54 protein-coding genes and 2 pseudogenes (2 of these 56 cut by a window edge) are annotated in these 57,671 nt (G+C 67.6%); 35 read left to right on the forward strand and 21 right to left on the reverse strand.

What is annotated here, in order from left to right:
• A protein-coding gene (locus LDL21_RS05940) for a sensor histidine kinase (RefSeq protein ID WP_225279249.1) crosses the window boundary here: on the forward strand, positions 1–411 show its end. 837 nt of this gene lie to the left of the window's left edge; only the last 411 of its 1,248 coding nucleotides appear in the window; the start codon falls outside the window, past its left edge; the stop codon is at positions 409–411.
• Positions 399–1,043, forward strand: coding sequence for a response regulator (locus tag LDL21_RS05945; protein ID WP_225279087.1), 645 nt, complete (start codon positions 399–401; stop codon positions 1,041–1,043). Before LDL21_RS05940 ends, LDL21_RS05945 begins: the two co-directional genes overlap by 13 nt.
• 43 nt (positions 1,044–1,086) lie before the next feature.
• On the opposite strand, the gene LDL21_RS05950 is transcribed toward LDL21_RS05945, so the two are convergent.
• The 3 genes and pseudogenes from LDL21_RS05950 to LDL21_RS05960 all read right to left on the reverse strand — a co-directional run.
• Entirely contained in the window at positions 1,087–2,592 is a 1,506-nt protein-coding gene (locus tag LDL21_RS05950) for an alpha/beta fold hydrolase (protein ID WP_225279088.1), read from the reverse strand.
• 52 nt (positions 2,593–2,644) lie between these two features.
• Positions 2,645–3,784 carry a serine hydrolase domain-containing protein gene (locus LDL21_RS05955; protein WP_225279089.1) on the reverse strand — a complete coding sequence of 380 codons (1,140 nt, stop codon included), beginning with the start codon at positions 3,782–3,784 and terminating at the stop codon, positions 2,645–2,647.
• Positions 3,785–4,035: 251 nt separating this feature from the next.
• A pseudogene (locus tag LDL21_RS05960) lies at positions 4,036–4,392 on the reverse strand (virulence activator alpha C-terminal domain-containing protein); the annotation flags it as partial.
• Between the two features lie 126 nt (positions 4,393–4,518).
• Here LDL21_RS05960 and LDL21_RS05965 point away from each other — a divergent pair.
• Both LDL21_RS05965 and LDL21_RS05970 read left to right on the forward strand, forming a co-directional pair.
• Positions 4,519–5,268: a class I SAM-dependent methyltransferase gene (locus LDL21_RS05965; protein ID WP_225279090.1), complete on the forward strand. Its 750-nt coding sequence runs from the start codon at positions 4,519–4,521 to the stop codon at positions 5,266–5,268.
• A gap of 265 nt (positions 5,269–5,533) precedes the next feature.
• Positions 5,534–5,968 (forward strand): lipid II flippase MurJ, encoded by a 435-nt coding sequence (locus tag LDL21_RS05970; protein WP_225279091.1) that lies wholly within the window; start codon positions 5,534–5,536, stop codon positions 5,966–5,968.
• Between the two features lie 72 nt (positions 5,969–6,040).
• Here the strand turns inward: LDL21_RS05970 and LDL21_RS05975 are convergent, their stop codons facing one another.
• Both LDL21_RS05975 and LDL21_RS05980 read right to left on the reverse strand, forming a co-directional pair.
• Complete coding sequence (locus tag LDL21_RS05975; RefSeq protein WP_225279092.1) at positions 6,041–7,192, reverse strand: alpha/beta hydrolase family protein; 1,152 nt, start codon at positions 7,190–7,192, stop codon at positions 6,041–6,043.
• Positions 7,193–7,459: 267 nt separating this feature from the next.
• Complete coding sequence (locus tag LDL21_RS05980) at positions 7,460–7,660, reverse strand: hypothetical protein (protein WP_225279093.1); 201 nt, start codon at positions 7,658–7,660, stop codon at positions 7,460–7,462.
• A 190-nt stretch (positions 7,661–7,850) separates the two neighbouring features.
• Here LDL21_RS05980 and LDL21_RS05985 point away from each other — a divergent pair, with 190 nt between their 5' ends.
• Entirely contained in the window at positions 7,851–8,177 is a 327-nt protein-coding gene (locus tag LDL21_RS05985) for a DUF1330 domain-containing protein (protein WP_225279094.1), read from the forward strand.
• Between the two features lie 389 nt (positions 8,178–8,566).
• On the opposite strand, the gene LDL21_RS05990 is transcribed toward LDL21_RS05985, so the two are convergent.
• The 3 genes from LDL21_RS05990 to LDL21_RS06000 form a co-directional block, all read right to left on the reverse strand.
• Positions 8,567–9,058, reverse strand: a complete 492-nt coding sequence (locus LDL21_RS05990) for a VOC family protein (protein WP_225279095.1) — start codon at positions 9,056–9,058, stop codon at positions 8,567–8,569.
• A 593-nt stretch (positions 9,059–9,651) separates the two neighbouring features.
• On the reverse strand, positions 9,652–9,918 hold the full coding sequence (locus LDL21_RS05995) for a hypothetical protein (protein ID WP_225279096.1): 267 nt from the start codon (positions 9,916–9,918) through the stop codon (positions 9,652–9,654).
• Between the two features lie 333 nt (positions 9,919–10,251).
• Positions 10,252–10,527, reverse strand: coding sequence for a hypothetical protein (locus tag LDL21_RS06000; RefSeq protein ID WP_225279097.1), 276 nt, complete (start codon positions 10,525–10,527; stop codon positions 10,252–10,254).
• Positions 10,528–10,740: 213 nt separating this feature from the next.
• Between LDL21_RS06000 and LDL21_RS06005 the strand changes: the two genes are divergently transcribed.
• Complete coding sequence (locus tag LDL21_RS06005; RefSeq protein WP_225279098.1) at positions 10,741–11,847, forward strand: SDR family NAD(P)-dependent oxidoreductase; 1,107 nt, start codon at positions 10,741–10,743, stop codon at positions 11,845–11,847.
• Positions 11,848–11,907: 60 nt separating this feature from the next.
• On the opposite strand, the gene LDL21_RS06010 is transcribed toward LDL21_RS06005, so the two are convergent.
• Genes LDL21_RS06010 through LDL21_RS06020 form a run of 3 tightly spaced genes read right to left on the reverse strand, consistent with a single transcriptional unit; the run spans position 11,908 to position 15,783 of the window.
• The gene (locus LDL21_RS06010) at positions 11,908–13,530 is read right to left on the reverse strand and encodes an acyl-CoA synthetase (RefSeq protein WP_181698509.1); all 1,623 of its coding nucleotides are present in this window, start codon (positions 13,528–13,530) and stop codon (positions 11,908–11,910) included.
• A 27-nt stretch (positions 13,531–13,557) separates the two neighbouring features.
• Entirely contained in the window at positions 13,558–15,246 is a 1,689-nt protein-coding gene (locus LDL21_RS06015; protein ID WP_225279099.1) for a carbamoyltransferase N-terminal domain-containing protein, read from the reverse strand.
• A 60-nt stretch (positions 15,247–15,306) separates the two neighbouring features.
• Positions 15,307–15,783 carry a nitroreductase family deazaflavin-dependent oxidoreductase gene (locus tag LDL21_RS06020; RefSeq protein ID WP_181698511.1) on the reverse strand — a complete coding sequence of 159 codons (477 nt, stop codon included), beginning with the start codon at positions 15,781–15,783 and terminating at the stop codon, positions 15,307–15,309.
• 136 nt (positions 15,784–15,919) lie between these two features.
• On the opposite strand from LDL21_RS06020, the gene LDL21_RS06025 reads away from it, so the two are divergent.
• The 8 genes from LDL21_RS06025 (at position 15,920) to LDL21_RS06060 (ending at position 23,935) form a co-directional block, all read left to right on the forward strand.
• Positions 15,920–16,711 (forward strand): SDR family NAD(P)-dependent oxidoreductase, encoded by a 792-nt coding sequence (locus LDL21_RS06025; RefSeq protein WP_225279250.1) that lies wholly within the window; start codon positions 15,920–15,922, stop codon positions 16,709–16,711.
• 133 nt (positions 16,712–16,844) lie between these two features.
• A complete protein-coding gene (locus tag LDL21_RS06030; protein ID WP_225279100.1) occupies positions 16,845–17,687 on the forward strand; it encodes an acyl-CoA thioesterase domain-containing protein in 843 nt (280 codons plus the stop codon).
• An 8-nt stretch (positions 17,688–17,695) separates the two neighbouring features.
• Complete coding sequence (locus LDL21_RS06035; protein ID WP_225279101.1) at positions 17,696–18,388, forward strand: maleylpyruvate isomerase family mycothiol-dependent enzyme; 693 nt, start codon at positions 17,696–17,698, stop codon at positions 18,386–18,388.
• An 18-nt stretch (positions 18,389–18,406) separates the two neighbouring features.
• Positions 18,407–19,558, forward strand: coding sequence for a cytochrome P450 (locus LDL21_RS06040; protein WP_225279102.1), 1,152 nt, complete (start codon positions 18,407–18,409; stop codon positions 19,556–19,558).
• Positions 19,552–20,751 (forward strand): cytochrome P450, encoded by a 1,200-nt coding sequence (locus LDL21_RS06045; RefSeq protein ID WP_225279103.1) that lies wholly within the window; start codon positions 19,552–19,554, stop codon positions 20,749–20,751. The genes LDL21_RS06040 and LDL21_RS06045 overlap by 7 nt, the downstream gene beginning before the upstream one ends.
• A 115-nt stretch (positions 20,752–20,866) precedes the next feature.
• Positions 20,867–21,982, forward strand: coding sequence for a cytochrome P450 (locus LDL21_RS29990; RefSeq protein ID WP_181698517.1), 1,116 nt, complete (start codon positions 20,867–20,869; stop codon positions 21,980–21,982).
• Positions 21,983–22,010: 28 nt separating this feature from the next.
• Complete coding sequence (locus tag LDL21_RS06055; protein WP_225279104.1) at positions 22,011–23,648, forward strand: acyl-CoA synthetase; 1,638 nt, start codon at positions 22,011–22,013, stop codon at positions 23,646–23,648.
• 53 nt (positions 23,649–23,701) lie between these two features.
• Positions 23,702–23,935: a dihydrofolate reductase family protein gene (locus LDL21_RS06060; RefSeq protein ID WP_225279105.1), complete on the forward strand. Its 234-nt coding sequence runs from the start codon at positions 23,702–23,704 to the stop codon at positions 23,933–23,935.
• A 303-nt stretch (positions 23,936–24,238) separates the two neighbouring features.
• Here LDL21_RS06060 and LDL21_RS29725 read toward each other — a convergent pair whose 3' ends face one another.
• Entirely contained in the window at positions 24,239–24,364 is a 126-nt protein-coding gene (locus LDL21_RS29725) for a hypothetical protein (protein ID WP_255674287.1), read from the reverse strand.
• Between LDL21_RS29725 and LDL21_RS30140 the strand changes: the two genes are divergently transcribed.
• The 5 genes from LDL21_RS30140 to ligA all read left to right on the forward strand — a co-directional run bounded on the left by LDL21_RS30140 (position 24,359) and on the right by ligA (position 30,778).
• Positions 24,359–24,805: an ATP dependent DNA ligase gene (locus LDL21_RS30140; RefSeq protein WP_225279106.1), complete on the forward strand. Its 447-nt coding sequence runs from the start codon at positions 24,359–24,361 to the stop codon at positions 24,803–24,805. The two genes, LDL21_RS29725 and LDL21_RS30140, sit on opposite strands and share 6 nt — an antisense overlap.
• 299 nt (positions 24,806–25,104) lie before the next feature.
• Positions 25,105–26,310, forward strand: coding sequence for a cysteine desulfurase family protein (locus tag LDL21_RS06070; RefSeq protein ID WP_225279107.1), 1,206 nt, complete (start codon positions 25,105–25,107; stop codon positions 26,308–26,310).
• Positions 26,310–27,425, forward strand: coding sequence for a tRNA 2-thiouridine(34) synthase MnmA (gene mnmA / locus LDL21_RS06075; RefSeq protein WP_225279108.1), 1,116 nt, complete (start codon positions 26,310–26,312; stop codon positions 27,423–27,425). The genes LDL21_RS06070 and mnmA overlap by 1 nt, the downstream gene beginning before the upstream one ends.
• A 38-nt stretch (positions 27,426–27,463) precedes the next feature.
• On the forward strand, positions 27,464–28,531 hold the full coding sequence (locus LDL21_RS06080) for a methionine synthase (protein ID WP_225279109.1): 1,068 nt from the start codon (positions 27,464–27,466) through the stop codon (positions 28,529–28,531).
• A gap of 132 nt (positions 28,532–28,663) precedes the next feature.
• Entirely contained in the window at positions 28,664–30,778 is a 2,115-nt protein-coding gene (ligA, locus tag LDL21_RS06085) for an NAD-dependent DNA ligase LigA (protein ID WP_372462141.1), read from the forward strand.
• Positions 30,779–30,794: 16 nt separating this feature from the next.
• Here the strand turns inward: ligA and LDL21_RS06090 are convergent, their stop codons facing one another.
• The gene (locus LDL21_RS06090) at positions 30,795–31,133 is read right to left on the reverse strand and encodes a hypothetical protein (protein WP_181698522.1); all 339 of its coding nucleotides are present in this window, start codon (positions 31,131–31,133) and stop codon (positions 30,795–30,797) included.
• Between the two features lie 318 nt (positions 31,134–31,451).
• Between LDL21_RS06090 and LDL21_RS06095 the strand changes: the two genes are divergently transcribed.
• The 4 genes from LDL21_RS06095 to LDL21_RS06110 all read left to right on the forward strand — a co-directional run bounded on the left by LDL21_RS06095 (position 31,452) and on the right by LDL21_RS06110 (position 36,431).
• Positions 31,452–34,064, forward strand: coding sequence for an excinuclease ABC subunit UvrA (locus LDL21_RS06095; RefSeq protein ID WP_225279110.1), 2,613 nt, complete (start codon positions 31,452–31,454; stop codon positions 34,062–34,064).
• A 235-nt stretch (positions 34,065–34,299) separates the two neighbouring features.
• Positions 34,300–35,484, forward strand: a complete 1,185-nt coding sequence (locus LDL21_RS06100; protein ID WP_225279111.1) for an AAA family ATPase — start codon at positions 34,300–34,302, stop codon at positions 35,482–35,484.
• 18 nt (positions 35,485–35,502) lie between these two features.
• Positions 35,503–35,847, forward strand: a complete 345-nt coding sequence (locus LDL21_RS06105; protein ID WP_181698525.1) for a hypothetical protein — start codon at positions 35,503–35,505, stop codon at positions 35,845–35,847.
• A 65-nt stretch (positions 35,848–35,912) separates the two neighbouring features.
• Positions 35,913–36,431, forward strand: a complete 519-nt coding sequence (locus LDL21_RS06110; protein WP_067636926.1) for a GNAT family N-acetyltransferase — start codon at positions 35,913–35,915, stop codon at positions 36,429–36,431.
• Here LDL21_RS06110 and LDL21_RS06115 read toward each other — a convergent pair.
• Positions 36,424–37,074, reverse strand: coding sequence for an ACT domain-containing protein (locus tag LDL21_RS06115; protein ID WP_181698526.1), 651 nt, complete (start codon positions 37,072–37,074; stop codon positions 36,424–36,426). The two genes, LDL21_RS06110 and LDL21_RS06115, sit on opposite strands and share 8 nt — an antisense overlap.
• 214 nt (positions 37,075–37,288) lie before the next feature.
• Here LDL21_RS06115 and gatC point away from each other — a divergent pair, with 214 nt between their 5' ends.
• Together gatC and gatA are read left to right on the forward strand one after the other, a co-directional pair.
• On the forward strand, positions 37,289–37,585 hold the full coding sequence (gatC, locus tag LDL21_RS06120; protein WP_067493225.1) for an Asp-tRNA(Asn)/Glu-tRNA(Gln) amidotransferase subunit GatC: 297 nt from the start codon (positions 37,289–37,291) through the stop codon (positions 37,583–37,585).
• Positions 37,582–39,069: an Asp-tRNA(Asn)/Glu-tRNA(Gln) amidotransferase subunit GatA gene (gatA, locus tag LDL21_RS06125; RefSeq protein WP_067493227.1), complete on the forward strand. Its 1,488-nt coding sequence runs from the start codon at positions 37,582–37,584 to the stop codon at positions 39,067–39,069. The genes gatC and gatA overlap by 4 nt, the downstream gene beginning before the upstream one ends.
• Positions 39,070–39,196: 127 nt before the next feature.
• Here the strand turns inward: gatA and LDL21_RS06130 are convergent, their stop codons facing one another.
• Together LDL21_RS06130 and LDL21_RS06135 are read right to left on the reverse strand one after the other, a co-directional pair.
• A complete protein-coding gene (locus LDL21_RS06130) occupies positions 39,197–39,628 on the reverse strand; it encodes an SRPBCC domain-containing protein (RefSeq protein ID WP_225279112.1) in 432 nt (143 codons plus the stop codon).
• A gap of 40 nt (positions 39,629–39,668) precedes the next feature.
• Positions 39,669–40,421 (reverse strand): hypothetical protein, encoded by a 753-nt coding sequence (locus LDL21_RS06135; RefSeq protein ID WP_225279113.1) that lies wholly within the window; start codon positions 40,419–40,421, stop codon positions 39,669–39,671.
• Between the two features lie 166 nt (positions 40,422–40,587).
• On the opposite strand from LDL21_RS06135, the gene LDL21_RS06140 reads away from it, so the two are divergent.
• Positions 40,588–41,751, forward strand: a complete 1,164-nt coding sequence (locus LDL21_RS06140) for a sensor histidine kinase (RefSeq protein WP_225279114.1) — start codon at positions 40,588–40,590, stop codon at positions 41,749–41,751.
• A gap of 9 nt (positions 41,752–41,760) precedes the next feature.
• Positions 41,761–42,426: a response regulator gene (locus LDL21_RS06145; protein ID WP_067493235.1), complete on the forward strand. Its 666-nt coding sequence runs from the start codon at positions 41,761–41,763 to the stop codon at positions 42,424–42,426.
• 10 nt (positions 42,427–42,436) lie between these two features.
• Here LDL21_RS06145 and LDL21_RS06150 read toward each other — a convergent pair whose 3' ends face one another.
• Positions 42,437–43,333 carry a serine hydrolase gene (locus tag LDL21_RS06150; protein ID WP_225279115.1) on the reverse strand — a complete coding sequence of 299 codons (897 nt, stop codon included), beginning with the start codon at positions 43,331–43,333 and terminating at the stop codon, positions 42,437–42,439.
• A gap of 222 nt (positions 43,334–43,555) precedes the next feature.
• Between LDL21_RS06150 and LDL21_RS06155 the strand changes: the two are divergent.
• Positions 43,556–44,110 (forward strand): annotated as a pseudogene (locus LDL21_RS06155) (serine/threonine-protein kinase); the annotation flags it as partial.
• 1,299 nt (positions 44,111–45,409) lie between these two features.
• Here LDL21_RS06155 and LDL21_RS06160 read toward each other — a convergent pair.
• The gene (locus tag LDL21_RS06160) at positions 45,410–45,736 is read right to left on the reverse strand and encodes a hypothetical protein (protein WP_225279262.1); all 327 of its coding nucleotides are present in this window, start codon (positions 45,734–45,736) and stop codon (positions 45,410–45,412) included.
• A 168-nt stretch (positions 45,737–45,904) separates the two neighbouring features.
• On the opposite strand from LDL21_RS06160, the gene LDL21_RS06165 reads away from it, so the two are divergent.
• Positions 45,905–46,579: a hypothetical protein gene (locus LDL21_RS06165; protein WP_225279263.1), complete on the forward strand. Its 675-nt coding sequence runs from the start codon at positions 45,905–45,907 to the stop codon at positions 46,577–46,579.
• 2 nt (positions 46,580–46,581) lie between these two features.
• On the opposite strand, the gene LDL21_RS06170 is transcribed toward LDL21_RS06165, so the two are convergent.
• From LDL21_RS06170 to LDL21_RS06180, 3 genes are read right to left on the reverse strand one after another with little or no spacing between them, the layout of a single operon-like run.
• Positions 46,582–49,071, reverse strand: coding sequence for an FtsX-like permease family protein (locus LDL21_RS06170; protein ID WP_225279116.1), 2,490 nt, complete (start codon positions 49,069–49,071; stop codon positions 46,582–46,584).
• Complete coding sequence (locus LDL21_RS06175; RefSeq protein ID WP_225279117.1) at positions 49,068–49,790, reverse strand: ABC transporter ATP-binding protein; 723 nt, start codon at positions 49,788–49,790, stop codon at positions 49,068–49,070. The genes LDL21_RS06170 and LDL21_RS06175 overlap by 4 nt, the downstream gene beginning before the upstream one ends.
• Before the next feature lie 33 nt (positions 49,791–49,823).
• Positions 49,824–50,147 (reverse strand): hypothetical protein, encoded by a 324-nt coding sequence (locus LDL21_RS06180; RefSeq protein ID WP_225279118.1) that lies wholly within the window; start codon positions 50,145–50,147, stop codon positions 49,824–49,826.
• Positions 50,148–50,303: 156 nt separating this feature from the next.
• On the opposite strand from LDL21_RS06180, the gene LDL21_RS06185 reads away from it, so the two are divergent.
• The 6 genes from LDL21_RS06185 to LDL21_RS06210 form a co-directional block, all read left to right on the forward strand.
• A complete protein-coding gene (locus LDL21_RS06185; protein ID WP_225279119.1) occupies positions 50,304–51,602 on the forward strand; it encodes a sensor histidine kinase in 1,299 nt (432 codons plus the stop codon).
• On the forward strand, positions 51,599–52,288 hold the full coding sequence (locus tag LDL21_RS06190; RefSeq protein ID WP_174550293.1) for a response regulator: 690 nt from the start codon (positions 51,599–51,601) through the stop codon (positions 52,286–52,288). The genes LDL21_RS06185 and LDL21_RS06190 overlap by 4 nt, the downstream gene beginning before the upstream one ends.
• 100 nt (positions 52,289–52,388) lie before the next feature.
• Positions 52,389–55,697: a serine/threonine-protein kinase gene (locus LDL21_RS06195; RefSeq protein ID WP_225279120.1), complete on the forward strand. Its 3,309-nt coding sequence runs from the start codon at positions 52,389–52,391 to the stop codon at positions 55,695–55,697.
• A 68-nt stretch (positions 55,698–55,765) separates the two neighbouring features.
• Entirely contained in the window at positions 55,766–55,936 is a 171-nt protein-coding gene (locus LDL21_RS06200) for a hypothetical protein (RefSeq protein WP_166655716.1), read from the forward strand.
• A 72-nt stretch (positions 55,937–56,008) separates the two neighbouring features.
• Complete coding sequence (gene fdhD, locus LDL21_RS06205; protein ID WP_225279121.1) at positions 56,009–56,818, forward strand: formate dehydrogenase accessory sulfurtransferase FdhD; 810 nt, start codon at positions 56,009–56,011, stop codon at positions 56,816–56,818.
• Between the two features lie 109 nt (positions 56,819–56,927).
• Positions 56,928–57,671, forward strand: partial view of an LPS-assembly lipoprotein LptE gene (locus tag LDL21_RS06210; protein ID WP_225279122.1) — the 5' portion only. The gene runs 144 nt beyond the window's last position; the window shows 744 of its 888 coding nt (coding positions 1–744); its start codon is at positions 56,928–56,930; its stop codon lies off the right edge, out of view.

Below are 57,671 nucleotides of genomic sequence, written 5' to 3' on the forward strand. Positions count from 1 at the left end.
CTGCGCGATGTGGTGCGCAACGTATACCCGCCGGTGCTCACCGATCGTGGCCTGGCCAGTGCGGTCGCAGCCGTGGCCGCCCGCAACCCGATCCCCTGTGCGCTCGAGCTCCACGAGGTGGGCAGGCGACCCGCCGCGGTGGAGGCGGCGGCGTACTTCGTCATCACCGAGGCACTCACCAACGCCACCAAGCATTCCGGCGCCTCGGGCATCTCGCTGGTGCTGGGCGGTGCTCCCGAGCTGTTGACGATCGAGATCCGCGACGACGGCGTGGGCGGCGCCGTAGAGACCTACGACGGCGGGCTGGCCGGAATCCGGCGCAGGGCCGAGGCACTCGACGGCCGGATGGCGCTGACCAGTCCACCAGGTGGCCCTACTGTAGTGCGGGTGGAGTTGCCGTGCGGGTCATGATCGCCGAGGACAATGCCCTGCTGCGCGAGGGCTTGGTGCTGCTGCTGAGCACGGCGGGTATCGAGGTGATCGCCGCCGTGGACAACGCCGACGACTTCCTCACGGCGGTGGCCGCAGATCGCCCGGACGCGGTCGTCGTCGATGTGCGCCTGCCGCCCACATTCACCGACGACGGCTTACGCGCGGCCGTCAGCGCACGCAAACTGCACCCCGGACTGCCCGTGCTGGTGCTGTCGTCCTGGGTGGAGGACAGCTACGCCGCGGAACTGCTCGGCGACGGGATGGGTGGTGTCGGCTATCTGCTCAAGGAGCGCGTCGGCAAGGTCGATCGCTTCCTCGATTCGCTGCGCCGGGTCGCGGCGGGTGGCACCGCGATGGACCCCGAGGTGATCTCGCAGCTGCTGGTGCGGCGCAAAGCCGACGACCCGATGGCCACACTGACCGCCCGCGAGCGCGAGGTGCTCGCGCTGATGGCGGAGGGCCACAACAACGCGACCATCGCCGAGCGGTTGGTGGTCAGCGAAGGCGCTGTGCATAAACACATTCGGAGCATTTTCGCGAAGCTCGGGCTGTCTGCCGAAGACGTCGGCCATCGTCGGGTACTCGCCGTGCTCGCCTACTTGAACGCGTGAAGCCCTGAACCCGTGCAGGGTTCAGGGCTTCGCCCGATTCCGGTCAGTCGGCTCGACAGGTCATGTCGTCGGCGGGCAGTGTGCCGTCGCGGAAGTAGGTGTTCACGGCCGAGTACACGCAGGAGTTCTGGTAGCGCCCGAAGATCCAGTGGATCGGCACGTCCTGGAGGGTGACCATGCGCGAAGCGCTCAGATCTTCGTGCAGGGCGACCGCTCCGTCGTAGGTGGTCCGGGTGTCACCGGTGGATTGCACGATCAGGGCAGGCACCGAGTTGCGCACCACCGTCGTCGGTTCGACCGGCGGTGCCCAGAACGCGCACGGGGTGATGTTGTTGGTGAACCCGGCGAAGAGCGGCTGGGCGGCGCGGGCGGCCTCGATATTGCGCCGGTAGAACTCGGGATCGCGCGGCGTGGCCACGTCACCGCACATGATCGCCATCTGCGACGAATTGTCTTTCGGCCGTGCCTTCAAGGCGAATCCGAGGGTGGAATCCAACGTCTCGTCGGGCTGGGCCGGTTTGCCCGCGGCGGCATCGGCGATGGTCCGGATCTGTCGGGCCACCATCTCGTACTGGTCGGGGCTGTCCAGTCCGACGAACAACACCACCGGCAGCCAGTGTTCGTCGATCTCGTACTCACCCAACCGGATCGGCGTGACGGCGGCCCGTCCGATCAACTCTTGAACGGCCTCGCGAACCTGGGCGCGGCTGGTACCGAAGTGGTATTCCGCGTCGCGTGCCGCGACCCACTCCGCCCACAGGTCGAACGCAGCCTCGTTGAGCGGACCCATGGCCTGCATCATGCCGACCGGCCCGTACTCGTCCGGGTCGGCCGCGCTGTCGAGCACCATCCGGTCGCTGCGGTCGGGGTACATCTGCATGTACACCGCACCGAGGTAGGTGCCGTACGAGGTGCCGAAGTAGCTGATCTTCTCCGCGCCGAGAAGGCCGCGGATGACGTCCATGTCCCGTGCGGTGTTGCGGGTGGTGATGTGGGGCAGCCGCGCCCCTTCGGTGGCGGCACAGCGGGCGGCCAAATCACTCTGCGTCGCAACTGATTCCGCGAAGCCGGCCGCGTCGAGGCCCGCCGAATGCAACCCGAAGCCGACCGGCCACTTGCAGTCGACGGCCGACGAGCGACCGACACCACGAGGGTCCATCCCGATGAGGTCATAGCGAGCCCGCACCTCGGGCGTCATCGCCTTGCCGACATCGACCATGAAGTCCAGACCTTCACCACCGGGACCGCCCGAATTCGACAGCATGACGCCGCGCTGCGGGTCGGTACCGGCGATCCGGGAGATCGCCACCGTCAGAGTCGGCCCCTGCGGGTCGGCGTAATCCACCGGCACGGTGACGTCGGCGCACTGTGCCCCCGCCTCGTCCAGTTTCGGAACCCCGCAGTCTTTCCACTCCAGATGCTGACCGGTGAACCGGGCAGGCACCGCGGTGTGGGACTCCGCCTCGGCATCGGGACCGGCACATCCGATCAGGGCGGCACAGGCCATCAGGCCGGTCAGGGCGAGAGGCAGCCCTTTGGCGCGTTTCACTGTTTCTCCTCGAAAGTTGTTCGGCCGCATAGGGGAGCGGTGGGGCAGGCGATCACGACGCGCACAGTGCGGCGTCCAACACGCCGTTGACCGCATCCGCCTCTTCCTCGGTAGTCGGCAACTGGTTGACCGTGACGGTCACCGCAGTGCCATCGGACGTGACGCCGTTGCGCGTCTCGAAGCCAGGAATGCTGCCGCCGTGCCCCCACACCTGCGCACCGCACGACGCAGTCCGATGGATCAGAGCGAGCCCGTAGTCCGCGCCCGGCATCCGGTCGAACGGCACGGTGCGCTGCATCTCGGCCAATTGCGCAGGCGGCAAAAGCTTTCCGGACAGCAACGCGATGAAGAAGCGGTTCAGGTCGGTCGCGGTGGCGACCATGTCACCGGCGGTGGCGGCCCAGGACGGGTCGAAGTCGGTGAAATCGACCGGCTCACCATCGACCCGGTGGTAGCCACGGGCATGCGGACCACGGATGCCGGTTTCGCGGGAAGCGGGCACATAGGTGTCGCGCAGACCGAGCGGCTCGAGGATCCGGCGCCCGATCTCGTCGGCGGCCGGATTGCCCGTCACCCGCTCGATCAGCAGACCGGCCAGCAGGTAGTTGGTGTTCGTGTACACCGATTTCGCGCCCGGTTCGAACTGTGGCGGCGTCGTCATCGCCCGCCGGACCAACTCGGTCATTTCGAAGTGCTGCCACCGCAGCGCCTCCTCGTCCGGGTCGAGCTGTTCGGAGTTCTGGGCTGTGATGCCGTCGCCGGAGCCACGACCGAGGTAGTCGGGCACCCCACTGGTGTGCTGCAACACCTGCCGCACGGTGATCCGGTTGCCGTCGTTGCCGCTGCCGCGCACCACCCCGGGCAGGTAGCGCTCGATCGACGCGTCCAGGTCGACCTTGCCCTCGGCGACCAGCTGCATGATCACCGTGGTCACGTAGGTCTTGGTGTTGCTCCCGATCCGGACACGCGCGTCCGCCGGGAACGGTGCGCCGGTACCCAGGTCACCGACGCCCGCACTGAACGACCGATGTCCGCCGGGCCCGTCGACCACCACCTGCACACCCGGGAACCCCTGGCGAACCACCGCGTCCATCGCGGCAGCCACCGCAGGTGGCGGCATCGTCACCACCTCGTCCGATGCCCCCACCGACGCCCCACCCCCGCACGCGGCCACCGCGAGCACCGCACCCACCACAACAACTGAAAGGCCCGCTTTACCGGAGTTCCGCCGAAATCGGTTCATGAGCAGTGTCTTTTCTCCTGTTCGAGCCGGAAATCATCGGTGCGTTCCCGACGATTTCGAGCCTAGGAATCGACAACCCGCGTGCCCATGCCACGCGCACCCGAATACCGGGTCCCGCCTACTGCCCCGGGGTGGTAGTGCCAGCACCACCACACCCGCTTACCGGCCGTCCATTTCCCACCTCGGGCGCGTGCGCGACGCTAGATGTTCGAGGGGATGCGTCGATCGATCGCCGCCAAGGCGAACTCCGCCCAGCGAATGTTCTCCTGTTCGAAGGAGATTCCGCGCAGCAGGGTGAGATAGGGTCCGATGCGCTCGGCCTCGGCGAGGTAGGCCTGTTCGCTGCGACCGTCGAGCAGTCTGTTCCGAAGGCGTTCGTAGCGAGCCAGTTTCGCTCTCGCCCATTCCATCCGCTCGGCGACCGCCGCCCGCGCCGACGCGGTGTCCTCGACGTCCATGCCCTGGACCTTGACCATCATCTCGTCGCGGATCGCGGTCGGCTTGGCCGCCGAGGCGATGAATTCGTGCAGTGCGGCACGCCCGGCCGGGGTGATGGAGAGTTGCAGCAAGGGTTCTTTGCTGAGCATTCGACCTCCCCTGGCGGAATCTATTGCCCGAGTGGGCGATTGGCGGTCGGGATGATCTCCTGGCGTCCTGTTTGGTTGATCGGCAGGATGGTCAACATGCCTGCCATTTCCGAGAGTTCCGCCGGGGCAGCCGATGTGGCTGTGGAAAACGACTACGACAGCTTCGCTGAGGGGTATGCGGCCGAAACCGAAACCAACCTCATCAACGGCTATTACGCGCGGCCCGCGATCGTGGACCTTGCCGGAGACGTGACCGGCAGGAAGATACTCGACGCCGGCTGCGGCTCCGGCCCCATCTTCGCGGCGCTGCGTGACCGCGGTGCCATTGTGACCGGGTTCGACGCCAGCGCCAAGATGGTGGAGCTGGCTCGTCAGCGACTCGGCGTCGAAGCGGCCCTGCAGGTCGCCGATATCGGCAGCCCATTGCCGTTTCCCGACGGTGCGTTCGACGATGTCATCGCGTCCCTGGTGCTGCACTACCTGGAGGACTGGACTGCGCCGCTGGCCGAGTTGCGGCGCGTTCTGAAGCCCGGCGGCCGGCTGATCATGTCCGTCAATCACCCACTCGTCTTCAAATTGCTCTATCGCGACGCCGACTACTTTGCGACCGTCAAGCACTCCGACGAATACACTTTCAACGGTCAGAAGGCCGTGCTCACCTACTGGCATCGGCCGCTGCATGCGATGACCGACGCTTTCGCCATGGCGGGCTTCCGCACCACTGTCATCAGCGAACCGCCTCCGGCGCCAGGTGCCCGCGAACTCTTTCCAGACGCGCTGGCGAAGTCCACCTCTGGGGCGTTCCTGAGCTTCCTGTTCTTCGTTCTGGAGGCCGTTCAGCGCTGAGACCCTGCTGCTTCCCCGAAGGTATTGCGTCCCCGGGTCATCGAATCCGAGGATGCCGAATTCGGTCGCTGCTTGGTTCGCTGGAGCGGGGCGTCGACCTGGGCGAGCTTGTCGCCGCCGCCGTTGTAGCTGACCTAGGCCCTCGACTTCGTCTAGCCAGCCTTCGCGTTTTGCCTCGATGATGCGGGCTTCGAGGTTTGTCGCGGTCTCTTCGAGCCTGGCTCGTCGGGGCGGTCCGGTCTACTCGGTCCAGGTCACGGCACTGGTGTTCACTGGCCGCGTCGACTCCGACGCTGCCGCGCTGATCGGGACCGCCGTCGCCTGCTCCGCCTCGGTCTGGCGCGTCATGCTGCCGATGCGAGTGTTCTACGCCTACAACGACACCCGCACCCCCGCCCTGCTCAACCTGATCATGGTCACCACCAAGGTCAGTATGCTCGTCGCGGTCGCCACCCTGCTGGCCGACCGCACCGTGATCGTCATGCTCAGCGTCGCGAGCTCGTTGGCCTACGTCGCCGGCGCGATCGCCGGTCACATCCTGCTACGTCGCCGCCACGGCCTGCTCGGCTTCTCCACCGCCGCCACCACGGTCACCCGCGTCGTCGGGGCCACCGCAGCGATACTCGCCTTCGCCATCGCCGCCTACGTCATCGGGATCCCTGAGCTGCGCGCAATACAGACGCTGTTGCCCCGCCGATAACAGAGGCGACTCACGAAGATCGACTGGACCATTCGAAAAGAATTCTTTCTAGAACACGGCGATCACGTCGATCTACGGGTAAGGCATGACTTCCGGCTGCGCCAGGCCGGTGACCGTTGCGGTGAGGTCGGCGCGGCCGAAGACGCTGTCGAACCAGGTGCGCAGGTAGGTGCGTTGCAGGTCGATCGAGCGGGCCGGGTCGATGACACCGACCGCCTTCTGTCGCACCTCACCGGGAAGGAGCCCGGTGTCGGCGAGACGGGCAAGGATCAGTTGCTGGTCGCAGAACGACATGTGCTGAGTTCCCCGTACCCGCAGCGGGACCTTCAGTCCGGTGTTGTTCTGCCAATACGGCTCCCAGCCCGGCTCACCGAACCACGGCGAGAACTCACCGGCCAACATCAGCAGCGGTTGGTCGAGACCGCTCTCGGCGACGGATCCGAGCACCGGACCGTCCAAGTTCACCCCCGCCCGGATCCGGGAGTCCTCGTGTAGGGCTTGCATAGTGGTCGACCCCCCGAGCGAGTGCCCGAACATCGCCACCCGGCTCGAGTCCAGGTTCTCGATGAGTCCGACCGGTAGCGCCTTCGCGCTCCGATCGTCGGTGTGGGCGGCGGTCAGTTCGTCGAGGACGAAACGGGTGTCGGCCACCCGGGTGGGCAGCAACAGGTCACGCAGAACTTCCTGAGGGGAATCCAGCGGTACCTGTGTCAGAGCGGTGCGACCGTCGGGGAACTCGACGGCGAACGATTCGTGGGTGTGATTGAGGGCGACGACCACGTAACCGTGGCTGGCGAGATCCTCGGCTTGGGCGGTGCTCCAGCCGGTGGCGTCGCCCATTCCGGGAGAGTTCAACAGGACCGGGAACCCACCATCGCGCTTGCGGACCGGTGCGTCGCGGCGGCTGTGGCTCGAGGCGAGGGTCCAGGTGCCGGCGGGAACGTCGAGCTCGCTGAGGAATTCCTCCTGCGCGGTCGAAGCACCCGGCGGCATCCACGGTGCGGCCTGGGCCGCGGTGTGCTCGGCGGGGTACCAGATCTGGGCCAGCACTTCTCGTGGCCCGCCGGTCCACGGATCGGTGCGGTTCCTGTCGATCAGATGCCATTCGGTGACCCCGACCGAGGACAGGCCGGTCGGGGCGGGCAGCTCCACGCTCACCACGGTCGGCGCCTGCGGGGCCGCAGCGCCCAGTCCCGCGCCGCTACCCGTTGCAACCAGTGCCATCGCCAGGGCTGCTGCGACGCGGCGTAATCCGTTGCCTGCCAATGTCTACCCCCCACATCGAATCGGTGATGCGTGGAGCCTACAAGCGCGGACGCCGGGCAGCTTCGTCCAACGGCCGCTTGTAACGAGTTGTCCGGTAAGCGTCTCGTTTCCGAACACCTGCATTGCCACCTCCGGCGAGACCTCGCCCATCCCATGTACCAGGTGTCAGGGTCGTGGTTGCGAGGAGATGGAAGGTGTCGTGGGGGAGTTCTCGTCGGCGTGTACTTACGCGATGTAGTCAGCGCGGATGAAGGCTGCCCCTTCGGTAGTGGCGGCCTGAGCGATGCTGGAAGCGAACTCGCTCAGGTAGCACTTGATCGCTGCCTTCCCGCGGCGGATCATCCCGGGGCCGGGTTCTTCACGAACGAGCTCGGTCATCACCGAGTCGATGGTGTCGCGGACGTCGCTCTCCTGCTCGTCGGGCAAGCTGATCGCGGAGAGGTTCGCGAGCAGATCGGAGAGGACTGTGGCTCGTAGCCCGGGGCGATCTGGCGAGTGCTGGACTGCCCCTGGTTCACGGTGCCGCTGTTGTCACAGGCCAGCTGGACCGTGTTGCCGATGCACAGGGGTCACCTGCGCGGCCGGTCTGCTCGCGTGAAGTACCTTCGGCGAGAACATGATCGATACATCGAAGCCGCTGCGCGGCGGCAGGAGTTACGGGATGGCAGCCTACGTTGTAGTCGAGGCCGAGGTTCACGACGAGCAGGTTGGTTTGGCGTACTGGAAGCTGGCTGAGCCCTCGATTCGCCAGTACGGCGGCCGATATCTCGTCGCCGCCAAGCCCGAGGTTCTGGAGGGCGACTGGCCGGGGCGTGTGGTTGTGCTCGAGTTTCCCGATCTCGATCAGGTCAGGGCCTGGTACGACTCACCGGAATACCGCGCCGCTCGTGAAATCCGGAAGTCCGGCGTCACTGTGCGGCTGGTCTTCGCCGAAGGGATGTGAGCGGCTCGGACGCGCTGCGGCAGACAACGTCCGCTTCTGCCGCTGAGCACTCGGTGGGCCGCTGAGATCCGATGCGGCTCGAGACATCCGCACATGCCGATGTCCGGCCGAACTACGGCTTGAGCCTCGCAAATTCGACATGTAGTGACACGTCGGCTTACCAGCAAACTGTGACGAGCCGTGCGAGCTGTCGGCGAGTTGCGTTGGTGCCCTGTACGTCCCGATCCTCGATCCCGACTGGGGTCTGGAGCGGATGCTGGTAGCGATGTCAGGTAGCTACGCGCTGGACGTGGGTCGGTGCTAGACGCTGTGCCCTGCGGCTTCCTGGTGTGCCCCCAACCGTTTGCAGGAGGGCGCAAACCGCTTGTGCCGCAGCTGGTCGGCCCGGTTTACGACTCACAGCCGGAATTGTTGCGCAGCACGCAGAACTCGTTGCCTTCGGGATCAGCGAGGATCACCCAGCCCGAGCCATCGGGGTTCCGGTGATCGGCGACAAAAGTGGCACCGATGCCGCGCAGCCGGTCCACCTCCTCATCGCGTGAGCTCTCGGGGCGTAGACACAGGTGGATCCGGTTCTTGATCGTCTTGGACTCGGGTACCTGGTTGAAATGGAGTACCGGGCCCTCGGCGAGCAACACTTGAGTCTCCTCGGCACCCGGTCCGTCCTCCGGATGCGTCGGGCTCCCGGTGGCAGCGCTCCAGAACAGAGACAGCGCATAGGCATCCGCACAATCGATCGCCACGTGCTGCACTCGAGAGACCATGCCGCGATCATTCCCGAACGCCATGCCGGCAACCACCGAATTGCGGCATCTGGTCGGCCGGAATCGTGCTGTGATCACCGACGTGAAGAGTTCGCGCCACGCGAATTCGATTTCCACGTCGCCCGGGTCCCCTCTGGGATGTGCCCGGGAACGCACGAACCTGTGACAACTACCCGCAAGCAGGTCAGCAGGATTTCTGGTCAGCATTCTCGCGTGCGAGGCCGCTGCCGGACGAAAGCCCCAGGTGAGGTGTCGCAGGTTCGATTCCAGCGATCAAGAACCTGCGACGTGCGCTTCGCTCAGTCGACCGAGTGATCAACAGCCCGTCTGGATGCGAGCAGCGATCTCGCCAGTTCACAGTGGCCCGCTGGAAGGTCGCAGGTTCGATTCCTCCGCAGGACACACAAAAATGGGCAACCGCCTGGTCATCGCGGATTCCTACACGATCTAGCGATCCCGATTCGCCGGTTCCGAACCTATCGCGTTGCCGTCTCCGTTGGGCCCACGGCAAGGCACGTCGACGATGGGAACGCAGGCGAGCCTGGGGTCTGCTCTTATGAACTGGTGATTGAAGCCGTTTTGCTCTGGTGATTGGAGTCGGCTCGGGTCGTGCGGCTTCGAGCGGTTAGGAATGGCTGGGCGGCGGCGCGTCGCTGTTCGGGTGGAAGCAGCGCACGCCGTCGCGTGCCGGGATGTCACCGCCGGTCGGATCACCACACGAGAGTGGGACTCTTGTAGACCTCGACTCTGCCGTCGCTCCATTCCACCGCCAGCTCGGAGTGGTACCTGCGGCCCGTGGTCGGGTCGCCCAGGTCCGGTGGGCGATACGACTGGGCCCGCTCACACGGTTCCTTAGTCGGCTCGAAGACCGGCCCGAGGTAGTCGCTGTCGTCGTCGTACAGACCAATCGTGATGGTGCAGTCCTCCGAGACGTTCGTGGTGGCCCAATAGCTGAGACTGCCGGAGTGGTCCTTCATCACGCAGATCCGCAGATTATTCGGACCGTCACACAGCTCCTGTCCAGGGGGCGTGGTCGACGAGACCGGGGGTGCGGGGTGTGAATTGGTGACCGGTGTCCCACCACTGCTGGTATCAGCAGTGGTGGGAGTCGAGTTGGTGGCGCACTGCACGACGATCGCGAGGATCGCGATCGGGATTGCGACGACCGCGGCTATCCCGCTGATCTTCGGCCAGTCGGGGCCGGTAGGCCCGCCGCCACTGCCGCTTCCGAAAGGTGTCGGGTCAGCCGTCATTGTTCTGTTCTCCCCCTGGGTATTCCGTGAAGTCGGCTCGGTGTCGGAGCCGGACTGTCACCGGTGCTCTCTGTCGATCTGGTCAAGTACCTCGCGAACCGAGGGCAGCAGGTTCACACGGATAAAGTACCGCTCGATGGTGGCCTCTTGGCGGTTGTCGAGGTGCTTCTTCTCGATCAGACATTCAGGCTGCCGCAGCCGCAGCGGCATCGACCGGAACGCATGCCGCTGTGCCGATTTCGCGCCCGAAAGGCTCTTCGCGCCGGTGAGTTCCTCGATGTGCGCGGATGTAGCGCTGCCTCCCTCAGCGACCAGGAGCCGCAGCGTCTGCATGCCAATCCCAGGTAGCGCCGCGAGGAATCTCTTGATTGTGGAACGGTTCCCGCGGCCGGATGGCGACGAACACGGACGACAGTTGCGTCAAGCGATATCGAACCCGCCCGGTGCACGCACCAGTGGCGGCCCCGGGCATGTCCTGCGGAATATGGGGGGTTGTCACGGTGGTGACGCCGCTAGCGGTCTGTCGAGTCGCCGGACCGCTGGTGTTTGCTGCGTTGTGTAACTGCCCGACCTGCCCGGCCACCGCCTAATAGTGCACAGCCCGGCCGCGGGAACAGAACAGTCCTCATCACCGGCGGCACCTCGGGCATGGGTCTGGCCACGGCCCGGCGCCTGCTCGACGAGGGCGCCTACGTTGTCATCACCGGCCGCGATGAAGACCGATTGCACTGCGCCGCAACCGAACTCGATGCCGGACCACGTGTCCTCGCCGTCCGGGCCGACGCCGCGAACCTCGACGACCTGGACGCCCTGATGCGTTCGATCAGCACCTGGCGCGGCCACCTCGACGCGATCTTCACCAACGCGGGCACCGCCATCTTCACCACGATCACCGAATTGACCGAAGCCGATGTGGACCGATCCTTCGACGTGAACTTCAAGGGCGTGTTCTTCACAGTGCAGAAGGCCCTGCCGCTATTGAAGGAGCGGCGGCCTCGTCGGTTCCTTCCCCAACCGATAGTGGCCGCATCGTCCGCCCGAGCGGGCCGCCATCTGATACAACAGGATGGCGAAGGCATTGTGCGGGAACAGGTTCGCGCGGATGGGTGGACGATGACCGGCGAACAGCGCGGTGCGCACAACGGCTTGGCGAAGCTGGTCGCGTTCATCGCGATACCGATCGGGTTGGTTCTTCTCGGCGTCGGAATCTTCGGCTACGTCAATGATCCCGACGCCGCACCGATCTGTGACGGGAAGGCCATGACGCCCGGTACGGAGTGCTGGACGTACGGGGACTCGCACGGGGTGACCAGCTACGAGGAGCTGGCCGAGAGACAACGCCAGAATCTCGAATCGGCGCGGGACATGGTGCCGATCGGGGTGGTGATCTTGTTGATCGGTATCGCCGCTTTCGCAGTGTCGCGGCAGGGCACGTCGAGCGGCGGTGCCGTGCCGCGCGCGGTGCCGGTCCCGCAGACCCCGAGCAAGCCCGCCGACGAGATGAACACCCTGCTCGGCATGGTCCTCGGCAATACGGCGGCCGCCAACCGGCTCATCGGCTTCGAACTGCGGGCGGATCCGTCGGCCGATCGTGCGACGGCGATCGATCGGGCCATCGAGCGGCTTCGGGCGGACCGAGGTCGGCACGGCTGACCCGCTTGCACGTCAAAGGGCCCCTGACCTAGTGGTCAGGGGCCCTTTGATCGCTCTTGGTCAGCGCGGCGACGCGGCCTCGTCGGCATGCTCGGCGGCGTACTTCTTGGCCGCCGGGTAGTTGGCCTTGCCACTGGGCTGACGCATCATCTCGTCGACGGTCCAGTACGAACGGGGCGCCTTGTAACCGGCGATCTTGGTGCGGGCGTGGGCATCCAGCTCGGTCAGGTCGATGGTGGCGCCGGAGCGGGGCTGGATGATCGCGGCGACGGTCTGGCCGTACCGGTCGTCCTTCAGTCCGATGACCAGCGCGTCGAAAACGTCCGGGTGCGACTTGAGTGCGCCCTCGACCTCCTCGGGGAACACCTTCTCGCCGCCGGTGTTGATGCATTCCGAACCGCGACCGAGCAGGGTGACGGTGCCGTCTTCCTCGTAGCGGGCGTAGTCGCCCGGCACGACGTAGCGCTTGCCGCCGGTCTCGACGAAGATCGTCTTGGTCTTCTCCGGGTCCTTGTAGTAGCCGATCGGCACGTGACCGGTGCGCGCCATCCGGCCGGTCGCACCGGGTTTCGGCTCGACCAGGTTGCCGTCGTCATCGATCAGCGCGGCCTGCGCACTGAACTTCACCCGGGGACCCTGCGAATGGTCGGAATCCTTGCTCACCACACCGAGGCCCGTTCCGCCGCTCTCGGACGAACCGATGACATCGGTGATGAACACATTCGGGAACAGTTCGAGGTATTCCTGTTTCAGTGACTGCGAGAACAGCGCGGCATGGCTCGTGAACGCCCACAGCGACGACGAATCGTAACTACCGGCCTTGTAGGCGTCGAGCAGCGGCTTGGCCATGGCGTCGCCGACAACGGTGAGCACATTGACGCGATGCTTTTCCACCGTCTGCCACACCACATCGGCATCGAACTGCGGAATGAAAACGACGGTGCCACCGGAGTTCAGGGCGATGAACGCCGCCCACTGCGCCGCACCGTGAATCAGCGGCGACAGCGGCGCCATCACGATACCGACCGGGGACTGCTTGGCGTTGTTCGCCAGTTCCCATTCGTCCTTCACGTATTCACCGGTGACATGGTTGATACCGCCACCGAGCGCACGCCACACATCTTCGTGCCGCCACATCACGCCCTTGGGGAAACCCGTTGTGCCACCGGTGTACAGGATGTAGGTGTCGTCGGAACTGCGCTCGTCGAAATCCCGTTCGGGCGATTGCGCGGCGATGGCTTCGTTGTATTCGACACCGTTGTAGCGACTGAAATCTGCGTCCGAGGCGTCGTCTACCACCACCACGTCGGTGAGCTTCGGCGTTTGCGGCAGCACCTCGGCGACGATGTCGGCGTAGCGACGTTCGTGCACCAGCGCCACCAGGTCCGCGTTGTCGACGATGTAGCGGACCTCCTCGGCGGTGTAGCGGTAGTTGATGCTGACCGAGATCGCGCGCAGCTTGTACGTCGCGATCATCGTCTCGAGCGCCTCGATCGAGTTGCGCGAGTACACGCCGACATGGTCACCCTTGCCGACGCCGCGCGAGGCGAGATGGTGCGCCAACCGGTTGGCGCGCTCGTCGAGCTCACGGTAGGTGACCTGCCGGTCTCCACAAATGATTGCGGTGCGATCGGGCACCGCGTCCACAGCATGTTCGAGCAGATCAGCGACGTTCAAAGCCATATCAGCAAGATAGAACGTGTTTCAGTTTTAGGCAATAGAACGGGTCGGATCCGGGTTGGTGTAGAGCAGTCCGTCGGACCACACGTACCGTGTGCCACCCCACCGAAGGGCCGACGCGACATCCGGGAAGAAGCCACTGCCGTTGAGGTTCGCGCTGGTGTTGCAGAGCACGGGGACGCCTGTGAGTGCCTCGTAGGCGGTCAGGATCCGGGCCGCGGCGATATCGTCGGTTCGTTGGACGGTCTGCAGCCGTGCGGTGCCGTCGAGATGGATGACCGCCGGGATGCGATCGACCCAATCGGGGCGAATTTCGTGCTCGAACAGCATGTAGGGATCGCTACCCCCCGGCGTGAAGATTTCGGTGGCCCGGTCGGCGAGGCATATGGGCGCAACCGGTCGATAGTCGGCTCGGTCCTTGATCAGGTTGAGTCGCTGCTTCATTGCTGTGTCCCGAGCGGGTGCCAGAATGCTGCGATTACCCAGTGCCCGTGGACCGAGTTCGGCGCGGCCGGAAAGGACGACGACCGGCTCGTCGTATTCGTGCAGAATTCTGGCTACCCCGGCTTCATCGCAGGGCGTGACCGTCCATGATTCCGGAACCGTTCCGGTGCGAATGGGCGGACCGCTGAAGACGGACCAGTCGAGCGCTGTCAGCCCGGTGCCCCACATCTCGCAACACGCTGTGCCGATGGCGGCCCCGGCATCATTCGGAAATGGTGGTACCCACACGTCGGTGAACAGTCCCGACGCTCGTATCCGGCTGTTCCATTTGATATTGAGTGCGCATCCGCCACCGAGACACAGGTTTCGGGGAGCGCCGGGAAAGTGTTCGGCTACGACGCGAGCCAGCGCCGCGAGTAATCGTTGTCCCAGGTATTCCTGGAAAGTGGCGATGATGTCCGCATCGGACAGGCCGGGTAGGTAGGCATCTCGTTTCGCCAGTATGGCTTGGGCCATCGCTGCGGCGTTCTGTGGAACGACGCTCGGGAACCTACCGAGCAGATCGTCGAATACCGGGAACGCCGCTTCCGATGGGGTGCCGAGGGCGGCGTAGGCCATGGCTTTGCCGGCCACGGAAAGGTGGTGGCGGATCAGGGCGTTCATGTCGAGGCCGCGCCCGTCGAGACGGAAGGGGCCGAAATGCGCGTTGAAGTCGGAGAAGAAGTTGCCGGGTACCCGCAGCAGCGAGGAGACGGCGCGGACCGACCGATCCGCGGGCCGGACGTCGTAGAGGCGCGGGGTCGTTCCGCCGTCCCACACGAGCACCAGCGAGTCTTCGTTCCGCTGCGCGAACGGGCTCGAACAGTACGACCCGAGTAGGTGGTTGGCGTTGTGGAAGTAGCTCGTATAACCCTTGCCCGAGCCGAAATCGTGTGCATCGAAGTGGTAGCGCTGCATCGGCTCGGACCGGCCCGGGGAGTCGGCGTACGCGGCGACCGGCAGGTGAACGGTCATATCGTCGCGTCGAAGTGGTACGGCCGGTTCGAACGGATCCTGGCCGGGCTGTGCCCACCACCCGTCGACGACGTAGGCGTCCACATCGCGATGGTCGATGCCCGCTGTGCGTAGGAGCTCCGGGACGCGCGCGGCGTCGCCCAGTGGGGTATAGCGATCGAGGTTGTCGATCTTCTCCATTTCGATGCTGGTGACCAACCGGCCGTTGTCGATAAGTGCGATGCCCCCGTCATGGGTTGCTTTGATCCCGCAGATCAGCATCGGATCCTCCTTCGTGTCGTGGCTGCCCGAGAACCGAGCGTGACTTCTCGAACGGCGTCGTCAGCGCTCGGACTCGCGACTCAGCACGAACATGCGCAGCTCTCGTTGGGATCGGGCGGCGTAGTCGGTGTAGTCCGGCCAATGCTCGATCACGTGGGCCCACAGTTCGGCGCGCTGCTCCGCGCGCACCGGATGTGCGATCACGGAGAACGTTTCACCCTCGACGCGGACTACCGCCCGCCCTGCGGCGGTCAGGTTGGCGGTCCATGCGGGGTGGGTGGCCTGGCCGAAATTGGAGCCGACCACGATCATGTCGTCGCCGTGTGGCACGTAGAGCAGCGAGACGGTCCGCTCGGCTCCCGTCTTGCGCCCCTTGGTGGTCAGCAGCAGGTTGGGAAAACCGCCGAGTGTCAGCAGCCCCACGCGTCCTCGGGTGAGGCGCTGGGCTGCGAGGTCGACCTTGGCCGCGAATTTGACGAGGGTCAGGTAGTAGGGACTGTCTCCGAACGCCCGGACGAACCTCGACTGCGACTCCATAACACAATTCCCCTCACTTCAACTTGCAAGAACTGCAACAGGTTCCATTCATTAGAATGTAACGTGTTCTACCGCAGTATGTCTGGCATTGTCCAGGCTACGTACAGTCGATGTAGCGCATATGGGGAGCATCTGGATGAAGGACGAGCGACCAGTTGTCGTGGTGACGGGAGCATCGTCGGGGATCGGTGCCGCCGTGGCGCTCCGCCTCGGTGTGGCAGGTTGCCGAGTAGTCGCCACCGGGCGCGACGCCGCGCGGCTCGACGGTACTGTCGCCGCGATCCGGGCCGAGGGCGGAGCGGCGACAGCTGTCTGTCTGGATCTCACGGCCGCCGCTGAGATCGAGGCGTTCGCTGCGGGTTTCGGTGAGTCCCACGGTGCGGTCGGCGCGCTGGTTCTGTGCGCCGGTGACGCCGACATAGCCACGGTCGAGGAGCTTTCTCCCGCTGGTCTTGCGGCCATGGTCGACGTGAATCTGCTTGGTGCACACCGGCTTATCCATACTCTACTGCCGGCGATGATCGAACGCCGTCGCGGTGACATCGTGGTCGTCAGCAGTGAGAACGTGACCCGGTTCAAGCCGATGATGGCTGCCTACACCGCCTCGAAGTGCGCCTTGGAAGCGCTGGCGGTGACCATGCAGAAGGAGTTGGAGGGGACCGGAGTTCGGACGTCGATCGTGCGGCCGGGATCGACGCGCACCGCCATGGGGAGCACCTGGGCGCCCGCCGAGCTCGGTGCGCTGTTCGGGTTGTGGGGGCGGTGGGGTCTGGCTCGTCATTCGGGACGGATGGATCCCGACCATGTCGCGCAGGTGGTCGAATTCGTCCTCGGCGCGCCGAGGGAAATGAATGTGGCCTGTGTGGAGGTGCAGCCTGAAGCGCCGGTGGCTTCGGTCGAAGAGGCGAAAACTGTTGCGGCAAAATAGAACCTGTTCTACTGTCCATATTGGTACTGGTTCTTAGCAAGCTGAACGGGTCGACGGGGAATCTCGGCCCGGCGCTGGGTAGTAGAACCGCCCAGAGTGATTTGCAGACTGAACAGTCTGCGGAGGGGACATTGTGGCTCTTTTCGTGCGCACGGCGGGGACCAGCCGTCCGAGTGGCTACGCCCGCAGCCAATGGGATCCCGAGGCGGTGAACGGCACGGCTGTCGCAGCCCTGGCCGGGCAGGAGCTCGGCGACCATGCCTCCGGCACCGGTCTCGTCCCGGCCCGCTTCTCCTTGGAACTCCTGCGTCCGGTTCGCTTCGCGGGGCTGGAAACCGCAGTGGTGACCACCCGCAAAGGAGCGAATATCGAAGTCCTGGACTGGACTTCGCACCAGGAAGGGCAGCTCGTGGCGCGGGCGACCCTCACACTGCTACGCGAGTCGCGACAGCCACCCGGCGAGTTCTGGACAACCGAGCACGGAGCGCGACCACCGTGCCCGCCCGGCCCGCCGACCAGGCCCGGCCTGTGGTGGAACCACGACGGTGCCGGACCGGACCTGTGGACCGAGCAGCCACGCGATGTGCAGAACGCGCAGCGCAAACGCATCTGGATCAACCATGTCGAGGCAATCGAGGGCGTGCCGATGTCCTCGGTCGCCCGATTGGCCGCGACCGCCGAGCTCACGAACACGATCACCGCCTTGGGATCGACGGGCATCGGCTACATCAACCACGACACGACAGCGGCTTTCACGCGCGCACCGGCCGAAGGCGGCCTCGGGCTCGAAGCGCACCAGCACCTGGCCGCGGCCGGGTTGGCTGTCAATGTCGCTCAGCTCTATGACGCCGAAGGCGTACTCGGAGTCGCCGTCGTGAGCTCGCTGTCGGTGGCCGAGCGCCGATTGGACCTCTCCGAAACGGAACCCGAATGGGCCGACTCAGGCAACCTGTCGCGGGCGCATCGCGCCAGTTAGGACTCGACATGACCCTTGTTCACTGGGACAAGTCTCGCATCATCGATGAAACATGCCGCGAATACAGCGAACTCGGCGATCGATTCGCCGATATCAGTGTGCGCGAACTCGACAACCCCACCCGCTGTTCGGGCTGGACCGTCCGCGGCGTGCTCGCCCATCTACTCGCGACCGGCGAAGACGTCATCGACGGAACGATCGGTACCCGGCCGCCGGACGTGCAGGCCCTCGCCTACCCACAGGCCACACCGCAGTTCTTCGCATCGGGATTCCGCTCGGTCGCGCAGCGTCTGCGACCACACCTGGAATCGCTGGACGACGCGATCTGGGCAGCGGACACCTACGGTGTCGCCGGGCAGCCCTTCGGAGTCGGAGTGCTCACGCTCGTGCACGAGATCGCCGTGCACGCCGATGATGTGGACGACGCGCTCGGCAGGCGAGTTCTGTTGTCCGACAGCGCGGTCACGATCTCGACCGAGTGGTTGTCGACCGAATTCGATCGCCTCGACTATCCGAGAACCAGGGTCGTCCTGTCCACCGGCCAGGAACTGACGGCCGGCAGCGGCGGCAAGGAGATGGTGCTCACCGGTACGCCACTGGATTTCGTGCGCGCCGCCACGGGACGCATCGACGCCGAGGTGATCGGCGGACCGGCCGATCTGAACATCTACGGCCGGGACCGCAGACATGAAGGGGTCTAGGGAAGGGAGTGGCAGCTGATGAGTCCTAGTGTCGTAGAGCTCGGTACATCACCGGCGGGAGATCCCAGCTGGGTGGTGAAGGACTATCAGACGATCCGTCGTCTGCTGTCCGACGGCCGACTCAACAGGTTCCCGCCGGTGGATGTCGAATGTCCGGCCCGGTTCACCCACGCCGAGATCATCCGGTTCAAGCACCTCGATCCGAACGCTCCGCCGCCGCCGGACGACCTTATCCGGCGTACCGTCGCGCATGCGTTCTCCAAGCGCCGCATGCACGCGATCGAAGCCAAGGTCGAGGCGATCACGACGTCGTTGATCGACGCGATGATCGCCGCCGGACCGCCCGCCGAACTACGACGGGACTTCGCTGGACCGCTCTCCTCGCAGGTGATCTCCAGCCTGATCGGCGTCCCGGACGAAGACCACCAGCTGATTCAGGAGTTGTCCCAATCGGCGGCCAATCTCGCCGAACCCGAGATCTCCGCTCCGGCCGACCAGCAGCTCAAGGATTACATGCGTCAGCTGGTCGCGAAGAAGGAAGCCGATCTCGGCGACGATGTCATCAGCGACATCATTCGTCTGCGGGTCGACCACCCTGCCCTGGAAAATGTCGACCTCGTCATCGGATTGGCGACCGGCTTGCGCTTCGCCGGACAGATCAACACAGTGACACTGATCGACCGTGGCATCGTCCATCTGCTTCGCCACCCGGAATTCCAGGCCGAGATAGTCGTCGGCGACCGTGCCGCGCGGGCACGGGTGGTCGAAGAGATCCTGCGGTTGCCGCATCCGGTGCAGGGTCGCGTCGCAGGTGTACCGCGCTATGCGACAGCCGATTTCGAGCTGGGCGGGTGCACGATCCGGCGCGGCGACCTGGTGGTCATGGACATCGAGGCGGGAAACCTCGATCCCTCGGTCTTCGCTGATCCGGGTGACTTCTGCCCCGCCCGCCCCGCCACGTCGCATCTGTCGTTCGGAGCGGGAACGCACTACTGCGTCGGTGCCGCGCTGGCCCGCTGCGAAATGGAGACGGCGTTCGCGATGCTGCTCGGGCGCTTACCGGAACTGCGGTTCGCTGTGCCGTTCGAAGAGCTCGAACCGCTGAGCCACGAGCTGTCCGGCGGAGCGACCCGCATCCCGATCACCTGGAAGGTGTCCCAGTCGTGCTGAAAGACGAAGAGATCACCCAATTCCCGTCTGCGGCATGCCGATCGCTCGGCTTGGATCCAGTGCTGCGGGAGATGCTGGCACAGGGGGAGCGTGCACGGAAGGTCCAGCTTCCCCACGGCCCGGAATCCTGGATCATCACCGGCTACGACGACAACCGGGCGATCTACAGCCGCCCCGAGTTCACCCGCCAGGGTATCGATACCGAGGAAGCGCCCCGCCTGACCGCCGGATTGATGCTCGCGGGCGCCATCGGGTGCCAGAAGGACAAAACACACGCCGCGCTGCGGCAGGCCGCCACCAGGGTCCTCGATCGCACGATGATCTCTCAGGTCGAGGACATCGCCCTGCGAACCGCGAACGAACTCGTCGACTCCATGCGTGAGCGTGGCGACGGGTGCGATTTCGTCCGGGATTTCGCCAGGCCGTACTCCATCCGTGTGCTGTGCCAAATCCTCGGGATACCAGGCACCGACGAGGAATTCGTCATCGAGATGGTCGGCGCGATCCTCGCTGGTGGGCACAGCGGAGACGCCGGGACCGCGACCGAGGCGAGCACCCGGTTGGGTGTCTACATCATCGAGCTCGTCAACGAACGCCAGCGGAATACCGGCTCGGACTTCATCTCCCGGGTCGTCTCGCACACTGCCCTTTCCACCTACGAAGTGGTGGTTCTGACCTACGCGATGGTCATGGGTGGGTTCGAGACGACAGCCAACATGCTGGCCAAGTCGCTGGCCAGACTGCTTGTCGAAGAAGAACTCGTCGAGCGGGTGCGTCACGAACCGGCGCGGATCCCCGACATCATCGATGAGCTCTTGCGGCTCACCTCGGTGGCAGGCGGCGAAGGAATTCCGTGGCTCGTGCGCGAGCCTGTCGAGATCGCCGGAAGGCACCTGCAACCGGGTGATTACGTCGTTCCGGCGCCCGGTGCCGCGAATCGGGACCCGGCTGTCTTCGACAATCCGGAGGAACTGCGGCTCGGCCGCGACGAGCGCCAACATCAAACACTCGGCTACGCGGCGCATTACTGCCTGGGGAACAAAGTCGCCAGGGTCGAGCTCGACACGGCGTTCCGTGTTCTGCTCGAGCGATTCAGCGGCCTGCGCCTCGCGGTCGATATCGACGACCTGGACTGGGACGAGGAATCAGCCATCTGGCATCTCCGTGCGCTCCCGATCTCCTGGCGCGGGTGACGGTGACATGACACCAGAAGTGGGCGCGGCGGCGTCGTACCCCGCGGCGTCTCCGATTCCGACCGAGCGGACCTGTCCATTCGATCCACCCGACGGCTTGCGTGGACTGCCTGCGGTGAGCCCGCTCAGATTCGCCAGCGGTGCCGAAGGCTGGTTGGTCACCGACTACCGGATCGCGCGCAGCGTCCTCAGAGACTCCCGATTCAGCACCGACCGGAAGTTGACCGAAGCGCCGATTCGGGAACTTCCGCCGATCCTGCGCGAATACGGCACACCCCCGGGCATGTTCAACTGTCTTGACGGCGATTCCCATGCGCGGTACCGACGGCTCCTCGCGGGGTACTTCTCGGCGGGGCGGATCGCGGAGTTCGCGCCGCGGGCCGTCGACATCGTCGACGAACAGATCACGACAATGGCCGAGGTGCTCGATTCCGCCGGTGAAGCCGATCTGCTTGCCGTGTTCGCGATGCCGGTTTCGTTGCGCCTGATCTGCGAACTGCTCGGGGTTCCCGATCGACTCAGCGGGGATATCGCACGGCTGGCCTCCGTATTGTTCGATCTGTCGGCGTCGGGCGACTCGATGATCGCGACCATTCTCGAGCTGCGCGAGATTCTGCTCGACGCCATCAGGCATACCCGCACCTCGCCGTCGAGTGGGCTGATCGCCGACCTTGCTCGTGATCCCGAGATCGACGACGAAGAACTGTTCCAGATCAGTCAGGTTCTCCTGCTCGCCGGATTCGAAACCACCGCGAACATGCTGGCACTCAGCACGTTCGCGTTGTTGTCGGCTCCGGATCAGCTGCGACGATTCCGTGCCGGGGAGGTGTCCGCCGCAGCGGCTGTGGACGAACTCCTGCGCTATCTGTCGGTGGCCCATATGGGCCCGGTCCGCGCGGCAAGTGAATCTGTTCGCCTGGGGGAGGTGACCGTTGCGGCGGGCCAATCGGTGATGATTTCGGTCCCGGTGGTGAACCGCGACCCCGCATTGCTCGACGACGCCGACAGATTGCTCCTCGATCGTCCACCGGTGAACCACATTTCCTTCGGGGTCGGCGCACATAAATGCATCGGCCAATACTTGGCGAGAACCGAACTCGAGATCGGGCTGACGCGACTGTTCGCGCGGTTCCCGACCCTGACGCTCGCGGTCCCACCCGAGCAGGTACCGCTGCGGACTGACATGTTGGTTTACGGCGTGCACGAGCTGCTGGTCTGCGTCGAAGGCTGAGACAACCGCATCGGATGAGGAGAGAACCGTGGCACTGAACATCGCAGATCTGTTCGAGCACGCAGTGGATGCGGTGCCCGATCTTCCGGCGGTGAAGGTGGGGGAGCGAGCGCTCACGTTCCGCGAGCTCGACGTCGCCGCGAATCGGCTCGCGCATTTTCTCGCCGGGCGGGGGATCGGGCCCGGGGATCATGTGGCGCTGTATGCGAAGAACAGCATCGAGCATGTGGTCGCCTTGCTGGCGACATTGAAGGTGCGCGCTGTTTCGATCAATGTGAATTATCGCTACGTCGAGGGGGAACTCGATTACCTGTTCGAGAATTCCGACGCGGTCGCGGTGCTGCACGACCGCACCTACGCATCGGTGCTCGCGCGCTGTGTACCCCGGCATCCGAGGATTCATACGTGTGTGGCGCTGGTCGATCCCATGGCTCCCGACGACGAATCGGACCTGTCGGGTTTCGGCGGCCTCACCTATGCGGAGGGGATCGAGGGACAGCCGGGGACGCGTGACTTCGGGCCACGTAGCGGCGACGACATCCATATCATCTACACGGGCGGAACAACCGGGTTCCCGAAAGGCGTGATGTGGCGCCACGAGGACTATTGGCGGGTTTTCGGCGGTGGGACCGATTTCGAAACCGGTACGCTCCTGGGCGAATTCGACCAGTCCGAGGCGGCCGCGAAAGCTCGCCGAATGGTGAAATTCCCGCTGAGCCCCCTCATGCACGGCGGCGCCCAGACCGGGCTTCTCCGGCACCTGTTCGTCGGCGATCTGACAATTCTCGAACCCAAATTCGACCCCGCGACCACCTGGGACGTCATCGATCGTGAGCGCGTCCAATTCCTGTTCCTCACCGGCGACGCCATGGCCCGACCGCTGATCGAGGAATATCAGCGACGCACGGCGAACGGTCTCGGCAGTGGTTCCAGCCTCGTCGTGGTGGCGAGCAGCGCCGCGGTATTCAGCCCCGAGGTCAAGAACAGGTGGCTCGAGAATTTCCCGAACACCGTATTCACCGACTCGATCGGGGCGACCGAAACCGGATTCCAGGGCACAGCGGCGCAGTCCCGCGAGAATGTTCGACAGGACGGCCCCCGCGTCGCCCTCGGCCCGGATTCCGTCGTCCTCGACGACAACGGCCATCTCCTCGATCTCACCGCCGACGTCGGCGCCATCGGCCAACTGGCCCGCGCCGGCCGCATCCCCCTCGGCTACTACAACGACCCCGTCAAGACGGCCGAAACCTTCAAGACCGTCAACGGCATCCGCTACGTCGTCCCCGGCGATCGCGTCCGCATCGAGCCCGGTGCCCGCGTCACCCTCCTCGGCCGCGGCTCGAACTGCGTCAACACCGGCGGCGAAAAGGTCTACGTCGAGGAAGTCGAGGCGGCGATCAAAGCCGTTGCGGCGGTGTACGACTGCATCGTCGTCGGCGTGCCGGACGAACGCTTCGGCAACGCTGTCGCCGCGGTCGTCGAATTGCGACCGGGACACCAGTTGACTCTCGACGAACTCCGTGCCTCCCTACGCACCTCGCTGGCCGGGTACAAGCTCCCGCGCGTGATGACGACGGTGCCGAAGGTCCCACGCAACGACGCCGGAAAGGCGCAGTACCCGCGAGCGCGGGAGCTGGCATCGTCAGCCGATGCGCGATGGCTGTGAATCTCCCACGATTGTGCGCCCCAACGCGGTGAGCCGGGCTACCGCAACTCCGGGTGGACCTTCCAAAACATCGACTTCGTCCGGAGGCCTTCGAGATCAAAGGCCGTGAACAGCAGGAGGCCAGCGCGATCCTGACGGGTCGGGTCAGCTACGAGGCATTCAGCCCGGTGTGGCCCGACATGGCGGACTTCGCGGAATACAAGGAGATGCCCGAGTACGTCGTGTCGACCACACTCACCGACGACGATCTGGTTACCAACCGGGGTGAAACCACGATCCTGCGGTAGGACGCCACGAAACTGCGTCTCGTCGAGTCGCAGGCCTTCTCGAACTGCCTGCAGCTCAACATCTTCGACGTCATCGGCTGATCGTCGCCGTCCTCACGCGGCCGCCGGCGCACCACCAGCGGGCACGGCGGTGGCTTCGCCGGTCTCGCGCAGGGTCGATGCACCGGTGACGCGTCGAACGTCGGCCACGTGAGCGGAACCCTTGCCGGGCGGGCATAGGCTCTGATCTTGTGGGGTTCACGGTCCCAGCGCCCCGGCCGGGATCAGCTTGTGGAGCCGCAACTTACGTGACCTCACCGGCTCCTACCCTGAGATCGTCACTGCCCTGGCCGAGATCACCGAGGTCGCACCATCCTGCTCGACGGCGAACTCGTCGCCCTCGACGACCGCGGTGCCCCGTCGTTCTCCCGGCTGCAGCAGCGTATGCACGTCCGGCGCCCCGCCCCGGCGTTGATCGAGCAGATCCGCGTCGACTACATCGTGTTCGACCTGCTCGGCATCGACGGACGCCTACGTTGCATCGGCGGAGTCGGCACCGGATTCACCGCGGCCACCCGCCGCAGCATGCGCGCGAGGCTCGACGAGATCCGCCGCGACACCAGCCCACTCGACGACCCACCACCGGCACTGGTCGCGCGTATTGCGTGGTGGGTTCAATTCGTTTCCCCACAACACTCAGTACGAGGCCTGTTGTGGCGAGCTCGGCGCACCCGTAGGTGGTCGTTATCGTCTCTAGACGGCCATCAGGTCTCTACTCGGCCGGATGACAGCGAACACAACGACAAGGGGCCAGCGTTCTCGCACCGCCCCGGGTACGGGCAACGGCGCCCCCCGGCACCCGGGCTGCGGAATATGGGGTTTGTCCGGTAGCGGCGCAGCTAGCGGACGTTGTCGGCCGCCGCGCGGTGACGGCCCTGCGGGCGGATGTACGCAGGCGGCCGTCTGCGGTCCAACCGCATCTGCACGCGTGCGCGGACCTCTGCGGTCGCCAGCTCGGCGCCTTCGCTCTAGCTTTCTCGACCGTCTCACCGGCCCACTCTTCGCCGATTCGGGAATGAAAGTAGGTGATACACGTGTTGGAAATCCTGGGTAAATCGTAGAAAAATCGTAGAAAGCAGGGGTGGACCCCGAAGATGACCAGGTCAGCGGTGGTATAGGCTTTGTCGGTCATGAAGTCGGCTTATTCGGGTGCGCCCAAGACGGTCTACCTCGATCATGCGGCGACCACTCCGATGTTGCCTGCCGCTGTCGAGGCGATGACTGCTGCCCTGGGGGCGGTGGGGAACGCCTCGTCGCTGCACGGGTCGGGGCGGGCGGCGCGGCGGACGCTCGAAGAGGCGCGGGAGGCGATCGCGGCGGAGCTGGGGGCGCGGCCGTCGGAGGTGATCTTCACCTCCGGGGGGACCGAGAGCGACAATCTCGCGATCAAGGGGATTTTCTGGGGGCGGCGAGCGGTCGATCCGCGCCGGACCCGGCTGGTGGTGAGCTCCGTCGAGCATCACGCGGTGCTCGATGCGGTGGAGTGGCTCGAGCAGCACGAGGCCGCGCAGGTGAGCTGGTTGCCTGTCGACGGCGAGGGTGTGGTGTCGCCGCACGCGCTGCGCGAAGTGCTCGAGGCGCACGGTGACGAAGTGGCGCTGGTAAGTGTGATGTGGGCCAACAACGAGGTCGGCACCGTCCAGCCGATCACCGAATTGGCCTCCGTCGCACAGGAATTCGACATTCCGATGCACAGCGACGCGATCCAGGCGGTGACCCAGGTTCCGGTCGATTTCGGGGCGAGCGGGCTGGCCGCGTTGAGCGTCGCGGGGCACAAGGTCGGCGGTCCGCACGGTATCGGCGTGTTGCTGCTCGGTCGGCAGGTGCCCTGTGTGCCGCTGATCCACGGTGGCGGGCACGAACGCGACCTGCGTTCGGGAACCTCCGATGTGGCGGCCGCGGTCGGCTTCGCCGCCGCCCTGCGCGCCGCCTCCATCGAGGCGGCACACAGCCTGAAAGCGTTGCGCGACAAGCTGATCGCGGGTGTGCTCGCGCTGGAACCCGACGCTGTGCTCAACGGTCCGGCCGATGAACGCAGGCTCCCCGGCAACGCCCACTTCACCTTCCCCGGTTGCGAGGGCGACTCCCTGCTGATGCTGCTCGACGCCGCCGGTATCGAATGCTCGACCGGCTCGGCGTGCAACGCGGGAGTGGCCTCGCCGAGTCACGTCCTGATCGCCATGGGCGTCGAGCCGTGGCAGGCGCGCAGTTCGCTGCGGTTCTCGCTGGGCCACACCTCGACCGAATCCGATATCGACACATTGCTGACCGTGCTGCCGCAGGTCATCGAAAGGGCCAGGGCCGCAGGTCTGGCCGGCGCTAGAGGAGGTGCCTGATGCGAGTACTTGCCGCCATGAGTGGTGGAGTCGATTCGGCGGTGGCCGCGGCGCGGGCCGTGGACGCCGGTCACGAGGTGGTCGGGGTGCACCTGGCGCTGTCGGCATCGCCGGGCACCTTACGCACCGGTTCGCGTGGCTGCTGCTCCAAGGAAGACGCCGGTGACGCCCGCCGCGCCGCCGATGTGCTCGGCATTCCGTTCTACGTATGGGATTTCGCCGACCGCTTCAAAGAAGACGTGATCGACGACTTCGTCGCCGCCTACGCCGCGGGCGAGACCCCGAACCCGTGCCTGCGCTGCAACGAGAAGATCAAGTTCTCCGCGCTGGCCGACCGCGCGCAGGCCCTCGGCTTCGACGCCGTGGTCACCGGGCACTACGCCCGCCTCGAAGACGGTGTGCTGCGCCGCGCGGTCGACGCCGACAAGGACCAGTCCTATGTGCTCGCGGTGCTCACCGCCGAGCAGCTCTCGCGCGCCATGTTCCCGGTCGGCGACACCCCCAAGCCACGCATCCGCGAGGAAGCGGCCGAGCGGGGTCTCGCGGTGGCGAACAAGCCCGACAGCCACGACATCTGCTTCATCCCCTCCGGCGACACGCGGGCGTTCCTCGGCGCCAAGATCGGCATCCGCCCCGGTGCGCTCGTCGATTCCGACGGCACCGTGCTCGGCACCCACGAGGGTGTGCACGGGTTCACCGTCGGTCAGCGCAAGGGCCTCGGCCTGAGCCACACCGCCGCCGATGGCAAGCCTCGCTATGTCACCGGGATCGACCCCGATTCCGGCACGGTGAAGGTCGGTTCGGTGGAAGACCTGCAGGTCGACGTCATCACCGCCGACCGCGCCATCTGGACCTCCGGCGTGCGCCCGACCGAACCGGTCGAGTGTGTGGTGCAGGTGCGCGCCCACGGCGGCACCGCGCCCGCCGTGGTCGAACCGGTGGGTGACGGGCTGGTCGCGCGGCTGCGTGAACCGCTCAGCGGCGTCGCGAAGGGTCAGGCCATCGTGCTCTACCTGCCCGATGCCGACGGTGGCGACACCGTGGTCGGCAGCGGCACCATCAACGGCACCGATCGCGCCGGGGTCGAGGCGGGGATCACCGACGCTTCCGCCTGAGGAGCGCGCCGTTCGACGACACGAAAGGTGTTGTGCACGTGACATTGTCGCGAAGCAAGGACTCCGAGGAGAGTGCGCCCGCGGACCTGCTCGTCGGCGGCATCGCCACGGGTATCGGATCGTGGCCGGGCACCGACCCGAGGGAAGCTGCCGCGACGATCATCGGTGAACTGTCCGACCTCGCGCACCTGGTCGAACTGCCGCAGCGCGGAATCGGCGCCGACATGATCGGCCGGGTGTCGGCGCTGCTGGTGGATCTGCGCTTCGACTCCACCACGCGCGGTTACCGGCTGGCCGCCCGCCCGGGCTCGGTGTCCCGCCGGGCACGTGACCTGCTCCGGTTCGATCTCGATGCGATCGAAGAAGCCTGGGAGACAGCAGGTTTGGTCGGAGCCGGCCGTGTGGTGAAGCTGCAGTCGGCGGGACCGCTCACCCTGGCCGCCGAAGTGGAACTGCCCGGCGGGCATCGGATTCTCACCGATCCCGGTGCGGTGCGCGATCTTTCGGAATCCCTCGCCGAAGGTTTGGCGCGGCACGCGGACGAGCTGCGCAAAAGGCTGGGGGCCCAGGTCGTCATCCAGCTCGACGAACCGCAGCTCACCACGGTGCTCGAAGGTTCGTTGCAGGGGCCGAGCATCCTCAACACCATTTGCGCGCTTCCCGAACCCGACGCCGTGCGCATTCTCGACACCGTGATCGAGGCCCAGAACGCGCCGGTCCTGTTGCACACCTGCGCATCTCGTCCCGCCCTGGCCACTATCGGCCGCACCGCCGCCGCCGGCATCTCCTTCGACGCCGCGACCATCACCACCCCCGACCTCGACCCCCTCGGCGACATCGTCGACCGGGGCAAGAAGATCGCCCTCGGCCTCACCCCGGCCGAGCCGCCGGCGGCGCCGATCACCTGGCGCGAGATCGCCGAACCCGCCGTCCGCCTGGTCGACCGGCTCGGCTTCCCTCGCACGACCCTGGCCACCCAGATCCTGGTGACCCCCGCCTGCGGGCTGGCCGGCGCCTCCCTCGAATGGTCCCGCCGCGCACTCGCGCTCAGCACCGAGGTGGCGCGTGCCTTCGCCGAGGAACCGGAGTCGTTGAACGTCGAGTAGCGGCCGCCTGTCCGGTGCCGTAACCAGGCAGGCGCTTCGGTGTCCCGGGGTTCGAACGTCCTTAGAAGCCGGGTCGGCGACGGGCCCGGACGGTCGCCGAAAGTGTCGGTGGCCTCCACTAATGTGCTGGGTGTGAGTGAGAGCGACAGCGCGGTTTCCGTGAGTGCCGAAGGTGCCACCCCCGAGCAGCGGGTGCGGTGGCAGCAGTTGGCCGACGAGGTGCGTGAGCACCAGTTCCGCTACTACGTGCGGGACTCGCCGATCATCACCGACGGCGAGTTCGACGCGCTCCTGCGTGAACTGCAGGCGATGGAAGAGGCGCATCCCGATCTGCGCACACCCGATTCGCCGACCCAGCTGGTCGGCGGCGGGTTCGCCACCGAGTTCACCGCGGTCGACCACCTCGAGCGCATGTTGTCGCTGGACAATGTGTTCGACTTCGACGAGCTGCGCGCCTGGGCCGCCCGTGTGGAAGCCGAAACCGGTCCCGACCTGCACTTCCTGTGCGAGGTGAAGATCGACGGTGTGGCCCTGAACCTGGTGTACGAGAACGGGAAACTGGTGCGCGCCGCCACCCGTGGCGACGGGCGAACCGGTGAGGACGTCACCCTCAACGCCCGCACCATCGACGACATCCCCACCGAACTCACCGCCACCGAGCAGTTCCCGATCCCGGAACTGCTCGAGGTGCGCGGCGAGGTGTACTTCCGGCTGGAGGACTTCCAGACGCTCAACGCCCAGATCGTGGCCGAAGGCAAACCGCCCTACGCCAACCCGCGCAATACCGCCGCCGGCTCGCTGCGCCAGAAGAACCCCGCGATCACCGCCCAGCGCAGGCTGCGGATGATCTGCCACGGCTTCGGTCGTATCGAGGGCTATCGCCCCACCTCCATGCACGAGGCCTATCAGGCGCTCGCCGCGTGGGGACTGCCGGTGTCGGAGCACACCCGGCTGGTGCAGGGCGTGGACGCGGTGATCGAACGGGTCGCCTACTGGGGTGAGCACCGCCACGACATCGAGCACGAGCTCGACGGACAGGTCATCAAGGTCGACGAGATGGCGTTGCAGCGGCGGCTCGGCTCCACCTCCCGCGCACCGCGCTGGGCCATCGCCTACAAGTATCCGCCGGAAGAGGCGACCACCACGCTGCTGAACATCGAGGTGAACGTCGGCCGCACCGGGCGCGTCACCCCGTTCGCCGTGATGGAACCCGTCACCATCGCGGGATCGACCGTCGCGATGGCCACCCTGCACAACGCCTCGGAGGTGAAACGCAAGGGTGTGCTGATCGGTGACACCGTCACCATCCGCAAGGCCGGTGACGTGATCCCCGAGGTGCTCGGTCCGGTGGTCGACGCCCGCACCGGCGACGAACGCGAGTTCGTGATGCCGACGCACTGTCCCAATTGCGGCACCGAACTGGCGCCCGCCAAAGAGGGCGACGCCGACATCCGCTGTCCCAATCAGCAGTTCTGCCCCGCCCAGCTGCGCGAGCGGGTGTTCCATCTCGCCGGGCGCGGCGCCTTCGACATCGAGGCGCTGGGCGACAAGGCGGCCGACGCGTTGCTGCGCTCCGGCGCCATCACCGACGAAGGTGACCTGTTCGATCTCGACGAGCAGAAACTGCTGTCGGTTCCGCTGTTCACCAACAAGGAAGGCGGCTTGTCCGCCAACGGCAGGCGGCTGCTGGAGAATCTGCAGGCGGTGAAGGACCGGCCGCTGTGGCGGGTGCTTGTCGCGTTGTCCATCCGGCACGTCGGCCCGACCGCCGCCCGCGCGCTGGCCGCCGAGTTCGGCAGCCTCGAACGCATCGAATCCGCGACGGTGGAAGAACTTTCGTCGACCGACGGTGTGGGCCCGACGATCGCCGCGGCCGTGGGGGAGTGGTTCACGGTCGACTGGCATCGCGCCATCGTCGACAAGTGGCGGGCCGCCGGTGTGCGCATGGAGGACGAGCGCGACGCTTCGATCGAACGCACCCTCGAGGGCTTGTCGATCGTGGTCACCGGCTCGCTGCAGACCTTCACCCGCGACGGTGCCAAGGAGGCGATCCTGGTCCGCGGCGGCAAGGCGGCGAGCTCGGTGTCGAAGAAGACCGCGTTCGTGGTGATCGGCGATTCCCCTGGTTCCAAGGCAGCCAAGGCCGAAGAACTCGGTGTCACGATTCTCGACGAGGACGGTTTCCGGTTGCTGCTAGAGCAAGGTCCGGAAGCCGTCACGCCGCCGGTCGAGGAGGACGCCGAGTAGCGGGCGGTCGCTCCGCTCAGCTCGGGGTGACGGTGACCGTGTTCGCCATCTGGGTGTGGATGTCGAACTGGGCGCACTGGCCGTTGGTGAGTTCCACGTGCCGGTGCGTCTTCTTCGAGTTGCCCTCGATGTCGACGACGACGTCGCTACCGGTCATCGAGCACACCTTCGACACCGGCGCCTCGGTGTAGCTGACGGTCCCGGCCCCCTGGCAACTGTTCGTCGAGTTCCCCAGGAACACCCGTGCGGTTCCGTCCGGACAGGGATCGGCCGCCGCGGTCGGCGCACCGACCATCAGCACCGGAACCACGGCCCCGGCTCCCAACGCCGCAACAACCAGCCCACGAATCATCACTGCAGCTCCGCCTCTCACCGATTTTCGGCCAGACTACGCAAGACCCGCACCCCCGCGCGCGACATGCACACGATCGCAAACCTGGACACTTGGTCACCACGGGGAACTCCCATCCAGCCCCACGTGGTGGTCGAGACACAGCGATGGCGAGCTGACGAAGGGTGCCGATGGCGACTGTTACCGTCGGTGCACGCAGGTCCTCTGATGTCTGATGGAGGCCTGCCTGCCCCGGCTGCAGCATGGCTGGTCGAACGCAACGAAACACGGAAGCCGCCTGCAGGATCCGGGCATCGACTGTCGCGTCGAAGGGACGAAGCAGTGGGCAAGCAAGCGAGCGGGACCACAGGCTCCACCCCGGCACCCGATGCGATCGAGGTGCGCGGCGCCCACGTGCACAACTTGAAGAACATCGATGTATCGGTGCCGCTGGGCAAGCTGGTGGCGGTGGCCGGGGTCTCGGGGTCGGGCAAGTCCTCGCTCGCACTCGGGGTGCTGTACGCCGAGGGTTCCCGGCGGTACCTGGAGGCCCTGTCGACCTACACCCGGCGCCGTCTCACCCAGGCGGCGCACGCGGCCGTGGACAGTGTCGAGCACGTACCCGCCGCGCTCGCGTTGCGTCAGCGACCCGGAATACCCGGTGTACGAAGCACTTTCGGAACGTCGACCGAATTGCTCAACAGTCTTCGCCTGATCTTCTCCCGGCTCGGCCACCACCGCTGCCCGAACGGGCACCGCCTCGAGCCGACGATGGATGTGGCGCTCGACCGGCCGTTGACCTGCCCCGTCTGCGGTGCGGTGTTCGGGCCGCCGAGCGCAGAGTCCTTCGCGTTCAACAGCGAAGGCGCGTGCCCGCGGTGTGCGGGCACCGGCACCGTGCGGGAGGTCGACGACGACGCCCTCGTCCCCGACTCGTCCCGCAGCATCGATGAGGGCGCGGTGCTGCCGTGGTCGATGTTCGGGCTGGCGGCCGTGCCGAAAGTCGCCGCCGAACTCGGCGTGCGCACCGACGTGCCCTTCTCGGCACTGACGAAGAAGGAACGCCGCATCGTCTTCGAGGGTCCGCCGGTGAAACGACGCATCCTGTATCCGGCCAAGAACGGCAAGTTGTTCGATCTCGACGCCTCCTATCGCAATGCCCGCCAGGCCGTCGAGGAGGCGTTGAAGAAGGCAACCACCAAGAAGGGACTCGACCGTGTCGACAGGTTCCTGACCGTGCAGACCTGCCCGGACTGCGCGGGCACCCGGCTGAATCCGCAGGCCCGCTCCACCCTGGTCGAGGGCATCGACATCGCCGAGGCCACCGGCAAGACCCTCGACGACATCACCGCTTGGGTGCGCACGATTCCGGCGAACGTGCCGAAGCCGATGGCACCGATGGCCGAGGACATCGTCGCCCAGATGGTCGCGACGGCTTCGCGGCTCGGCGACCTCGGGTTGGGCTATCTCTCCCTCGACCGCGCCTCGTCCACGTTGTCCACCGGGGAGCGCCAGCGTGTGGCGCTCTCGCGGGCGGTACGCAACCGCACCACCGGCGTGCTGTACGTCCTCGACGAACCCTCGATCGGACTGCACCCAGCCAACGTCGACGGCCTGCTCGCGGTTGTACGCAGCCTGCTGGCCGATGGCAACTCGGTGATTGTGGTCGACCACGATGTGCAAATCCTGCGGGCCGCCGACTGGCTCATCGAGATCGGACCCGGCTCGGGACGTGACGGCGGCACGGTCATCGCCGAAGGTCCCCTCGAAAGTATCGTCGACAACAAGGCATCCCTCATCGCCGGTTTCATCGATGGCCGCGAGGACATTCGCGTCCGCCCCCGAACCGACACGGCCGACTTGTTCGAGGCAGGCCGCATGCATCTGCGCACCGCGCCACTGCACACCGTCCACGCCCTCGACCTGGACATCCCACGCGGAAGGCTCACCGCTGTCACGGGTGCCTCCGGCTCCGGCAAGACCACCCTCGTGCTGGAAAGCCTCGTCCCGGCACTGCGCGCGAATGCTGCGAATACGCCGCTCCCGCAGCATATTCAGGAGATCACCGCAGACGACATCACTCGCGTCGACGTTGTAGACGCCGCACCCATCGGCATCAATATCCGCTCCACGGTCGCCACCTACAGCGGCGTCCTCGACGACCTGCGCCGCGCCTATGCGGCCACGGCCGACGCGAAGGAGCGCGGTCTGCGCGCGGGCGACTTCTCCTACAACACCGGCAGCCTGCGCTGCCCGACCTGTGAAGGCACCGGCCAAATCGAACTCGACGTCCAGTTCCTTCCCGACGTCGACATCATCTGCCCCGATTGCGACGGCTCCCGCTACGCCCCGGCAGCCGACACCATCCGGCGGCGGCCGCGTGATGACGACACCCACGAAGGCCTGAGCCTGCCGCAGCTGCTGTCCTGCACCGTCACCGAGGCCATCGAACACACCGGTGACCTGAAGAAGGTGAGCTCCCGTCTGCAGACCCTGCTCGACCTCGGCCTGGGCTATCTCACCCTCGGCGAGGCCACACCGTCCCTGTCCGGCGGCGAGGCGCAGCGGCTCAAACTCGCCACCGAACTCGGCCGCGACCAGCACGACACCGTCTTCGTCCTGGACGAACCGAGTATCGGGCTGCACCCCCTCGACGTCCGCGTGCTGCTCGCCGTGCTGCAACGCCTGATCGACAACGGCGCCACCGTCCTGTTCATCGAGCACGACCTAGACATGATCGCCAACGCCGACTACGTGCTCGACCTCGGCCCCGGCGGCGGCGTCCACGGCGGCCGCATCACCGCCACCGGCACCCCCGCCCAAATCGCCAATAACCCCGACAGCCTCACCGGCCACTACCTGCGCACGGTCATACCCAACCATTTCCGGCCCGAATCGAGCACAACAGGTGAGCCCGACCCACCTTCGCCGAGACGCAGGCCGGAACATGGCTAACTCACCGGGAACGGGCGACGTCGACCTGCTACACCGTCTGGCCGCCAACACAATTCCCATCGCACCTGAGCCCGGCCTCAGTCCCCCGAGAAGCAGGTGAGCACATGGGTAACTCCCCGGGGACGGGCTAACTCGCCCACCGACTCCCCGCCTGCCGCGTCCCCAACGACCCCCGCCCCTTAGTCTGGCCAAAAGACACGGAGAGGCGGAAGAGCACTTGTTGCGGAGTTTTCAGGTGGCCAATCATGGGTCTTTGGCCGAGGCGCAGCAATTGCGGCTGACCAAGGGGGCCGGTGGACCGCTCGCGGTGCCGGTGACGGCGGTGTACGGCGTCGCGGCGTCGGGCAAGACCAGTGTGGTCGATGCGCTCGCGCAGATGCGTGATGCCGTGTTGAATTCGGTGAACGGCTGGGATCCGTACGCGGGTCCGGTACGCCGACCGCATCTCGGATTCGCCGACCGGCCGACCGAATTCGTGACCGGTTTCGTGGCGGAGGGTGTGCCGTATACCTACGGCTTCCGCCTCGACAGCGCCGATGTGATCGCCGAGTGGCTCTACACCCATCCTCGTTCGCGGAAGCGAATCGTGTTCGAGCGCAATGGGGACCAGGTCAAGATCGGCCCGATGTTCGAGGCGGCCCGGTACGGGGTGACGGCACTGGTGCCGTTGCTGCGGCCGAACGCGTTGCTGCTGAGCCTGGCCGGTCAGCTGTACGCGGAGGCCCTTGTACCCGCCTACCGTTGGTTCGCGGCGAATCTGCAAGTGCAACAGGGCGATATCGGTGTGGAGGCGCTGGCGTACGACCTCGGCAGCCACATCTCCCGTTCGCCCGACAACGCCGCGCGCCTGCTGATGCTGTTGCGCACAGCCGATCTGGGCATCGAGGATCTGCTGATCGCCGAGCACGACCCGATGTACGCCGACTACCTGCGCGACATGGACGCCGGAATCGCCTCGCTCACAGTGCAACTGGACCAGGGCGGCGCCGATGCGGTGCTGGTGGAACGGGAGCTGAGCACGCTGCGTGCCGCCCGCGACACCCTGTACCGCCGCATGGTCGACCGGCGCGGCCCCGGCCTGAGCCTGGTGCACGAAGGCATCGACATCGCGTTCGACCTGGCCGACGAATCGACCGCGACCCGCGCGCTGCTGCGGGTGCTGCCCGCCATGCTCGAGGCACTCGACACCGGCGGTGTCCTCGCCGTCGACGATCTCGGTGCGGGCCTGCCGGTGGAGGAGACCGACCGCCTGGTGCAGCTGTTCCAGAACCCGGAGACCAACGCGCGCGGCGCCCAGCTGATCTACACCACCGCGAATCGCGCGCTCATCGACCGCAACAACGGCCGATCCCAGCGCACCAGGACGGCGGTGTGGCAGGTGCGGCGGACGCAGGGCGTCAGCGAACTCGTCGGTCTGTAGTCGGCCTACCATGGGGTCATGCTCGAAGTGGTGATGGCGGCGGCCATGGTGACGATGCTCGTGGTCATGATCGGCGCCCTTCTGAGCAGGCGTGGCGGCGGTGGGGGAGTTCAGCTCGAGCACGGGTCGCTGTCGGTGACCGGGGTGAGCCCGTTGCCCGCCATGACCGGCGAGCACTATGTGACCATCACCGGAACCATCACGGGCCCGTCGGTGCCCGCGAAGGTCGTGTACGGGCGGTTCGCGTGGGACGCGGCGCAGTGGCCGTCGATCGGCGACCAGCTCGACGTGGTCTACTCACCGCGCAACCCCGACCGCTGGTCCGCGCAGCATCCGGGACTGCGCCCGTATCTCGGTAGCTGAGACGGTCCCGGTAGCCGGGACGGGTGCGTCGAAGCTCACAGCCGCCCGGGTGCGATCATGCGGGAATGCACGGCAACAACCACGCAACAGTGAGCGGTCCGCAGATCCGGACCGCGCAGCCCGACGAATACGACGCCATCTCCGCCCTGACCGTCGACGTGTACGTCGGCGACGGGTATGTGCCCGCCGACAACGACTACACGCGGGAACTGGGTGACGCGGCGCACCGGGCCGCGCACGCACAGGTGCTCGTAGCCCTGCACGAAGGGCAGGTCGTCGGTTCGCTCACCATCGCCGAACCCGGCAGTCCCTACGCCGAGATCGCCCGACCCGGCGAACTCGAGTTCCGGATGCTTGCGGTGTCGAAGCGGGCACGTGGCCTCGGGGTGGGAACGGCGTTGGTGCGCACCGTGATCGAGGAGGCGAAGGCGGGCGGCTACGAGGCGGTGGCGCTGACGACCATGTCCACCATGGTCGACGCGCATCGCATCTACGAGCGTCTTGGCTTCGTCGCTGTGCCCGAACGTAATTGGAGCACCGACGACGGGCTGCCCCTGTTCGTGATGCGGTTGGCGCTCAGTTGAGCACGGTCGCCACGATGCCCGCGAGGTAGCCGAGCCGCGCGACCTCGGACGGGCGGAAATCGGGGCCGCCCGGGCGGCCGAGCAGCAGTGCCTTACCGGACCCGCCGAGCGGTGCGGCCGCGAGCTTGGTGTCCATGTCGCGCCAGATCTGTGGCACCCATTCGGCTTCGCCGTCGAGCCCCATCGGCTTCTCGATGGGCATCCACGGAGCCGAACCCGCTTGTGTCTCAGGGGCGCTCGGGCTGCCGACCACCCGGTAGGCGCCCGAGGGGCCGAGCGCGATGATGGTCGACCAGCCCGCACGTAATACCCGTGGCACCCCGTCGACGAGGACCTGCATGCGGTCGTCGCGCGCGCCGGCGACCTGATCGATCAGCTCGAGTTCGCGGTGGGTGTCGAGGACCCCGGAGTACGGGCGGATGGAGTCGACACTCACATCGCGCACGGATTCCGCGGCGGTGATGAGGGTGTCGGGCAGTGCGCCGGTGGGCACTTCGACGACCAGATCGTCGATGGCGAATCCCGCGCCGCGCTCGACGACGTCGAGCGAGAGGATGTCCGCGCCCACTCCGCCGAGTGCCAATGCGAGGGAACCGAGGCTTCCCGGTCGATCCGGAAGTTGCACGCGGAGCAGGTATGACACGTGCGTTCCTTTCCTTGACGGCCGAGGCTGTTCGAGACGAATACCCGGTGAAGCAATACTTACACCCCCAACCGGGGGATCTCGACTCGAGTATGACCCCATCGCGGCGAGGAGGGCGAACTTTCGTGCGAGGCGGGTGCGTCCGGGGCTGTTCGCCCACCTCGTTAGGCTGTACCGGAAGTTCTTCCCACCCGAAGCCGAAAGGGGTCCCGCGGTGCCCGCAATCTCCCGCGACGAGGTCGCTCACCTCGCCCGGCTGTCCCGGCTGGCGTTGACCGACGCCGAACTCGACCAGTTCGCCGGTCAGCTGGATTCGATCCTCAGCCATGTCAGGACCATCTCCGAGGTCGCCGCCGACGTCCCCGCCACCGCATCGCCGAACCCGACGACCAATGTGACCAGGCCCGATGTGGTCGTGCCCGGTCTCACCCCCGAGCAGGCGCTGGACCAGGCGCCCGCCGTGGAAGAACAGCGTTTCCTGGTCCCGCAGATTCTGGGAGAGGGCGAATGAGCGAGCTGACCACGCTGTCGGCGGCCGAGCTGGCGAGCAAGATCCACGGCGGCGAGGTGTCCTCCACCGAGGTCACCCAGGCGCACCTGGACCGCATCGGCAAGGTCGACGGTGAGCTCAACGCCTTCCTGCACGTCGCGAGCGAGCAGGCGCTGGCCGCGGCCGCCGTGGTCGACGCCGCGATCGCGGCGGGGGAGCAGCCCGCCTCGCCGCTGGCGGGAGTTCCGTTGGCGCTCAAGGACGTTTTCACCACCACCGACATGCCGACCACGTGCGCGTCGAAGGTGCTCGAGGGGTGGATGTCGCCCTATGACGCCACCGTCACCACCCGGTTGCGCGCCGCAGGCATCCCGATTCTCGGCAAGACAAACATGGACGAGTTCGCCATGGGCTCGTCCACCGAGAACTCCGCGTACGGCCCCACCCGCAACCCGTGGGACACCACCCGCATCCCGGGCGGTTCCGGCGGTGGTTCGGCGGCCGCGCTGGCCTCGTTCCAGGCGCCGTTGGCCATCGGCACCGATACCGGTGGGTCGATCCGTCAGCCCGCCGCGGTCACCGCGACCGTCGGCGTCAAGCCCACGTACGGCACCGTGTCGCGGTACGGCCTCGTCGCGTGCGCGTCGTCGCTCGACCAGGGTGGCCCGTGCGGTCGCACCGTGCTCGACACCGCGCTGCTGCACGAGGTGATCGCCGGGCACGACCCGCGCGACTCCACCTCGCGCAAGGTCCCGGTCGCCCCGGTGGTCGAGGCCGCACGCCAGGGCGCCAACGGTGACCTGACCGGTGTACGTGTCGGTGTGGTGCGCGAATTGCACTCCGACAGTTACCAACCCGGCGTGATCGCCTCCTTCGACGCCGCCGTCGCGGTGCTGAAGGAACTCGGCGCCGAGGTGATCGAGGTGTCGTGCCCGAGCTTCGAGTACGCGCTGTCCTCGTACTACCTGGTGATGCCGTCGGAGGTGTCGTCGAACCTGGCGCGCTTCGATGCCATGCGTTACGGCCTGCGCGTCGGTGACGACGGCAGCCACAGCGCCGACCAGGTGATGTCGCTGACCCGTGAGGCCGGTTTCGGCCCGGAGGTCAAGCGCCGCATCATCATCGGCACCTACGCGCTGTCGGCCGGCTACTACGACGCCTACTACGGCCAGGCTCTGAAGGTGCGCACCATGATCGCGCGCGACTTCGACGCCGCCTACGAGCAGGTCGACGTGCTCGTCTCGCCGACGAGCCCGTTCACCCCGTGGAAGCTGGGCGAGAAGGTCGGCGATCCGCTCGCCATGTACCTCTCGGACCTGTGCACCCTGCCGACCAACCTCGCCGGGCACCCCGGTATGTCGGTGCCGTCGGGGCTCTCGGCCGACGACAACCTGCCGGTGGGTCTGCAGATCATGGCGCCCGCCCTGGCCGACGACCGGCTGTACCGGGTGGGTGCGGCCTACGAGGCGGCCCGTGGCCCGCTGCCCACCCCGGGCGCGGTCTGAGAGTTCGTACCGAGCGGGGCTCGTCGAGGATGAGAATCCTTGACGGGCCCCGCTTTTCGTAGGCGAGGGCAGCGAGGTCGGTTCGCGGCCGGGCGGTCATCGCGCCGATTCCAGCGCGCGGGCGACGTTACGAGCCGGCGCGAGCGGCGACCCCGGCCGTCATGGCGTTGAACCCGGCGCTCAGGTGCTTGCCGAGCGCCAGGGTGACCACGGGGCTGAGCCAGCCGGCAAGCGTGAAGCGCGATTCGTAGCGGCAGCGGTCCTCGCCGAGCGGGACCACGGTGTGCGAGCGCAGGCTGTGCAGCGCGCCCAGCGGCACCGGCTTCATCGTGTAGCTGAACTCGACGCCCGGCGTGTGGGTGCGGATCCACTCGCGCTGGGCGCGCTTGTTGCCGCCGAGATTCACCATCATGTCGATCGGCTCGCCGGGCACCAGGGTGCTCGCGGCCTCGTAGCAGAAGGTATTCCACTCGCCGTAGTGTGCGAAATCGGTGAGCACCTGCCAGACTTTCGCGGCGGGGGCATCGATCTCGACCGTCTCGTCGATCACCAGAGTCATGCGTGAAAGCTAGAACAAGTTCTAGAAATCGGCAATGCACTCAGATCGCGCGGCGACGTTTGCGCAGCGCGTCGATGATCACCGCGCAGGCCGCTGTCACCGCGAACAAGCCGAGCACCGTGCGCGCCAGCGGCCACAGGTTGGGCCGGTCGGCGGGGTCGGTCTCGGCGAAGACGTTCTCCACCACCGGTGCGGCGTAGTCCTGCCTGCGCGAGTTCACGTCGACGGCGGTGAAGGCGATATCGGCCATCACACCGCAGCGCGCGCGGGAGAACTCGTCGTCGCGCAGCTCACAGGCGGCGTGGATGCGCCGGTTCAGCGCCGCGTCCACCGAGCGCCGTGCCCACGGGCCGAGCGGCTCGTCGACCCGTTCGGCGTAGCGCAGCATGTCGTAGCCCAGGTCGTGGGCCTTGCAGGCGGCCTCGAACTCGCCCGGCAACGTCACCGGAGAGGAGCAGCCGCCGTTCGGGTTCACCAGCATGCCGTCCTGCTCGGCGGGGTCGTACCCGAACTTGAACCCGAAATCGCGGGGGATCAGCGCGGGCGCGTCCGGGGCGTCGTCGGTGAGGGAGCGCACCACCGCGGTTGCGGCCGCGTTCTCGACCCCGCTGCCAGGGGTGGTGCCCATCGCACCCGGCGCCGACATGACGACCGCGGAGGCCATCGCGAGCCCGGCGGTGCACAGCGCGATGCCGCTGCGGCGGCGATGGGGAGTGGTGGTGTCGGCGGGCGACGCGGAACCTGTGGCACGGGCACGGCGAGCGGCGGGTGCCGGGCGAAGCGGGGTTTTCATGGCCTCCGACAGTAAGGAGCGGGTCGTACGGCGGGCATCCCGCTGTGGACCGGTTTCACGAGGCGCGCGGGTGGTGTCCCGGCGCCGGGGTCACACCAGGGTAGGGGGTCGCAGTTGGTTCGTGGGTATGAGGTGGGTCGATGGCCTGTTTCCTAGGCTCAGGACCATGACCGGACAACTGCGTACCACCGTGCGCCGGATCGACGCGACCACCTGGTTCGACCTGGCAACCGTGCTGGTAGCGCTCATTCTGTACAGCATCGCGTGGCCGACGCTGTTCGTCACCCACCAGGTGCCCGCCGCTGTCGCACCGCTGATCTCGGGGCTCGCGGTGTTCCCGATTCTGCTGGTCCGGCTCAATCCCGCCCTGGGCTGGGCCGTCTCCGCAGGGTCGGCGCTGCTCATCTCGCTGGTGATCTCGCCGACCGCCGACAGCGACCTGCCGTTCCAAGTGGTGCATGTCATCGTGCTGTTCGTCCTGCTGTTCGCGGTGGCGTTGCGCGCGCCGCTGCCCGTGGTCGTCGTCGCGTGGGCCGGGCAATCGATGCTGTTCGCCACGACCATGCCCGGGTCGGCCGACGGTCCGCTGTGGGGGTGGCCGGTCGGGTTCGGTGCGCTCGCGCTGCTCGGCTACCTGCTGCAGACCCTCGGCGCCTCGCGGGCCAAACTCGAGGAACAGGCCGAGGTGACCGAGATGGAACGCGCGCGCCGGGCCATCCTCGAGGAGAAGGCGCGCATCGCCCGCGACCTGCACGATGTGGTGGCCCACCACATGTCGATGGTGGTGGTGCAGGCCCAGACCGCGCCCTACCGGATCACCGATCTGCACCCGGCCGCCGCGGCGGAATTCGAATCCATCGGCGCCACCGCGCGCACCGCGCTCAACGAGATCCGCGGCATGCTCGGCGTGCTGCGCAGCGACGGGCAGCTGCCCGAACACGCACCGCAACCGCGCGCCGCCGATGTGCCCGCGCTGTGCGAGTCGGCCGCGCGTGCCGGTCTGCCCGTCGAGTGGACCGTCGACGGTGACCTGTCGGCGGTGCCCGAGACCACCGGGCTGGTCGTGTACCGCGTCGTCCAGGAGTCGATGGCCAACTGCGCGCGGCACGCACCCGGTGCGCCCGTGCGCGTCGCGATCGGCGTGCGGCCCGGGCTGGTGACGGTGACCGTCCACAACGACCCCGCCACCGGTGTGGCGAGCAAGAGCACCGGCGGTGGGCACGGCATCGACGGCATGCGTACCCGGGTGGCGGCGGTCGGCGGGCAGCTGCTCGCCGGACCCACGGCGACCGGCGGATTCGAGGTCTCGGTGACACTGCCGACCCCGTAAGGTGGTCGCGTGGCTATTACCGTCTTGATCGCCGACGACCAGGCGATGGTCCGGCAGGGCTTCGGCGCCCTGCTCGGTGCCCAACCCGACATCAGCGTCGTCGGTGACGCACCCGACGGCAAAGTGGCGGTCGCCGAAGCCAAACGACTTCGCCCCGACGTGGTGCTGATGGACGTGCGCATGCCCGAGATGAACGGGCTCGACGCCGCCCGCGCCATCCTCGCGGCCGGTTTCGACCCGCCCGTGCGGGTCCTCATGCTCACGACCTTCGACATCGACGACTACGTGTACGAGGCACTGAGCCTGGGCGCCAGCGGCTTTCTGCTCAAGGACGCGCCCGCCGAGGAACTGGTGCGCGCGGTGCGGGTGGTCGCCGACGGACAAGCCCTGCTCGCACCGACGATCACCCGCCGCTTGATCGCGGACGTGACCCGGCGGCGCAACACCGTGCGCACCGCACCCTCGCCCGCCCTGTCGACGCTGACGCCGCGCGAACGCGAAGTGCTCGAACTGGTGGCCAAGGGCCTGTCCAACACCGAGATCGCGAGCGAACTGTTCGTGGCCGAGCAGACCGTGAAAACGCATGTGTCCAAAGTCTTTTCCAAGCTCGGCCTGCGCGACCGGGCTCAAGCGGTCGTCCTCGCCTATGAATCCGGTCTGGTCGTTCCCGGCTGAGCGGGCCCGCTCAGCGCGGGCACACTCCGCCCCGCAAGTCGGGCAGATGACGTGCCAGCAGCAGCGCCATCCGGTCGAGCAGGGCGGTGGTGTCCTCGAAGGTACCCGAATCCGCCTGTGCGGCAAGGGCGATCGCCAGCTGGCCGCTGCCGACGGGGATCAGCCCGAACTGGCGGACCGTGTACATGCCGGTGTCGTCGTCGGGGCCCCAGCCGCCCTTGAACTCCGCGTGGTCGAGCAGGCCGAGACCCCAGCCCTGCTCGGGGGTGATCTCGCCCATCAACCGCATCACGACCTCGGTGTCGGGCAGGCACGGCAGCTTGGAGGCGAATCGCACCTGGTTGGCCAGCGACCACTCGGTGACACCGAAGGCCGTGTAGTCGAGTTCGGTGCGCATCTCCGGCTTGTCGGCGTTCACCTCACCGGCCTCGTCGAGCACCTGCTGCACCGCCTCGGCGGCCGCCGTGCCGTCGCCGAGGGACTGCCACAGGCCGTAGGCGGCGTCGTTGTCCGACACCGTGATCGCGGCCTGCACCATCTCGAAGATGGACTGGTCGTGGTCGTGGCGCAGGGCGGCGACGGCGAGCGGGACCTTGATGGTGGACCAGGCGATGCCGGTGGTCCAGTCGCCGTAGATCGTCATCCGTCCGCCGCCGACCGGCATCAACGCCATTCCCACCTGGCCGGGCAGGGTCGCCTGCAGCTGGGTGAATTCGGCGGCGAGCGAGTCGGGCAGGATCACCGACTGGCCGGGACGCCAGGCTTCGCCCTCGTCGCGCTGGACCGTCGGTGCCGTTGCGGCGGTCGGGGTGCCGGGCACCGCGCACGAGGCGGACAGCGCCGCCGACACCAACAGCACACCGGACACGAGACCGCGACAGGCAGCCTTCACAGTAGAGCTAGCCACCTGAAAACCCTCCCCACCACCGGTTGCGCGGGGCGCTGTGCTCCGGCGGTGCAAACTACTCGTCTAGCGCGCCCGGACGATCTCGGGCGTATGCCAGTAAGTTTCGCATATGCCGGAGCGGTCGCGCTGTCCGGCGACGGGCGCTGAAAGGGGGTCGTGGTGCACGAGATCGGTGATGTGTTCGCCGGGTTCACCATCGAACGGATGCTCGGCCAGGGCGGTATGGGGACGGTGTATCTGGCGCGGCACCCGCGCCTGGACCGGTTGACCGCGTTGAAGCTGCTCAACCGGGATCTGTTCGCGGACGAACGGATTCGGGCCAGGTTCGAGCGGGAAGCGGATCTGGCCGCGGCGCTGGATCATCCCGGCATCGTCACCGTGTTCGATCGGGGCGCCGAGGACGAACAGCTGTGGATCAGCATGCAGTACGTCGACGGGATCGACGCCGCCACCGTCGATCCACGCACCCTGCCACCGCAGCGCGCGGTACAGATCATCGAAGGTGTCGCCGACGCACTGGATTACGCGCACGGGCACGGTGTGCTGCACCGGGACGTGAAACCGGCCAACATCCTGCTTGCACGATCCGGCGGTGGGCAGGGGGAGCGGGTGTTCCTCACCGACTTCGGCATCGCCCGCCTGCGCGCCGACTCCACCCACCTCACCCAGCAGGGCATGTTCACCGCCACCCTGGCCTACGCCTCGCCCGAACAGATGACCGGCGCCGAACTCGACCACCGCTCCGACCAGTACTCCCTGGCATGCACCCTGTACTGGCTGTTCACCGGCCTGGCGCCCTTCGACTCCCCCGACCCCAACGAGATCATCCGGGGCACTCTCTACGCACCCCCACCCCCGCTCGCCCTGCGCCGAACGGGCCTACCTCCCGCCATGGACGCGGTTCTCGCCGCCGCCATGGCCAAACATCCTGCGGCCCGGTATGAGTCGTGTACCGCGTTCGCCAAGGCGGCTCGCCGGGCGCTCACGTCGACCAAGCCGCCTGTTCTTCCCGCGTCGTACTCGCCGCAACCTGTCCCGGGACAGCCGTCATCCATGCCGGCCCCTGGCTATGCGCCACCATTACCCGTTGCTCCCCAACCGAATTGGCACCCGGCATCACCTCCAGCGGCTTCGGCCGGCCCGCCCGTCGGGCAGCCCTACGTCGGCCAACCGCCGGTGCAGCCGCCGCCGGTGCAGCCGCCTGTAGCTCCACCTCCGGTGCAGCAGGGTCCGGCCCCGCAGCCGTCGGCTCAGCCGCTCCCGCAGCAGCCTGGGGTGCAACAGCCGGTGCAGCAGCTCGTGCCCCAGGTACCGCCAGCGCAACCGCTCCCGCAGCCTCCGGTTCAGCAACCGGCCGCGCAGCAGCCTCCGGTTCAGCAACCTGTGGCTCAACCGCCGGCGCAGCAGGGTCCGGTCGCACAGCCTCTCTCGCACCAGCCTGTGGCTCAACCGCCTGTGCAGCACCCTTCGTCCCAGCAGCGCTCCGCGCAACAGCCGGGGGGTCAGCAGCCTTCGGCCCAACAACCACCGGCTCAATCGGACGGGCAGCAATCTCAGGTCGAGCAGTCACCGGCTCGACCGACGCGACAGCAGGCGGCGACGCCACCACAGGATCAGGTTGGAGACGCTGCAGCAGAAGGTTTCCCACCGGGCGGTGGAGTAGTCGCACCTGGCGCGCCCGCCGTAGAAGAGGTGTCGAGCACCGCCGCTACCGATGTGCTCGGAATGCCGAACCGCGATCTCTTGGACATCGAAAATGCTTCGGCGCGAACGACAGTCACTGCGATGCCTGGTGCGTCGGTGAACGGTCGGGACAGCGCAGAGGGAGGTACCGGTGGTGCCGTGAATGCGACTACCAGCGGTGCGGGACCGGGCTCGCCGACAACCGATTCTGTCCGCAAAAGTACCGCCAGTTCGGCTGTGGAAGCTGCCGAGCCGGCGGCCCCGCGCGCAGAGACTGCCTGGGGAGATGGATCGGCGGCGAGCGCGCGGCCGACGTCGACCGGAAGTGGAACCCCAGCGGTCGGCAGCGCGGAAGTCGGGAACGCACGCACGCACGTCGATATGCCTGACGGTTCAGCGGTTTCGGGTGCGGGGGAACACAACGCCGATGCCGAGTCGGACACCGATGGCGGCGCTGAACAACTGCCCGATCGGGGCGATTCCGTTGCGCCGGATCTGAAAGATGAGTCGGATCATGGTGCTTCCCCTGCCGACGACCCCGTAGCAGGTGCCGCGGCGGTGGACCGGCCGTTTGCGCTTGGCGGCGTGCCGGGGTCGGACGGTGGTGAGAACGTGGCGTCGCCCCTGGCTGCTGGGGAGGCGGCGCAGGGCGCAGAAGGCTCCGACGTCCCGGATTTCGGTGCGCACCGGGGTGGTTCGGGTGGCGGTGAGCGCGGGCACGATGTCGGGGCGGTGCCTTCGCAGGCCGCGGCCACACCGGTCGCGTCTGCAGGGACGCCGACGCAACCGCCAGGGGGAGGGCCGGGAATGGGTGGTCCTGGGCGGCCTCCGCAAGGGCGGCATCCTTGGCCGGTTCCCTATCGTCGGCAGTCGGCGGTGTCGCGGCCGGTGTCGGGGTTGCAGCGGCTCGGGTGGGTGGTGCTCGCGGCGCTGGTTGTCGTGTTGGTGACGGTGGTTCTGGCGCTGGTCGTGGTGGTTCTGCCGGATGGGGATGAGGACGAGGGGGCCATCGGCGCGGTGGTGACGGGGCCGTCGAGTGCCGTGGCGGAGGCGACCGATTCGTTCCTGGCGAGCAGGCGGGTGTTTCCGACGCTGGTTCCGCAGGGCGCGGGGATCGAGGGGCAGGGGTATCGCGGGGCGAATTGTGTCGGGGTTCGGCAGGTGAGTGAATTGGAGTGGAAAGAGCCTGCGCTGCAGTGGAACCCGATCAGCGCGGGGTGGCAGTGCGAGCGGGTGGACAACGGGCTCGGCGCGGTGAGCTATCTCGTCCTCGAATACGCGAACTCCGCGCAGGCCCGCTCCGCCATGGACGCATTCCCCGCTGCCGTCCGCTTCGGGGCGGAGAAGGACGGTGTGCCGGTGACGGTGCGGCGCTGGGTGGTTCCCGATCCGGCAACCAGCCGCGTCCAGACCGCGCACCAGGTGATCGGCTTCCCCGGCGACCCGGACCGCGACAACTATCTCGTCGTGGTGAGCCGCCGGGGCAGCAGCGGAACCGGCGGCGCACCGCGGCCCTCCGCCCAGGACGAGGTGATCGCCTGGTGGGCGGAGGTGCCGCTGTGACCTCAGTCGACGGCCAGCGCCGCGACGATCGGCATGCGCGACGCGCGCACCGCGGGCGGGATGGAGCCGAGTAGCGCCAACGCCAGCGCGACGATGCCGTAGACGACGAGCAGCGGGCTCGGCGCGTAGGTGATGTCGATGGTCATGGCGTGCCCGATCGCCACGGTGCCCAGGTACTGGACCGCCGCACCGGTGACCATGCCGATTGCCGCACCGACGATCCCGATCCCCGCCGCCTCGGCGAGGACCGAGCGCAACAGGAACTTGCGATTGGTGCCCATGGCGCGCAGCACACCCAGCTCACGGCGCCGTTCGAGCACCGAAAGCATCAGCGTGTTCAGCAAGGCCACGGTGGCCACCAGCACCACGATCCACAGGATCATGGTGCTCATCGCCGCACCCTGCTCCACGCTCGAGGAGATGGCCGCGACCATCGCGGCACCGGTGTCGACGTGGATCGGCTCGGGCACCACGGCCCGCACCGCCGCCTGCACCGCCGCCGGATCGGCACCCGGTTCGAAGCGCACCGCGAGCACCGTCTCGCCGGGCCGCTGATACCACTCCCGCATCTGGTCCAGGCTCATCATCACCACCCCGGAGATGGCCGTGAAGTACGGAATCACCTGCAGCACAGTGGATGTGCGCTGACCCGATGGCGTGGGCATGGTGATCTGGTCGCCGACCTCGAGGTCGAGCGACCGGGCCACGTCGCGGGTGACGACCACGCCTTCGCCGCGCGCCATCCGGTCGATGACGGCCGGGTCGACGGCGCCGAGCCTGCTGTCCTCGACCCGCGGCGGGTAACCCTGCAGCATCACCCGCCCGCTGCCGATGGTCGCGAACGCCATCTGCCCCGGGCTCACGTACTCGACTCCCGGCACGGCCGCGACCTTGTCCGACACGTCGCTGGGGAGCACGGGCCCCGTGGGGAACTGTTCGACCGGACTCGGACTCACGTACAGATCTGCTTCACCGAGACTCTGGAACGAGTCGGTCGCCGAATCGACCATGTTCTGCGACGCGCCACCGAGCGCGACGACCGCCGCCACTCCGATCGTCACCGTCATCGCCGTGGCCCACACGCGGCGCGGCGCACGTTCCAGCGTGGTCGCACCGAGCGCCCCGGGCGCACCGAACCAGCGGGCGATCGACCCGGCCGCCCGCACGATCGGCCCGGTCGCGGCGAAGCACAACACCACCGTCGCGGTGAACGACACGGTGATCGCCGCCAACGAGAGCCGGCCGAGGTCGATGTAGGCCAGCGCGACCGCCGCACCGATGAGACCGATACCGCCGACCAGCGCGGCCCACCGCAGCCCGCGCCCCGCGGCGGCGACATCGCCCGCCTCGACAGGGGCGAGCGCCTCGACCGGCGCGACCTGGTACACCTGCCTGGCCGCGATCGCCGCGGCCAGCACGGTCGCGACCACACACGCGGCGATCGCGACGGGCACCGCGTAGTTCGGGACGAGGAACTCGGTGCGCGCCTCCACCGACTGCACCATCGCGGCAGGCAACCGATCGATGGAGAACCGGCCCATCACGGCACCGATCGCCGAACCGATCGCACCACCGACGAGCCCGAGCACGGCCGCCTCCACGAGCAGATCACGCACCATCGGCCCACGTTGGCCACCGATCGCACGCAGCAACGACAGCATCGGCCTGCGTTGTGCCACAGCCATACTCATCGCGTTGTAGATCAGGAACGCCGCGACGATCAGCGCCGCCGCCGAGGACATCAGCGTCGAGTACCGCATGATCTGGATGGCGCCACCCGCCTGCGCCGTCCGCAGACTGGGTTCGGCGACCACGGCCCGCCCGTCGACCGCCGCGGTGAGCGCCGCGCGCAGCTCGGCGATATCGGTGCCGGGCTTCGCCATGATCTGCACCGAATCGAGCCTGCCGACCCGGTCGGTGAGGAACTGGGCCAGCGGCAGCGGCGCGGCGACGACGTGACCACCGTTGAGACGATCGGTGGCAGCCTCGTCGAGCACGGCGGCGACCGTGGCGGTGCCGCCGCCGATCGGAATCGAGTCGCCCTCACGGTAACCCGTCGCGGCACCGACCAATACGCCGCGCGGCGTGCTGACCAGCTTGGCGGTGTATTGCGACATGGGCCCGGTCAGATCGCTGCCGAGCGCGCTGATGTTCTGGTCGGCACCGATCAGCAGGGCCCGATCGGGACCCGCGCCGAGCGTGCTGCGCAGCATAGGAGCCGCCGTCGCCACGCCGGGTGTGGCCGAAATAGCAGGCAGCAGGGACTGTTCGAAGCCCGCGTCGGTGATCCCGGTGATCTCGAGGACCGCGTTGCCCGCCAGCCCCTTGGTGAGCCGGTCGACCGACCCGGTCACCGATCCGGAGATGCTCAGCACCGCGACGAGCAGTGCCGCCGACACCGCCATCACCGCGGTCGACATGACGGTGCGCCCAGGGTGCCGGATGAGGTCACCGATATTGAACAGCCGCAACCGATCCAGCGCCGCGATCATGCGCGCACCCGCGCCGGCACCTGGTCGTCGGCGCCGATCTGGCCGTCGCGCAAGGTGATCACGCGATCGCAGTAGGCCACCGCACCCATGTCGTGGGTGACCATCACCACCGAATTGCCCTGCGCGGTGATGTCACCGAGCAGGCCGAGGATCGACTCACCGGTCTTGGAGTCCAGGTTGCCCGTCGGTTCGTCGGCCAGGATCAGCGGCGGGTCCATGATGAGTGCGCGCGCCACCGCCACCCGCTGCATCTGCCCGCCCGAGAGCTCGGCGGGCCGGTGCTGCGCGCGATCACCGAGCCCGACGAGGTCGAGCAGTTCCAGCGCGCGCGGCTTGGCCTTGCGTAATCCGGTGCCGTCCAGCAGTTTCGGCACGGCCACGTTCTCCCAGGCGGACAGCGTGGGCAGCAGGTTGAAGAACTGGAAGACGAAGCCGACCTGCTCGAGCCGGAAGGCAGCCTGCCGGTCTTCGTCGAGATCGCCGATCTCGGTGCCGCGGAAGCGAATCGAACCCTCGTCGGGCCGGTCGAGTGCGCCGAGCAGATGCAGGAGGGTGGACTTGCCCGAACCGGACGGACCGATGATCGAGGTGAACTGTCCGGTCTCGATGCGCAAGCTCACGTCGTCGAGCGCGCGGACCTGCTGGTCACCTACGCGATACCGCTTGACGACGCCGGTCAATTCCAGCATCGGAGGTTGCGGTGTGCCGTTATCGGTCATGTGTTGTCCCCCAAGGGTATTCGGGTGGCGGTCTCAGCGCGCCAGGGCGCGGTCGCGGGTAGTCTGCCCGATCGCGGTGTGCGCGTCGAGAAGAGCACGCAGCGCCGGCTGTTCGGCCGCGAGCTCGAGATAGGCCTCGACCAGGGTTTTGCCGTCGAACTCGGCCTGCTCGACTTTGACGCGCAGGTGGTTGTCCCAGCGGTTCGCCAGCGCCCGGAGCAGGCCGTCGACGCCGCCGAAGAGGTGGTCCAGGTCCGGCAGACCGGCGAACATGTGTGGATCGTTCGGGTCGGTCTGCGCCCTGGCGAGGACGGTGTGCACGATGTCGGTGCGTTGATGCAGCTCGGTCCAGGTCATGAACTTCACCTTCCGTGAGCGGGTGCGGCCAACGCTACGGAGCGCGACGCGGCGATTCGTCGTGCCGGAGACGCGACTTCTTCTCCTACCCAGGTAGGAGACGCGGACCGTTCCCGGGACGATGTCGCGGCCTGCCCAGGCGGCTAGCCTGACAGGATGGAGGTGATCGACACCGTCGCGGCACGGCGGCCGAGGCCGACGGCCCGGCTGCGCGCGGTGGCGCACCGGTTCACCGAGTCCGTGCGGACGCGGCTCGCCTCGCTGCCCTACGACTATCCGCCCGCCCTGATCGTGTCGGCCGACGTGGCATTGCTCGCGGTCACCGGCGCCGCGATCATCCAGCGCCACGAGTACTTCCCGACCGTGCTGCCGCTGCTCGCCATGTTCGCGGCATTCCTGCCGGTCCCGCTGTACGCACTGTTCGATATCAAGCCCTATCCGGTCCTGCTCAAGTCCAGTGGACTGCTGGCCTGTGCGCTGTTCCTGCTGCAACCCGTCCCCGCCGACTTCGCCCCCTTCGTCCTCGTCGTCGTCGCGGGCGAGGTGGCCGCGGTGACGACCCGGGGCATGACGCTCGGATTCACCCTGCTCGCGATCGCCGAACTGATCGCCTTCGACCTGGCCGGACACCTGGAGTGGGGTGGCGAACGGCTGGAAGGCCTGCCGATGTACGTGCTCGGCATCGTGCTCGGCACCTTCGTCGGGATGATGCTGCAGTACCAGCGCCGGTTCCTGTACCAGGAACGCGAGAACCAGGCCATCCGCGCCGGTCAGGCCGCCGACGAGGAACGACGCAGAATCGCGCGCGAAGTCCACGATGTGATCGCGCATTCGCTCTCGATCACCCTGCTGCACCTCACCGCCGCCCGCCGCGCACTGCAAACCGACGAGGACGTCACCGAGGCGGTGGAGGCGCTCGTCGACGCGGAACGTCTCGGCCGCCAGGCCATGGCCGATATCCGTCGCACCGTCGGCATGCTCGACACCAGCCCCGCCCAGCCGAAGCCGGAACCCGGCGCCGCCGATATCGACGAACTGGTAGGCGACTTCCGGCGCGCGGGCCTCACCGTCGACTACCAGCGCACGGGCGACCTGGCGGTGGTCACCGGCGCGGTCGGCCACGCGCTGTACCGCATCGGACAGGAATCGCTGGCCAATGTCGCCAAACACGCACCGGGTGCCGCGGCGACGGTGCGGCTCGACGTGACACCGGAACTCGCCGCCCTCGAAGTGCGCAACGCCCTGCCTCTCGGCCCGCCACCACGCCTCGGCACCGGAATGGGCTTGCGCGGCATGTGCAAACGCACCGAACTGCTCGGCGGAACAATCAGGGCCGGAATCGACGACGACGGCTGGACCGTGCACGCCCAGTTTCCGCTGAAATCGGGCTCCTGCGGAACGCTGTCCACCATGCTGCCCGGCTTGCTCCGGCCGAAAACCCAGGAGGACCAGTGACGGCCGCCGCACCGATCGACAACCCCGTCTCCGTGCTCGTCGTCGACGACCAGGAACTGGTGCGCGGCGGACTGCGCCGCATCCTGCGCCGTCGCGACGGGTTCGTGGTCAGCGAATGCGCCGACGGTGACGAGGTGGCGGCCGCCGTCGCCGCCGAACGGCCCGACGTGGTGCTGATGGACCTGCGCATGAAACGGGTCGGCGGCATCGATGCGACTCGTTTGCTGCGCGCGCGATCCGACGCGCCACCGGTCCTCGTCCTCACCACCTTCGACGACGACCAACTGCTGTCGGGCGCCCTGCGCGCGGGCGCGGCGGGATTCCTGCTCAAGGACTCACCCGCCGAAGACCTCATCCGCGCCGTCCGTACCGTCGCGGCGGGCGGCGCCTGGCTCGATCCGTCGGTAACCGGTCGGGTGCTCACCGCCTACCGAACCGTGAAACACACCGGTACCCGCACCGACCGCCGCCTCGGCGACCTCACCGCCCGCGAGTACGAGGTGCTCGAACTGATCGGACGCGGCCGGGTCAACGGCGAGATCGCCACCGAACTCGGCATCTCGGAAGTAACTGTGAAAAGCCATGTCGGACACATATTCGGCAAGCTCGACCTGCGCGATCGCGCCGCCGCCATCGTGTTCGCGTTTGACCACGGCATAGTGACACCGGGAGAATCGTCGTTCTGAGACGCGGGTCCCACGGCCCGCAAGACGTGGGAGGCGGACGCCGGTGCAGGCACCTGGGTCACGAACGGGGAGCAGATTCGGCCCGTACGAGTTGCGGTCGATGCTGGGCAAAGGCGGCATGGGGGAGGTCTACGAGGCCTACGACACCGGCAAGGACCGAGTAGTCGCCCTGAAGTTGCTGGCCGCCGAACTCGCCCAGGACCCCGCCTACCAGGTCCGGTTCCGGCGCGAATCCCAGGCCGCGGCGAAACTGGCCGAACCGCACGTCATCCCGATCCACGACTGGGGCGTCATCGACGGGGTGCTGTTCATCGACATGCGGCTGGTGCCCGGCACCGACCTGCGGAGCGTGCTGCGCGCCGGGGGGCCGCTGCACCCGGAACGCGCGGTCGCCGTCGTCGAGCAGATCGCCGCCGCCCTCGACGCCGCGCACGCGGGCGGGCTCGTGCACCGTGACGTGAAACCGGCCAACATCCTCGTCACCCCCGCCGACTTCGCCTACCTCGCCGACTTCGGCATCGCCCACACCGAGGGCGACAGCGCGCTCACCCAGGCCGGGATGGCCATGGGCTCCTACATCTACATGGCGCCCGAACGGTTCGACGCCGCCCCCATCTCGCACCGCGCCGACATCTACTCGCTGGCCTGCGTGCTGCACGAATGCCTCACCGGCGCATCCCCTTTCCCGAGCGCGAGCATGAGCGTGCTCATCCGCTCCCACCTGACCGAGGAACCGCCGCGGCCGAGCACCGTGATCGCCGGATTGCCTGTGGCACTCGACGACGTCATCGCCGTCGGCATGGCGAAGGATCCCGCCGAGCGGTACCCGAGCGCCGGTGCGCTGGCACTGGCCGCCAGGCAGGCCTTGGCCAGCGCACCCGGATCAGCGCCGATCGTCGGCCGTGGGCCGGTCAATGCGCCCGGTCACGGCGTGCCCGCGGCGGCCGGATTCGGTAATGCCGCAGGCGGAATCATCGGTGGCGCCGCTGCGGCCGGGCACGGTGCCGGGTCGCGGGGCACCGATGCCGCCGCACGATCAGGCGCGGGCCGTGGCTCGAATGCGCCGCGCGAGCGGGACGACGAGGCGCAGGAGCAGCCCAAGCCGACGCCGACGGGGGAGTTCCGGGTGGTCGGCGCGGTGACCGCGACCGGCGGCATCGAGACCTCCCGCAGCCAGACCTCCGCGACCGGGGCCCAGCCGACGCTCATCATCCGCCCGCCCGAGGCACGCGCCGAAACCGCGGGCTTCCACCGGGTGCCCGTCGAAGGCAGCGGCGAGGTGTCCATTCCCGCCGTCATCCAGCCCACCGGCCCCACCGAAATCCATCCCGCCGACACCTATTTCGCGCCGCTCCCGGCCGACGACGCCACCCCCGAACCCGTCGTCCCCACACCGCCCCCGGCCTACACCCCCGACCAGGGCCTCCCACGGATGCGCCCGTTCCCCGACGCCCACCTCTACGGCGACAACCAAGCAGGCGAAACCTCCTCGCCCGTCCCGCAGGCCGCGAGGGGCTCGCACCCCGGCGGTCCCGCGTACGGCGGTCAACCGGGCGAAACCTCCTCGCCTGTCCCGCTCCCCGGCGCCGCGAGGGGCTCCCATCCCGGCGGTCCCGCGTACGGTGGCGGTCGGCCGGGCGAGACTTCGTCGCCGGTCCCGCAACCCGGCGCTTCTCATTCCGGTCCTGCTTACGGCGGCGGTCGTCCTGGTGAAACCTCTTCGCCTGTCCCGCAATTCGGTGGTCCCGGCGACGCCCAGCGCGGCCCGCTGGTGCCGCCGCGCAGTGCACCGACCCAGCGCTACTCCGGGGAGTACCCGGTGCCGGGTGGGCAGCCGCCCGCTGCTTTCGGTTCCCACCAGAGCCCGGGTGACCGTCCGGCTCCACCTGCCCGGCTGGTCTCCCCGCCGGTCCCGGGTGGCACCGGGCCGAGCCCGCTCCCCGGCACCGAACTCCCCGATCGCAACCCCGGCTTCGGCTCTCCCGCAGCCCCTTTCGGTGCCGAGAACGGCCCGGAACCACGTCCGGGTCAGCCGTACGGGCCGCGACCGGGCGACAGTTCGAACGCGCCCGCGACCCAGAAGTTCGACGCGGATCGATTCGGCCCTGCCGCCGGGCAATTCGACGACGAGCGATTCCCGGGGTCCGATCACGCACCGGATTCCCGGTCCGGTGGCGCGGCCAATCCGTTCGGTCCGTATGCGGCGGAGGCGAGTTCGGCGCACGGTGGTGATCGGTTCGGTCCGGACAGTGGTGACCGGTTCTCGCCCGACGACGACCCGGCTTCGGGAGTGCCGCGGCGTCCGGACGCCTTCGGTCCGCCGACCGAGCAGTACGACCCACGGTCCGCCGACGACCAGCGAAAAGACCGGCCCGGGGACCGTCGGGACCCGGCCCAGCCGGGCAGCGGCAACCACTTCGCCCCGCCCACCGAAGTATTCGGTCCGGAGCATCGGCGGTCGGCGCCCACTGAGCACTACGGCCAGAACGATCAATTCAGCCCGCCCACCGAACAATTCGACCCGGCGGACATCGGTGACCAGCGGTCCGCGCAGACCCGGCACTACCCGGACGCCCAACGCTCCGCGCCCACCGAGCACTACCCCGGTGGCCCGGAGGCGCGCCGCTCTGCTCCGACCGAGCACTACGGATTCGACGGGCCTGACTCACAGCGCTCTCAGCCGACCGAGCATTACGGCTTCGACGACCCGGATCCCCAGCGTTCCCAGCCCACCCACCAATACCGTGGTGGCGCGGCGCCCTTCGGTGCGCACAATGCCGTCGACCCGGCGAATCCGTACAACGAGCAGGCCGCCTACTCCCAGTACGACGACCAGCAGGCCTACGGCGACCACGCCTACCGCGACAACGACGGCCCCTACGGCCCCGAACCGGCTTATGTCCCGGAACCCACCTGGTCCCAACAGGACTCGAACCGTCGATCCATGCTGCTGCCGGTCCTCGTCGGCGTGCTCGCCGTCATCGTCGTCGCCATCGGCGGGGCGATCGGCTGGCGGCTGATGTCGGCCACCGACTCCAGTGACACCGCGGGCGCGCCGTCCACAGCGTTGGTACCCGCCGGACCCACCGGCACCACCGCGCCACGGGCGACCACCGCCGCACCGACCACCTCGGCCGGCCCGGTCACCCTGCCCGCGGGTGCGCAACCGTGCGAATCCGGCTCAGCCAGTGGCAGTTTCAGCAAGGCCGCAGTCGGCAACACCGTCACCAGCTGCCCGTTCGCACAGGCTGTCCGCGAGGCGTACGCGGGCGGTGGCAGCGCGAGCGGCGCCCGCGAGGTGGTGGCGACCAGCCCGGTGACCGGACGCACCTACACGATGACGTGCACGCCCGCGGGCAAGCTCGTCACCTGCACCGGTGGCGAGAACGCGGTCGTCTACGTGTACTGACGACCGGCTTCGCACCACGCCGCGCCGACCTGCGGACGCAGATATGCGAATCGTTGCATACTGTCGGTATGGCTGATGACGACCAGTGGTACTACTGCCTCAAGCATCACAAGGCCGAGCAGGGCAAGTCCTGCTGGTACGGCGATCGGATGGGGCCGTACCCGGACCAGGCGACGGCCGAGCGGGCGCTCGAGATCGCGCGGGCACGCAACAAGGCCGCCGACGACGAAGACGACTAGACCCGGCCGGTTCGCCTACCGTCGTTCCGGCGACGACGAGCACCACTCGTCACCGACTGATCGGCACACCTGATGAGCAGAGTCACCGCACGACGCAAGACCGTCCGGCTGTCACCGGCCGGGCGGGTCGAGCGCCCCGACACCCTCGCGGTCGAGGAGCCCCTCGAGATCAGGGTCGACGGGCAGTCGCTCTCGGTGACCATGCGGACACCGGGCAACGACATCGACCTGGTGCACGGGTTCCTGCTCGGTGAGAACATCATCGGCGCCGCCGACGACATCGTCACCGCCCGCTACTGCGCGGGCACCGACAGCGAGGGCCGCAACACCTACAACGTGCTCGACGTGCGACTGCGCGATCCCGTGCCGCTGCACCCGCGCAACCTCGTCACCACCGGCGGCTGCGGCCTGTGCGGCAAGAGCGCCCTCGACGAGGTGCGCACCCACACCCGCTTCCCGCTGCCGCCCGCGGTTCCGGCCATCGGCACCGAGGTGCTGACGCGGCTGCCCGGCCTGCTGCGCGAAGGTCAGAAACTCTTCGACGCCACCGGCGGCCTGCACGCGGCGGGCCTGTTCACCACCGACGGCACGCTGCTCGCCCTGCGCGAGGACATCGGCAGGCACAACGCCGTCGACAAGGTGATCGGCTGGGCGGTGCGGGAGAACCGGATCCCCGCGCACGACCTGGTGCTCGTGGTGAGCAGCCGGGCCTCGTTCGAACTGGTCCAGAAGGCCGTGATGGCGGGCATCCCGATTCTGGCCGCGGTATCGGCGCCGAGTGCCCTCGCCGTCGACCTCGCCGTGGAGTCCGGATCGACGTTGCTCGGATTCGTACGTGGCGAATCGATGAACATCTACTCGGGTGAAAACCGTGTGACCTGACGGTTTACGGACGAAGTGGGCGTTGGGCCATACAGCCCAGTACGGTGTCGGACACGGCTACCCAGCACCGAAAGCCCGGGGGAGTTCACAAACGAAAATGCTTCACATCATGACGAACAACCGACGCCACCCGATACGGGTGGCGCTGTCAGCACTGCTGGGCGTTGCCGTATTGGTCACCGCGGGCTGTGGTTCCGACAGCAGCCCCGCCGCACCGCAGGTCACCACGAAGAGCCCGGCCACCTTGCCGGGCGGTCCGGTGACAGCCGAGGTCTCCGTCGCGGTGCCAGGCAGCCTGGCCGCCGACTTCGCCGATCTGCAACGCGGGCTCCGCGGCAGCGTGGGAATGGCGATCATGCCGGTCGCCGGGACCAAGATGGTCACCTTCGGCGACTGGACGACCGGCCCCGCCTGGTCGACGATCAAGGTGCCGCTCGCCATCGCGGTCTCGCGTCGCAGCAGCGCCTACAACTCGTCGGTGAATGCCGCCATCACCGCCTCCGACAACGCCGCCGCCGATGCTCTGTGGTCGACCTTCGGCGACAACGCCGACGCGGCCGCCGCGGTGGAAGGGGTCCTGCGCGAGGGCGGCGACGCCACGACGACTGTGCCGACCGTGCGCACCCGCTCGGACGCCTCCATCTACGGCCAGGCCGAGTGGGCGCTGGCCGATCAGGTCCGGTTCGCCGCCCAGCTGCCCTGCCTGCCGCAGAGCGAGCGGGTGGTGGGTTTGATGCAGCAGATCGTGGTCAGCCACCGCTGGGGCCTCGGGGCATTCACCAGCGCCGAGTTCAAAGGCGGGTGGGGACCGGATACGTCCGGAAAATACCTGGTCCGCCAGTTCGGGCTGATC

It is taken from the genome of Nocardia rosealba (genome assembly GCF_020216065.1).
GTDB classification, from domain to species: domain Bacteria; phylum Actinomycetota; class Actinomycetes; order Mycobacteriales; family Mycobacteriaceae; genus Nocardia; species Nocardia rosealba.

Bases quoted from the DNA above. Each gene is read 5' to 3' on its own strand.
- LDL21_RS05965 (WP_225279090.1), top strand. From the start codon at position 4,519: ATGCCTGCCATTTCCGAGAGTTCCGCCGGGGCAGCCGATGTGGCTGTG.
- LDL21_RS05975 (WP_225279092.1), bottom strand. From the start codon at position 7,192: ATGGCACTGGTTGCAACGGGTAGCGGCGCGGGACTGGGCGCTGCGGCC.
- LDL21_RS05985 (WP_225279094.1), top strand. From the start codon at position 7,851: ATGATCGATACATCGAAGCCGCTGCGCGGCGGCAGGAGTTACGGGATG.
- LDL21_RS05995 (WP_225279096.1), bottom strand. From the start codon at position 9,918: ATGAAGGACCACTCCGGCAGTCTCAGCTATTGGGCCACCACGAACGTC.
- LDL21_RS06000 (WP_225279097.1), bottom strand. From the start codon at position 10,527: ATGCAGACGCTGCGGCTCCTGGTCGCTGAGGGAGGCAGCGCTACATCC.
- LDL21_RS06010 (WP_181698509.1), bottom strand. From the start codon at position 13,530: ATGGCTTTGAACGTCGCTGATCTGCTCGAACATGCTGTGGACGCGGTG.
- LDL21_RS06015 (WP_225279099.1), bottom strand. From the start codon at position 15,246: ATGCTGATCTGCGGGATCAAAGCAACCCATGACGGGGGCATCGCACTT.
- LDL21_RS06020 (WP_181698511.1), bottom strand. From the start codon at position 15,783: ATGGAGTCGCAGTCGAGGTTCGTCCGGGCGTTCGGAGACAGTCCCTAC.
- LDL21_RS06025 (WP_225279250.1), top strand. From the start codon at position 15,920: ATGAAGGACGAGCGACCAGTTGTCGTGGTGACGGGAGCATCGTCGGGG.
- LDL21_RS06035 (WP_225279101.1), top strand. From the start codon at position 17,696: ATGACCCTTGTTCACTGGGACAAGTCTCGCATCATCGATGAAACATGC.
- LDL21_RS06040 (WP_225279102.1), top strand. From the start codon at position 18,407: ATGAGTCCTAGTGTCGTAGAGCTCGGTACATCACCGGCGGGAGATCCC.
- LDL21_RS30140 (WP_225279106.1), top strand. From the start codon at position 24,359: ATGCACGTCCGGCGCCCCGCCCCGGCGTTGATCGAGCAGATCCGCGTC.
- LDL21_RS06070 (WP_225279107.1), top strand. From the start codon at position 25,105: ATGAAGTCGGCTTATTCGGGTGCGCCCAAGACGGTCTACCTCGATCAT.
- mnmA (WP_225279108.1), top strand. From the start codon at position 26,310: ATGCGAGTACTTGCCGCCATGAGTGGTGGAGTCGATTCGGCGGTGGCC.
- LDL21_RS06105 (WP_181698525.1), top strand. From the start codon at position 35,503: ATGCTCGAAGTGGTGATGGCGGCGGCCATGGTGACGATGCTCGTGGTC.
- LDL21_RS06110 (WP_067636926.1), top strand. From the start codon at position 35,913: ATGCACGGCAACAACCACGCAACAGTGAGCGGTCCGCAGATCCGGACC.
- gatA (WP_067493227.1), top strand. From the start codon at position 37,582: ATGAGCGAGCTGACCACGCTGTCGGCGGCCGAGCTGGCGAGCAAGATC.
- LDL21_RS06130 (WP_225279112.1), bottom strand. From the start codon at position 39,628: ATGACTCTGGTGATCGACGAGACGGTCGAGATCGATGCCCCCGCCGCG.
- LDL21_RS06135 (WP_225279113.1), bottom strand. From the start codon at position 40,421: ATGAAAACCCCGCTTCGCCCGGCACCCGCCGCTCGCCGTGCCCGTGCC.
- LDL21_RS06140 (WP_225279114.1), top strand. From the start codon at position 40,588: ATGACCGGACAACTGCGTACCACCGTGCGCCGGATCGACGCGACCACC.
- LDL21_RS06170 (WP_225279116.1), bottom strand. From the start codon at position 49,071: ATGATCGCGGCGCTGGATCGGTTGCGGCTGTTCAATATCGGTGACCTC.
- LDL21_RS06175 (WP_225279117.1), bottom strand. From the start codon at position 49,790: ATGACCGATAACGGCACACCGCAACCTCCGATGCTGGAATTGACCGGC.
- LDL21_RS06180 (WP_225279118.1), bottom strand. From the start codon at position 50,147: ATGACCTGGACCGAGCTGCATCAACGCACCGACATCGTGCACACCGTC.
- LDL21_RS06185 (WP_225279119.1), top strand. From the start codon at position 50,304: ATGGAGGTGATCGACACCGTCGCGGCACGGCGGCCGAGGCCGACGGCC.
- LDL21_RS06195 (WP_225279120.1), top strand. From the start codon at position 52,389: ATGCTGGGCAAAGGCGGCATGGGGGAGGTCTACGAGGCCTACGACACC.
- LDL21_RS06200 (WP_166655716.1), top strand. From the start codon at position 55,766: ATGGCTGATGACGACCAGTGGTACTACTGCCTCAAGCATCACAAGGCC.
- fdhD (WP_225279121.1), top strand. From the start codon at position 56,009: ATGAGCAGAGTCACCGCACGACGCAAGACCGTCCGGCTGTCACCGGCC.